The sequence below is a fragment of the Azomonas macrocytogenes genome (genome assembly GCF_014191985.1).
Classification (GTDB): Bacteria; Pseudomonadota; Gammaproteobacteria; order Pseudomonadales; family Pseudomonadaceae; genus Azomonas; species Azomonas macrocytogenes.
The window spans coordinates 1-57671 of sequence record NZ_JACHXI010000005.1 but is presented as its reverse complement, the minus strand read 5'-3'; the positions used below and the strand labels follow the sequence as shown (position 1 = coordinate 57671).

The following is a 57671-nucleotide window of genomic DNA, read 5'->3' as shown; positions in this document are numbered from 1 at the left end:
GTAGGCTTCACTCAGTTCGCCTATCTCGCCCCAGAAGATCGAAAACAGGTGCGCCCGGTCTTCCAGTGCCAGGTAGGGCGCAAGTTCCACTGCCAGCGGCCAGTAATAGTTGCTCAAGGGGCTGAGGGAGCCGGGAAAACTGCCTTGCAAGTAGTCCCACAAGGCCACGACATCGTCTTCGCTGACGCCTGCGACCGGCTTGAGCTGCCGACGCTTGTCGAGCTCGCGGAGCAGTTGGCGGATCGCCGTCTCGTTGTAGCCGTACTGCACCTTCTCGGTGTTGAAGTCGTTGAAGAAGGAATTGGCCAGCACCTTGGCCAGCTCGACTTCGGTGAACAGCTTCAACTCCAGGGGAAAATCGTCCGGCCCCGGCCGTGCAGTACGACTGAAGCGCGTCACCAGGCCGGTGGCCTCCTTGCCGCCGCCCGGCGGATTGACATGTTCGATGAAGTCCAGGCGGCGCTCGCCGAAGTCGGTCTCCAGCTTGCCGTTGACACCCGCAGCCAGGGTCGAGATCAGGTAGGACTTGCCGGCTTGCGACAGGCCGAAGAAACCCACGGTCATCGGCAGCGTTGAAACGCTACCCAGACGCCGGGCCGTATTGCGCACGCGGCGCAGACCGAGGATCAGGTCATCCGCCTCGTTGTCCAGCCGCGGCGCGCTGCGGCGTACCTGGCCGATCCAGCGGATCGCCTCACCCGCACCGGTATGGATGGCGGTCCAGCTTTGCGAAAGTCGTTCAGGCGATTTGGAATCGTTCATTTGCGAAACACGCTGCCACTATCGAGCCAATATTGGGATTCACCCAGTCCAGCATCGGACAGGGTGTTGAGTTTGAGCCGGATGTGCGAGCGGCTGACCGAGCCGTTGCTCGATTCCGCACCGAGGAATTCGAAGCTTTCGCTGCCTTCGCTCGGATTACGCGAGGGCTTGATGCCCAGGCGTACCTTGAGCACCAGACCCTTGGATGCCACTTCTTCGCGCAGTTTCTGGTTTTCGATGCTCAGGGTGTACAGCGGCGCGGCCGACCAGCGCTCATTGGACAACTGACGGAACCCCAGGCGCATGGTACCGCGCATGTCGAAGGTGGATTCCGGCAGCTCGTATTCCGGGTCGTCAAGATCGATGCCGCGATAATAGACGTTGCTGTCCTTGACCACGTTGTTGTTGTCGATCAGCCCCAGGTATTTGAGCGTCGAGTAAGGCTTCAGCGCCGCCACGCGGAAGAAGAAGTTCGGCAGGCGCAAGCTGCGGCTCAGCAGGCAAAGCATGGCACCAACCGCTGCGGTGGTCTTCGGGTCTTCGATGCGATCCAGCTTGTTGAACGGATACCAGCCGCCCGTGCGGTAATGATTGAGCGGCAGGATGCGTCCCGGCGGCAGCGGCAGCAGCTTGCGGAACAGTGCCTGCACGCCAGGCAGGCGCGACGGCCGACCGGTCAGCAGCAGCACATCGCAGGGATAGTGGTAGACCACTTCGCAGAGCGCCTGGATGGTCTTGCCGATATTCATGCGGTCGCCGATAAAGGCTTCGTGGATGCGCCGCAGACTGACTTGCAACGGTGTAGCGAGGATATCGAAAGCCTCGCTGTCGTTGCCCAACTGGCGGCGTACGGCGTTGCTGACATATTCCAGCACATCGCTGGTGGGCCGTTCGTTGAGCAATTCGCCGAAGGTAGCGCTGACCAGCGCGGCGGGGTCCAGCGGATCGTAATGCTCGTAGGCCTTGAGCAGGCGCAGGCCGATGGGGCTGAACACCTGCAGGGTCAGTTGCTGGCGCAGCATGGCCTCCTGCACGGCCAGCGGCTCATTGCCGATCAGGCGCGACAGCAGTGCCTCAGGCGCCGTGATGTCAGCCTTGACCAGCGCCTCGCGCAATGCCGGCAGGACGAATTGGCGGATCACATCGAGCAGAATGTCATCGCCGGCCACCTTGAAACCGTCGCGGAAACGCTGCTCGGGTGTGATGTAGACATTGCTGCCGGTGCCGTCGAGACGGTATTCAGTGATCACCAAATCCGTGGTGCCGCCGCCGATATCGATCGAGGCGATGGTCAGGCGATCCTTGTGCTGCAGATCCGGGCGAGCCATGGCGGCGAAGAACTCTTCCGGCCGGCCGGCGAAGTTGTTCTGGGTCTCATTGAACAGGTAGACCACCTGGCCGCAGGTGGCTTCGTCCCATTGCACATGCACTTCGGGTAACCAGGGCCAGGCTGTCTGGCGGCTCTGGGCCTCCTTGATATTGACTGGATCGTCTTCGGGATGCCAGCCGAGGCTTTTCCACACCAGGCCGATGGCCTGCTCCATGCAACGCGCAAAGATTTCGCGCTCGGGCTTGGGCATCGACGGCGGTACGGTGAGGATGATCGAGCGTAGGTGGCGCGGCACCCGCGAATGGCTCATGCGCAAGCGCTGCGAGGGGCTGTTAATCTGCATCAGCGCCTGGCTGAGCACTTCGCAGAGCATGAAGGTCATCAGCGAGCTGCGCGAATAGTGCGGGTGAAACACCGGCATGCGCTCGTCAAATGGCAGCGTGTAGAGTGCCTGGCCTTTTTCGTTGATCAACCCGGCCACCGGTGCGGCCGTGGCGTGCGGCTCGCTTTCGGATTTGACATAGGCACAGTTGAAGCGCCAGCCCGGTTCGTAGTTGTCTTCATCCCACAGGTAACGCTTGGGGCTCGACAGCCCGGTCGAGCCTTCGGTACCACGCCGGCGACTGGCCAGGCGCCCGGCCTCGCGACCGACGCGGGCGATGGTCGGCCAGAGGAAGGCTTCGCGGCGCCCGCTCTGTACCGAGAAATGATCTTTGCCAAAGACCGCCTGGGCGAATTCGATGCGACTTTCGAATGGCTCGGGATAGACCTGCTCGGGCTGCGTCAGGTCGCGCAATTCCAATTCATAGCGCTTGCTCAGGCCATTGTTTTCCTGCGGATGATCCTCGATCAGGATGCCGCAGGTCCGCGAATTGCCGACATCCAGCACCATGTCCACCGGAATCGCCTTGTGCAGGTCGCTGTCACGGTTGGAAATCACCTTGAGTTCAGGGACCGGTAGCAACGTGCCGAACAGATGCAGCAGGTTGAGGTAATGCGCCTGGTGGTAGAGCTGCTGGCATTCGGCCTCGATATCGTCGAGCTGCATGCGCACCGGCGGCAGTTGGGCCTGTTCGACGAACAGTTCACGCAACCAGCCATCGACCCAGTTGAGATCGAGGAACCAGCCCATTTCATCGGCTCGGTAGGCCAGCGCGAAGCTGGCACCAGCCCTGACATCGTCGCTGGTCGGGGCCAGGTAGGCGGTATCGCTGCGGCTGTCGAAGACCTTGGTATCGAAGGCCAGGGTGACGCGGTGGGTATTGCCGTCCGGGTCCTCGCCTTCCTTGAGTTCGACGATACGGATTCGCGACCAGTTGGATGGACCGTCGTCGAAACGGCGCGGCGGGCTGAAACGAAAAAACGGCAACGGTAGCCAGAGCCCTTTGAGCAGGCGCACCGACTGGTCGACCCCGACGTTGAACGTCGGCGACACCGCGACGCCGGGCTCGGCCGGATGATAGAAACTGTTGCTGCGTTCATCGAACAGCAGCCGAGCCAGCGGACCGTCGCTACGCGACCGGACGAACTCGCCGGGCAGTTCGCGGCGCAGTTCGAGCTTGACGGCGAAATCCAGGAACTGGATGCCGCTACCCATGATCAGGGTGATCCGTTCTTCGTAATCCGTTTTTTCTGGAAACATCGTGTCGTTTTTCCGCCCTACTGGCCGCCCTGCCGCATCGACATGGGGAATTTCTGATTATCGTAACTGCCGGTGCAATCCGCCGTACTCTTGGCATCCGGCGCACAGACCACTTCCGGCAGCTTGTAGGTGCTGCCATCGCTGCAGGTCGCCTGGCCCTGGTTGGTGATCGCTAGATTGCCACCTTTCATCGAGGCGCTCACTGCTCCCGAACACTGTACGCCGTCGCCCCGGCGGATGCCGACCTTACCCTTGCCGTCTTTGCCGAAATCGTAGTCCAACTGCAGTGGTTTGCCGGTCTTGGCGTCCTGGATGCCGGCACCGGCCCGCCAGTTACCATCGAGAAAGTCGGTCGAGCCGTTCTTTTGCGCCTCGGGCGGAATGTTCATCGGCTTCTGGCCAGCCTTGTCCTGGGTGGATTTATCAGCAGCATCCTTGGGAAGTTCCGGTGGCGGTGGCGGCACCTGCGGCTTTTCGCCGGGTTTCTGTCCGTCGGCGGGAGGCTGTTCGCCGTCCTTGGGTTCCTCCGCACCCTTGCCATCCTCCTGGCCAGCCCCATCGGGACCGGGCGGGGTATCCTCGCCGGCGGGAAGGCCATTCTCCGTCTCAAGGTCACCATCGCCAGTACCGGGCTGGATAGTGCCATCCCCTGTAGCGTTGACGGAGGACGAACCTTCTACATTGACTGTGCCACCATGCAGGTCGACATTTCTTTCTTGCACTGCCGGCAGCCCGGGCAAATCGATCTGGGACAGACCAAGCGGCAGCTCGACGGTCGGTGCACAGGCACGCATCAACCACAAAAGAAGCAGTAGCAGCAGCGGCAATAGCAGCAGCCAGAGCCAGCGGCGCCAGCGTGACGAAGTAACCGCCACAGCAGTGGCCGAAGCAATGGGTGGCGGCATGGGCGCAGCACTTGTCGGAGCAGGAGCCGGCGCGACGGGACGCAACAGGGAAAGCGAATCCTGGCCCTCGGGGCTGCGCTCGTCGCTGAAGCCCCAGAAAGTGATCACCGGCTTGCCGTCCACCAGATAGACGTGCTCGGCATCAGGAAACTGCAGGGCCTTTTCCAGCAGGCGACCGAAGACCTGCTTCTCGCGATTGTGCACATCGCCGCGCATGGATTCGCTGGTGGCGCGCAACCCGGCCTGCATCTCTTCGAGCAGGGCAAAGGCCTGTTTGCGTTCTTCAGGGATGGCCGCCGACCAGGGCACCACGTCGCCTTCGAAAGGCGCGTACCAGTCGATCCGGTCGCCGGTTTCATTGGGTTGCGGGATGGCCAGGCAATCGGCAGCCTCGCGTCGCATCTTCAGGCGGATGGCCTCGCGCAGTTGCAGCGCCACGCTGTATACCGGCTGGCCGTCGACGCCCAGCGCCTTGAATTCCTGAAGCGTTCCCGTACGAAGCAATGCACCCGGCATTCTGGTTACCTTTTCCAGACTGGCAGGACTGCCGGCCTTGTTGAAGTGCGTTGGTTGCCTAAACCTGGGCGCTCCTGATCAGCGTTAGAGCCAACTCCGCAAAACTCCCGAGCACCTAGACCAACCATACCCTGGCAAACTCCTCTTCAGCATCAATCGGAACCCCTTCGATTCCAGATCGATTGATCGCAAACCCTATCCGATTTTCATTCTCGCCTTATCACATACTTGGAATCAAACGTGGCGCTTGGAATTTACGGACCTGGTCTCAGCCTCTGCCAATAGGCACGCGCCTTATCGAAAAAACGCTCTTCCGCATCCTTGGCGATGCAAATACTCTTGCTTGCCGCATCTACAGTACAAATCGGAGTGAACTATGAAAGCACAAATCACGGAACGTGCCCTGGTGGCCAGGGTAAATCGTAAACTGACGCCTCGCGATACACAGCTCAAACGGTGCAGTATCGATAGCACACGGCACGCAGCCACTGGCAGTTTTTATCAGATCGATCTGGCTACCGGCAGGGTGATAGCCGATCACCTGGATCTTGAAGCCATGGCTCGTAAAATTGGTGTTCTGGCTGATTGGGAAGAGTTGGAGCAGCTTTGAAGATCAAGCTACAGAAGCCCAGTAAAGACAAAGGGTAGCCGAAGCTACCCTTTGTCTTTACTGCATTTATCGAAATACGCCTATCAATGATGACCGTATTTCTTGCGCAGCTGCTCGATGGTGCGCAGTTGAGCTACTGCTTCGGCCAGACGCGCAGCGGCAGAACTGTAGTCGAACTGTGCGCCTTTCTCGTTCAGTGCGTTCCGGGCAAACTTGACAGCTTCCTGGGCAGCGACCTCATCGAGATCCTTGGCACGGGTTCCGGTGTCGGCGAGTACTTTCACCATGTTCGGCTGAACTTCGATGAAACCGCCCGAGACATAGAAGACTTCCTCTTCTCCGCCCTGCTTGATCACTCGCACCGGACCCGGCTTGAGACTGCTCAACAGCGGTGTATGCCCCGGCAGGATACCCAAATCGCCAAGATGGCCATGGGCAACGACCATTTCCACCAGTCCGGAGAACAGTTCTTCTTCCGCACTGACGATATCGCAGTGGACTGATATAGCCATACTTAGCCTCGGTTAACAGGCGGGCAAGCCCGCCATCACACCTGGCAACGCCCTTGACGGGCTTTACCGTTACAGTTTCTTCGATTTCTCGATGACTTCGTCGATACCGCCGACCATGTAGAAGGCCTGTTCCGGGATGTGGTCGTAGTCGCCGTTCAGGATGCCCTGGAAGCCACGGATGGTTTCCTTGAGCGGCACATACTTGCCCGGAGCCCCAGTAAAGACTTCCGCCACGAAGAACGGCTGGGACAAAAAGCGCTGGATCTTCCGTGCGCGGGAGACCAGTTGTTTGTCGGCTTCGGACAACTCGTCCATACCCAGAATGGCGATGATGTCCTTCAGCTCCTTGTAGCGCTGCAGAACGTACTGCACACCACGGGCGGTGTCGTAGTGTTCCTGGCCGATCACCAGCGGATCGAGCTGGCGAGAGGTGGAATCCAGTGGATCGACTGCCGGATAGATACCCAGGGAAGCGATATCGCGGGACAGCACCACGGTGGCATCCAGGTGAGCGAAGGTGGTCGCCGGGGACGGGTCGGTCAAGTCGTCCGCAGGAACGTAGACGGCCTGCACGGAAGTGATGGACCCGGTCTTGGTGGAGGTGATGCGCTCCTGCAGAACGCCCATTTCCTCAGCCAGAGTCGGCTGATAACCCACTGCGGACGGCATACGGCCGAGCAGAGCGGACACTTCGGTACCGGCCAGGGTATAGCGGTAGATGTTGTCGATGAACAACAGTACGTCGCGGCCTTCTTCACGGAACTTCTCGGCCATGGTCAGGCCGGTCAGAGCAACGCGCAGTCGGTTGCCCGGCGGCTCGTTCATCTGGCCGTAGACCAGAGCCACTTTGTCGAGAACGTTGGAATCCTTCATCTCGTGATAGAAATCGTTACCTTCACGAGTCCGCTCACCCACGCCGGCGAACACGGAATAACCGCTGTGTTCCATGGCGATGTTGCGGATCAGCTCCATCATGTTCACGGTCTTGCCGACCCCGGCACCACCGAACAGGCCAACCTTGCCGCCCTTGGCGAACGGGCAGACCAGGTCGATTACCTTGATACCGGTTTCCAGCAGATCGTTGCCGCCAGCCTGATCGGCGTAGCTCGGCGCGGCACGGTGAATAGTCCAGCGCTCTTCCTCGCCGATGGGGCCGGCTTCATCGATGGGGTTACCCAGCACGTCCATGATGCGACCCAGGGTCGCCGTGCCAACCGGCACGGAGATGCCCGCGCCAGTATTGTTCACGTCCAGGCCACGCTTGAGGCCTTCGGTGGAACCCATGGCGATTGAACGGACGATGCCGTCGCCCAGCTGCTGCTGGACTTCCAGGGTGGTTTCCGCGCCAACGACCTTCAGCGCGTCGTAGACGTTCGGCACCTGATCGCGTGGGAATTCCACGTCGATGACGGCGCCGATGATTTGAACGATACGTCCGCTACTCATTTTGGTCCCTCTGAATATTTGAACCGCTCTTAAACCGCGGCAGCGCCGCCGACGATTTCCGAAATTTCCTGGGTGATCGCAGCCTGGCGAGCTTTGTTGTACACCAACTGCAGTTCTTTGATCAGATCACCCGCATTATCGGTGGCATTTTTCATGGCGATCATCCGCGCCGCCTGCTCGGCAGCCGCGTTTTCCACCACAGCCTGATAGACCTGGGACTCCACATAACGCACAAGGAGAATGTCCAGCAGCCGGTTGGCATCAGGCTCGTACAGGTAATCCCAGTGACTTTCGGCGGTCTCGTCTTCGCTCGCCTCGAGGGGCAGCAACTGGTCGACGACCGGCTTCTGGGTCATGGTGTTGATGAACTTGTTCGATACCACGTAGAGACGATCCACGCGGCCTTCATTGAAAGCATCGAGCATTACCTTGACACTACCAACCAGATCGGTGACCGAAGGCGCTTCGCCAAGGTTACCGACTGCCGCCACCACATTGCCGCCGTGATTGCGGAAGAACGCCGTACCTTTGTTACCAATGACGCACAAGTCAGCTTCGACCTTGGCGTCATGCCATTCCTTCATGTTCTTGATCAAGGCCTTGAACAGGTTGATGTTCAGGCCACCGCACAGGCCACGGTCGGAAGACACAACTATGTATCCGACACGCTTGACCGGGCGATCCACCATGTACGGGTGGCGGTATTCCGGGTTGGCATTGGCCAGATGGCCAATTACCTGGCGAATCCGCTCCGCGTAGGGACGGCTGGCAGCCATGCGCATTTGTGCTCTGCGCATCTTGCTGACCGCCACTTTTTCCATGGCGCTGGTGATCTTCTGCGTGCTCTTGATGCTCGCAATCTTGCTGCGAATCTCTTTTGCGCCTGCCATTTGACACCTTTCGGGTTTAGCAGGCGGGCATCCAGCAAGGATGCCCGCTGCGGCTTACCAGGTTTGGGTGGCCTTGAAGGTTTCGATACCGGCCTTGATGCCTGCATCGATCTCGTCGTTGAAATCACCCTTTTCGTTGATCTTCTCCAGCAGAGCGCTTTGCTCGCGCTGGAAGTAGCCGATCAACGCCTGCTCGAAGGCACCGATCTTGGCCACTTCGATATCTGTCAGGTAGCCACGTTCGGCGGCATACAGCGATACACCCATCTCGCCAATGGACATCGGTACGAACTGTTTCTGCTTCATCAGTTCAGTAACGCGCTGGCCGTGTTCGAGCTGTTTGCGGGTGACTTCGTCCAGGTCGGAGGCAAACTGGGCGAAAGCCGCCAGTTCGCGATACTGGGCGAGAGCGGTACGGATGCCACCGGAAAGCTTCTTGATGATCTTGGTCTGGGCTGCACCACCAACGCGGGACACCGAGATACCAGCGTTGACCGCTGGACGGATGCCCGAGTTGAACATGGAGGATTCCAGGAAGATCTGGCCGTCGGTGATGGAGATCACGTTGGTCGGAACGAAGGCAGAAACATCACCAGCCTGGGTCTCGATGATCGGCAGCGCAGTCAACGAACCGGTTTTGCCAGTCACGGCACCATTGGTGAATTTCTCCACGTATTCTTCGGAAACGCGGGAAGCGCGCTCCAGCAGGCGGCTGTGGAGATAGAAGACGTCGCCTGGATAGGCTTCGCGGCCCGGCGGACGGCGCAGCAGCAGGGAAATCTGGCGATAGGCCACGGCTTGCTTGGACAGATCATCATAGACGATCAGCGCGTCTTCACCACGGTCGCGGAAGTATTCACCCATGGTGCAGCCGGAATAAGGAGCCAGGTACTGCAACGCAGCGGATTCGGATGCGCTGGCAGCCACCACGATGGTGTTGGCCAAGGCACCGTGCTCTTCCAGCTTGCGCACGACGTTGGCGATGGTCGACTGCTTCTGACCGATGGCTACGTAGACGCAGCGGATACCGCTGTTCTTCTGGTTGATGATGGCATCGATGGCCATCGCGGTTTTGCCGATCTGACGGTCACCGATGATCAGCTCGCGCTGGCCACGGCCGACCGGGATCATGGCGTCGACCGATTTGTAGCCGGTCTGCACCGGCTGGTCTACCGACTTACGCCAGATCACGCCCGGCGCTACTTTCTCGACCGCATCGGTTTCCTTGGCACCAAGCGGGCCTTTGCCGTCGATCGGATTGCCCAGGGCATCGACTACGCGGCCCAGCAGTTCCGGACCGACCGGTACATCCAGAACGCGGCCGGTGCACTTGGCGGTCATACCTTCGGTAAGCCCCAGGTAGCTACCCAGGATCACAGCGCCCACGGAGTCCCGCTCCAGGTTGAGCGCCATGCCGAAAACCCCACCGGGGAATTCGATCATTTCACCGTACATCACATCGGCCAGGCCGTAGATGCGGACGATACCGTCAGACACGCTGACGACAGTGCCCTCGTTGCGGGCTTGTGCGGAAACATCAAGCTTGGCGATTCGCTGCTTGATGATCTCGCTTATTTCGGAAGGATTCAGTTGCTGCATGCCATGTCCCTCAAATCAGGATTTCAACGCTTCGGCCAACTGGCCCAGCTTGCCGCGGACCGAACCGTCGATAACCACATCGCCGGCGCGGATGATCAAGCCGCCGATCAACGCAGGATTTACCACCTGCTGGAGGTTGACGGTACGATCGAGCCGCTTCGACAGGGAGGCAGCCAGGATTTCTAGTTGTTCCGCGTTCAGCTCGTAGGCGGTTTCCGCTTCGACCGTCAGCGTCCTCTCGGCTTCAAGCTTCAGGTTCTCGAACAGCTCGTAGACGGTCGGAAGAATTTCCAGACGATCGTTGTTGCTCAGGGTCGTCAGGAAATTGCGAAATGCACTGTCCAGGTCTTTCTTGCTCAACAGATTGATCAGCGACCTGGCCTTGCTTTCGCGAGTAAGACGGGGATTACCGAGTACCGCGGCGACTTCCGGTACTTTCACCAAGGTAGCTACCAGGTCGAGCGACTTCAGCCAAGCGTCGGTTTTCCCGGATTCACTGGCAAGTTCGAAAGCGGCTTTTGCATAAGGCCGGGCAAACGTCTGGTTATTGATCATCGCTAGCCTCGCTTAGAGTTGGGAGGCCAGTTTTGCGACCAGCTCGTCATGTACCTTGGTATCCACTTGGGATTCCAGGATCTGCTGTGCACCCAGTACGGCCAGGGTTGCTACTTGCGCGCGCAGCTCGTCACGAGCACGATTCACTTCTTGCTCGATCTCGGCACGGGCACCGGTGACCAGTCGCTCACCTTCGGCCTGAGCCTGCTGCTTGGCTTCTTCGATGATCGTGTTGGCGTGCTTGCTGGCCTGCTCAAGGATCTGGGCAGCCTGCTCTCTGGTTTCCTTCAAGGTAATGGAAGCCTTTTCCTGGGCCAGTCGCAGGTCCTTCTGCGCACGCCCCGCGGCATCCAGCCCATCGGCGATTTTCTTCTGGCGTTCCTGCATGGCCTGGGTAATCGGCGGCCATACGTGTTTCATGCAGAACCAGACGAAAATAGCGAAGGCGATCATTTGACCGAACAAGGTCAAGTTTATATTCACAGCGATTTACCTCGAGCTATCTCGTTGACGCGGTTGTCATTTCCACGACAACGGGGCTCGTCTGGCGAACCCCGTCATGGACCCCGGAAGGCAGGCTTAAGCAGCAGAGGGAGCGACAACGAAGATGAGGTACATCGCGATACCGACACCGATCATCGGAACGGCGTCGAGCAGGCCGGCCATCAGGAAGGTCTTGGTTTGCAGCTGAGGAGCCAGCTCGGGTTGGCGAGCGGTGGATTCCAGCAGTTTGCCACCCAGCAGGGCAAAGCCGATGCCGGTGCTCAGGGCACCCAGACCGATCATGATGGAGGCGGCGATGATGACAAGTTCCATGTAAAGCTCCTGAAGCTAAAGGTTTGGTTTGGGGTTTTGTATAGGATCAAGCTGGTATAGCGGGCTCATCCCGGTGCGGAACAAGTCCGTCAGTGATTGTGATCCTCGTGTGCCGAGCTCAGATACACGATGGACAGAACCATGAAGATGAAGGCCTGCAGCGGAATTACCAGGATGTGGAAAATCGCCCAGGGGACATAAAGCGTCCACTGTGCCCAGAATGGCAGCAGCGCGATCAGGATGAATACGACTTCACCGGCATACATGTTGCCGAACAGTCGCAGGGCCAAGGTCAGTGGCTTGGTCAGCAGACCCAGGATTTCGAGAAACAGGTTGAACGGAATCAGGCTCCAGTGATTGAACGGCTGGAACGAAAGCTCCTTGGCAAAACCGCCTGGGCCCTTGATCTTGATGCTGTAGTAGATGATCAGGAAGAACACGCCGATGGACAGGCCGAAGGTGGCGTTCGGATCGGCCGTCGGCACGATCTTGAAGTAGGGAATGCCTATCATGTGTGCCAGGCTCGGAAGCAGGTCGACCGGCAGCCATTTCAGGCTGTTCATCAGGAGAACCCAGACGAAGATAGTCAAAGACAGCGGAGCAATCAGCGGACTACGACCGTGAAAGGTATCGCGGACCATGCCTTCGACGAATTCGACACTCATCTCGACAATGTTCTGCAGCGTGCCGGGAACCCCGGACGTCATGTTCATCGCAACTTTTCGGAAGATCTTGATGAACAGCACGCCCGTCAGTATCGACCACAGCATGGTATCCACATGAATGGCCCAGAAACCCATTTCCGAGGCATCTTCTGCAGAATGCGCAAACATCAATCCCTTGTCCGGGTGCACGCCCAGAACCAGGTTCTGCAAGTGGTGCTGTATGTATTCAACTGGGTTGTTTGCCATAACCGCCTCAATGCTCAATTCTTCGGATTTTTCTTCACCAGCAGAAGTGCGCTGGCCCCAGTCCCCAGAACCAGCAGGTACACGCCGAACAGGGCCAATGGCTGTAAAGGCCGCACTCCCACGAACACCAGCGCGAACAGCGCTGCTGTTAGAATCAATTTGCCCATTTCGCCCGACCAGATAGACTGGACAACCGCTCTGACCGAGCGCGCGCCGAAATAGCGAAAGGCCTTGTACGCGAAGTACAGGTTGGCCACCCATGCAATCAAGCCACCGAGCAATCCCGAGTAACCTGCGACATAACCGAAAAACCCGCCGCACGCGAAAGCCGCGATCAGCCCTACCAGGGCTTGCACGATCAATACGCGAAATACAGGGAGACGGTGGAAGGGTGTCCGGTTGCGTATGTTCACTATTTCCGTCGCCTTGGTGGAATCTCCAAGGAGCGTCCCGCCTTTAAAATGCGCGGCGAGTATAGGGGCGGTTCCAGGTGGCTTCAACTGTCGGCCAGTGTTTTCTGGTCATTTTCTGCACGGATCGAAGTTACCGGATATGTGCCAGGACACCTTGCAATTCATCCAGCGAGTTGTAGCGGATGACTAGCTGACCTTTACCTTTGTGACCATGCCTGATTTGCACCGGAGAGCCCAGACGCTCTGCCAGACGCTGTTCCAGCCGGCTGATATCCGGATCGAGCGCAGGCTTTTCCGCAGTTTCCGGTTTGCCGTTGAGCCACTGGCGCACCAGTGCCTCGGTTTGCCGTACGGTCAGATTTCGTGCGACAACGTGACGCGCGCCTTCTCCCTGCCTTTCCGACGGTAATCCGAGCAGGGCGCGAGCATGCCCCATTTCCAGATCGCCATGGGACAGCATGGTTTTCACTTCTTCAGGCAGGCTAATCAGGCGCAGTAGGTTGCTGACTGCCACTCGTGATTTACCGATTGCGTCAGCTACCTGCTGTTGGGTCAGTTGGTAATCCTGTTGCAGCCGTTGCAGCGCCAGTGCTTCTTCGATGGGGTTCAGGTCTTCGCGCTGGATATTTTCGATCAGCGCCATGGCGATGGCGGCCTCATCAGGCACTTCGCGGACCAGCGCCGGGATCTTGTCCAGCCCGGCCTGCTGGCAGGCTCGCCAACGCCGTTCCCCGGCAATGATTTCATAGTGGCCGGAGCCAACCGGGCGTACCACGATGGGTTGCATCACTCCCTGAATCCGGATCGAATGAGCCAGTTCTTCCAGGGTTGCGGGATCCATATCCCGGCGTGGCTGGTATTTGCCAGGGCGGATCAGCTCCAGAGGCAACTGGTAAAGTTCGCGTTGATCGATCTGGTTCGCCTCCTCCTGCATAGTCTGGGCACTGGTACTACCACTAGCACCACCAAGCAGCGCATCAAGCCCGCGGCCAAGTCCTCTTTTCTTCGTTGCCATGAAAATTCCTTATGCGGTGACCGCACGGGCAGATCGACGTTGCCGGCGGGATAACTCACCGGCCAGGGCCAGATAGGCCTGGGCTCCCTTGGACTGTTTGTCGTATTCGAGCGCCGGCATGCCATGGCTGGGAGCCTCGGCAAGACGTACGTTGCGCGGGATCACGGTTTCGTAGAGTTGGTCGCTGAAATGCGCTTTGAGCTGATCGGATACTTCGTTGGTCAGGCTGCTGCGCGGATCGTACATGGTGCGCAACAGGCCTTCGATACGCAGTTCCGGATTCAGTGCGCCAGCAATGCGCTGGATGGAGTTGACCAAGTCGGTCAGACCTTCGAGTGCATAGTATTCGCATTGCATGGGGATGATGACTCCATCGGAAGCCGCCAAGGCGTTGACGGTCAGCATGGACAACGATGGTGGGCAGTCGATGAGTATGTAGTCGTAGTTCTCGCGGACCGGCGCCAGGGCTTCACGCAGCCGCTTTTCCTTGGCCGGCATATTGAGCAGGGACACTTCAGCGGCGGTGAGATCACGGTTGGCCGGCAGCAGTTGATAGCCGCCATGCTCGGAGAACTGCATGGCCTCGACCAGGCTGCATTCGCCGGTCAGTACGTCATAGATGGAATGTTCCAGATTCAGCTTGTCCACACCGCTGCCGGTCGTGGCATTACCTTGCGGATCGAGATCGATCAGCAGCACGCGGCGGCGCGTCGCCACCAGGGAAGCAGCCAGATTGACGCACGTGGTCGTCTTGCCGACTCCGCCTTTCTGGTTGGCGATGGCGAATACTCTAGCCATGGTCGATGTCTATCCGGGTCATGAAATGCGGCGAAGTATCAACAGGTGACGTTGCCCTTGGCAACCGGGAACGCTGAGTGAATGCGTACCTTCCAGACGGAAGTCATCCGGCAGTTGTTGCAGTTCCTGTTCCGGATGCTGGCCTTTCATCGCCAGCCAGCGGGTATCGCTATCGCCAAGATGCCGGGTCCAGCCGGTGAAATCCGCCACGGAACTGAAAGCACGCGAGACGATATCGCTGAAGGGCTGCTCCGGACGGAAGGCCTCCACTCGATCATTGACTACAGCAAGATTAGCCAATCCCAGTTCCAGTTTTACCTGGGTCAGAAAGCGCGTTTTCTTGCCATTGGAATCCAGAAGGACGAAATGCCGCTCGGGAAACAGGATGGCCAGTGGAATACCGGGCATGCCGCCGCCACTGCCGACATCCAGCCAGCGTTCGCCGCCCGGGTCAACATGAGGCACGATGCTGAGGCTGTCGAGCAAATGCCGCGAAATCATCTCGTTAGGGTCGCGTACGGCGGTGAGATTGTAGGCCTTGTTCCACTTGTTCAGCAGCGTCAGGTAATCCAGCAGTCCTGCCTGTTGCTGCGCAGACAAGTGCACGCCCAGCGCTGCTGCGCCTTCGGTCAGTTCCTTGCGGTGTTCAGCGGTCAACACAGACATCAGGCACTTTGCTCCAGCTTGCCGCTGGCGGAGCGTTTCTTCAAATGGATGAGCAATAACGAAATAGCGGCTGGCGTGACCCCGGGAATCCGCGAAGCCTGACCCAGCGTCTGCGGGCGAGCTTGGCCAAGTTTGTGCTGGATTTCCCTGGAAAGCCCGGGAATGCTGCTGTAGTCCAGGTTCTCGGGAAGCCGCGTGTCTTCACTGGCGCGCAGGCGCCGGATCTCTTCCTGCTGGCGGTCAATATAGCCGGCGTATTTGGTCTGGATTTCCACCTGTTCGGCTATCTGCCGATCCGGTGTGCCGGCACCGCTCAGCTCGATCAGCGTCGCGTAATCGATTTCCGGGCGCGCCAGCAGGTTGAGCAGGTTGTATTCGCGGTTCAATGGGCTGCCGAAGCGCTCACCGATAGCGTCGCCCTGAGGTGTATGGGGATGCACCCAGGTACTTTTCAGGCGTTGCAACTCACGTTCGATGCCTTCGCGCTTGGCCTCGAAAGCAGCCCAACAGCGATCATCCACCAGACCAAGTTCACGCCCCTTCTCGGTCAGGCGCAGGTCCGCGTTGTCTTCCCGCAGAATGAGCCGGTATTCGGCACGCGAGGTGAACATGCGGTAAGGCTCCTGGGTACCCAGGGTAATCAAATCATCCACCAGCACCCCGATGTACGCTTCGTCCCGGCGTGGGCACCAGGCTTGCTGCCCCTTGGCCCGCAACGCCGCATTGGCGCCAGCGAGCAACCCCTGGGCGCCGGCTTCTTCATAGCCTGTGGTGCCGTTGATCTGACCGGCAAAGAACAACCCTTCGATCACCTTGGTTTCCAGGCTGTATTTCAGATCGCGCGGATCGAAGAAGTCATATTCGATGGCATAGCCCGGTCGCACGATATGTGCGTTTTCCATCCCGCGGATCGAACGCACGATATCCAGTTGCACATCGAACGGCAGAGAAGTGGAAATGCCGTTGGGGTACAGCTCGTGGGTAGTCAGGCCTTCCGGTTCAAGAAATACCTGATGGCTGTCCTTGTCGGCGAAACGGTGGATCTTGTCTTCGATGGAAGGGCAGTAGCGCGGCCCGACACCTTCGATCACTCCGGAATACATCGGCGAGCGATCCAGATTGGCAGCGATGATCTCGTGGGTGCGCGCATTCGTGTGGGTAATCCAGCAACTGACCTGGCGTGGATGCTGCTCGCGTGAGCCGAGAAAGGACATGACCGGCGTCGGAGCATCTCCCGGCTGCTCGGTCATCAACGAGAAATCCACACTGCGCCCGTCGATTCGCGGCGGTGTGCCGGTTTTCAAACGGCCTACCCGTAAAGGTAACTCACGCAGACGCCTGGACAAGGCAATGGCTGGCGGATCCCCAGCCCGTCCCCCCGCATGGTTGCGCAGACCGATGTGGATAAGTCCATCAAGGAAAGTGCCGGTCGTCAAAACCACGCTGTCGGCATGAAACTGCAACCCCATCTGGGTAACAACGCCACGCACCTGATCCTGCTCGACAATCAGATCGTCACAGGCCTGCTGAAATATCCACAGGTTTGGCTGATTCTCCAGCATTTCCCTGATTGCTGCCTTGTACAGCAAACGATCAGCCTGGGCCCGGGTAGCACGCACCGCTGGTCCCTTACGGCTATTGAGCACACGGAACTGGATTCCACCCTGATCTGTTGCCATGGCCATGGCACCGCCCAGCGCATCGATTTCCTTGACCAGATGACTCTTGCCAATACCACCGATGGCCGGGTTGCAACTCATCTGGCCAAGGGTTTCCACGTTATGGGTCAGCAATAGCGTCCTGACTCCCATACGTGCCGCTGCCAGCGCCGCCTCGGTGCCGGCATGACCGCCACCGATCACGATCACGTCAAAACGGGAAGGAAAATCCACACGCACCTCGTGCCTGTACGAAATGGAACAGAGAAGCCAACCAGTATAGGGAGTTCCCATTAACGAATGAAGCGTTCCGTGTGAATTATAAACAGGCACTTGTCGAGAGGCTTCGATTTAAAACAATTAATGCAATGTAATTTCTTAAAAGCTTGTTTTTATAATTGCTTTTAGTCAGAAGAAGATTGTGAATAACATAATTAACTATATAAATTTAAAGGAATTTATTGATTTTAAAGATTGTGTGATGACTGCTTGTATCTCGTGATTAAGATGTAAATCACCTGTGCGTATCTTTTATGATTATCAACAGGATGATTTATCCACATTTTTATATAAGACTTATCTTCAAGGCTGGAAAACAGTTTTCCACAGGCTATGGAGCTATCTGTTTCAGGATAAATGGCATTAATGGCTGGTTGGAAAAGGATCAATATGAGGAAGCGAAAACGGCGTTATTTCCACGGCGCAGAAGCGAAAATCAGGTGTATGTAACTGATTTTATCTTGGATCTAACCTGAAACCCGATTCCTACGGGATAGGTGTTCCTTGGATGGTGATCTTCTGGCAGCAACTGACCTTGCTATCGAAGCGGTATGACATTGTCCAGAACGCAGTGTACTGATCAGTCTCACTGACGTTCATCGAAGCCGTCGATGTGCGTGCTGTAGATAATTTCATTTTATTCACAGTGCTTTATAGCCAAATGTGAAGAACGTCCTCGGCGGTGACATCCTTGATCGGCTTCTTGCCGATGTACGGCGACTGGATGTCCTTGAAGAAGCGCTCAGCGAACTCGGCCACGGTGAAGTCTTCGGGGCCGGTCACTTTCTCTTGTTGCTTCTTCTGTGTCGGAGACTGGCCGAGTGCCACGAGATGCGCCGCCTCATCCCGTTTCAGGCGGGCGTTCTTCAGCGTCGACGCCGGGTACTTGCTGTTCAGACGATGCCTCAATTGAGAACACCTCCACGTACAAGCCACGATCAACGGTGACGGTATAGGACTTGTCCTTGGGCTTGATTGTCTTGAGGGCGGTATCGATCAGGGCTATCACCTCCTCCGTATGTCTAAGTAGGAGGTGGGTAGTACATGTGCTATCTACCTGGACTCAAATTTGGACATAAAAGGCGATAAGTTATTTATTTACAAGGCCTTAATGGCTTATTGAAACTTCCTTGGATATCCGTGGAACCCACATCACTTCCCGATGCAGAAACTGGAAAAGATGCGTCCGAGTAAGTCGTCCGAGGTGACGGTGCCGGTGATTTCGCCTAGTGCCTGCTGGGCCTGGCGCAGGTCTTCGGCGAGGAGTTCGCCGGCACCACTGTGGATAAGTTGATTGTATCCGTGCTGAAGGTGGCTGGCGGCCTGGCGCAAGGCGTCCAGATGCCGGCGGCGGGCGCTGAAGCCGCTCTCGGTGGTTTGTTCATAGCCCATGCAGGTCTTGAGATGGGTGCGCAGTAGGTCAAGGCCCTGGCCGGATCTGGCCGACAGGTTAATAGTGACTTGTCCGTCTGGATCGCTCTGCAAGGCAATGCTTTCGCTGGAAAGATCGGCTTTATTGCGGATCAGGGTAACGCGCTCGGGATTTGGTCGCTGCGCAAGAAATTCCGGCCACAGGGCAAGGGGATCGATCGCTTCCGGCGCGGTAGAGTCCACTACCAGCAGGATGCGGTCAGCCTCGTCGATGGCTTGCAGGGCGCGCTCTACACCGATTTGTTCGATCTGATCGGTGGTCGTTCGCAGCCCGGCTGTGTCCACTACGTGCAGTGGCATGCCATCGATGTGGATATGTTCGCGCAGGATGTCCCGGGTGGTGCCGGCGATGTCAGTGACAATGGCGGTTTCGCGTCCGGCCAGGGCGTTGAGCAGGCTGGATTTACCGGCATTGGGGCGGCCGGCGATGACTACGGTCATGCCGTTGCGCAGCAGGGCGCCCTGACCCGCTTCGTGCAGCACTGTGGATAAGTTGTCGCGCACCCTGTCGAGCATGTCCAGTACATGGCCGTCGGTGAGGAAGTCGATCTCTTCCTCGGGGAAGTCAATGGCTGCTTCGACATAGATGCGCAACTGGATCAGCGACTCGGTCAGCTCGTGTACGCGACGGGAGAAGGCGCCTTGCAGCGAGCGCAGGGCGTTGCGCGCGGCTTGTTCGGAGCTGGCTTCGATCAGGTCGGCGATGGCTTCGGCCTGGGCCAGGTCGAGTTTGTCGTTGAGGAAGGCACGTTCGCTGAACTCGCCGGGCCGGGCTTGCCGGGCGCCAAGTTCCAGGCAGTGCTGTAGCAGCATATCCAGTACCACTGGACCACCATGTCCCTGCAACTCCAGTACATCTTCGCCAGTGAAGGAATGCGGGCCAGGAAAGAACAGCAGCAGGCCCTGGTCGATCACTTCACCACTGCCTGTGGAAAAGTCTCGGTAGTGAGCATGTCGAGGTGTGGGTTCGAGACCGCCGAGGCCACGAGCGATGGCCAGGGCCTGGGAGCCGGAAACCCGGATGATACCGACACCGCCCCGGCCTGGAGCCGTGGCTATGGCAGCAATGGTGTCTTGCACGATGCTCATGTCAGTACCCTTTCGGTGAATCGTACATAGCAAAACGCCCCGGTTAAGGGGCGTTCTGTATTACGGCTCGAGGTGTGTCAGGCAGTTTTCGTCGATTTCTCGATCTGCCGGGTAATGTACCACTGCTGAGCGATCGACAACACGTTGTTGACTACCCAGTACAGGACGAGACCGGCCGGGAACCACAGGAAGAAGAAGGTGAAGATGATCGGCATAAGCTTCATGACCTTCGCTTGCATGGGGTCCGGCGGTGTGGGGTTGAGCTGCTGCTGGATGAACATGGTGCCACCCATGATCAATGGCAGGATGAAATAGGGATCCTTGGTCGACAGGTCGGTGATCCAGCCGAGCCAGGGTGCTTGACGCATTTCGACGCTTTCCAGCAGCACCCAGTAAAGCGAGAGGAACACCGGCATCTGGACCAGGATCGGCAGGCAGCCACCCAGTGGATTGATTTTTTCCTTCTTGTACAGCTCCATCATCGCCTGGGACATCTTCTGGCGATCATCCCCGTGCTGCTCCTTCAGGGCTTGCAGTCGTGGTGCGACGGCTCGCATGCGGGCCATGGAACGGTAGCTGGCGGCAGATAAGGGAAAGAAAGCCGCCTTGATGAACAAGGTCAGAAAAATGATCGACCAACCCCAGTTGCCGAGCAGATTGTGGATAACTTGTAGCAGCCAGAAAATCGGTTGGGCGATGAACCAGAGGAAACCATAATCGACAGTCAGTTCGAGTCCGGGTGAAAGAGTCTTGAGTACGTCCTGGTTTTTGGGTCCGGCATAAAGAGTGGCGCCGACCTGGCCTTGGCTACCCGGTGCCACGCTCACGGCCTGGCCGGTGAAGCCGACAATGTAGTTGCCCAGGTTGTCCTTGCGGGTCTGGATCTGGTTGACGCTGTCTTTCGCAGGAATCCAGGCGGTAACGAAATAATGCTGCAGCCAGGCAATCCAGCCGCCTTGTACGGTTTCGCGCAGGCCCTGCTCATCCATGTTTTTCATGGATATCTTGCGATAGGGCTCATCCGGCGTCCAGAGCGCTGCGCCGAGATAGGTCGCGGTTCCGGTCGCGGTTGTCGAGGATGGATCGCTGCTGGCATCGCGCTTGAGCTGGCCGAACATGTGGCCTGTCCAGGGATTACCGCTCTGGTTATCGATCAGATAATCCACATGCAGGTCGTAATTGCCGCGCTCGAAGGTGAAACGCTTGATGTAATTGATGCCATTGGCGCTATACGAGAGGTTGACTACCAGTTGCTCCTGCCCATCCACCAATTGGTACTGGCGCTGCTCACTGGTGTAAAGCGGACGGCTGCCGGGCTGGTCGGGACCGTCGCCGATCAGTCCGCTCTGTGCTTCGTAGGTACGCGAACCACTGCGCTCGAATAGCTGGAAAGGCACATCCGGTCGATCCTGACGGCGCGGATACTGCACCAGGCGCAGGTCCATTACATCACCACCATGCGGATCGATAGCCAGTTCGAGAACATCGGTACGCACCCGGATCAATGCGTTGCCGGAGGTCTCGCCAGAAGGCGCCGTGGCCGGCTGCTGGCTAGCCAGGCTCGGCACATCGGCCTGGGAGCCATCGGGATTGTTTGGCATTTGCGGTAACGAAGGAAGGCTTCCCTGCGTCTGGGCAATCTCTGCAGGCAGCTCGGCCTGGCCGTAGTCCTGGTTCCACTGAAGAATCATCAGATAGGAAACGACTGCCAGGGCGACAAGCAGGATCGTGCGTTTGATATCCATGGTTAATCGGCCGTCGAATGGGAGGTAGTGGAATGTTTGGCTGGTACCGGGTCGTAGCCGCCGGGATTCCAGGGGTGACAGCGACCGAGACGTTTCAGGCTCAGCCAGCCGCCGCGCAGCAGGCCGTGGATCTCGATAGCCTCATACGCATAGCAAGAACAACTGGGATAAAAACGACAATGGCTGGCCATCAAGGGACTGATGGCATAGCGGTAGAACTGGATTGAGGCGAGGGCCAATTTACGCATCGTTACCCTTGGCCGTCGTCGGCTGACTGGACGCAGCTGGCTGGTTGTTGGTCAGACGCTTCCAGAGCTTGCCGAATTGTCTGGCTAGTTCGACATTCTGCTGCTCGGCCATGCCCTTGCGCGCGATGATCACAATATCCCAACCCCCGAGCTTATCCTGATGGTGGCGGAAGGATTCGCGAATCTGGCGTTTGACCCGATTGCGTTCGACTGCGAGCTTGATGCTCTTCTTGCCGATAACCAGCCCCAGGCGGGGATATTCCAGATCGTTTTGGCGAGCGAGCAACAAGACTTGCCTGCCAGGCACCTTACCGGAAGGAGAGTCGAAAACCGCCTTGAATTGCCGAGGAGAAAGTAAACGTTTTTCCCGGCTGAAATTTCGACTCGCCATCTGTCCTGCAGTCTTCAGACTGTCAGGCGCTTGCGGCCCTTGGCACGCCGGCGGGAGAGAACCTGACGGCCATTCTTGGTTGCCATGCGCGCACGAAAACCGTGCGTACGGGCGCGCTTGAGAACGCTGGGTTGAAAAGTACGTTTCATGATTGCTTTACCTGAATGATCCACGAGGGTCGGAATGACCCCGGCACAAAGAGACCGGCGATTGTAGAGAAGCTGGTAGAACAGGTCAATTTCCAACCAGTTGCAGCATTCTGTCGGCCGCATTGCTTGGCTGTGTTAGCCCTTACATGACGGTGTTGGTTGTTTCGAGGCTACTACTGTCTTCTAGTAGAGATCTCTTTCTCACGTAATTGTAAAAATAGATCAAAGCTTTAAAAAACTTTATAGAAGCTTTTATTCTTATAAACGACTTTTCTGTGGATAAAACTACAGAGACTTAGTGCATCGGGCTTTCAAGGAAATCAAAACCCTATTGAAAAAGCGTGTACTTCACGTGGTTTTGTTTTTCATATGCTGTGTATAACAGTGTATTTTATCAACAGGTATGATTATTCAAGTATCAGCATACAGGCTTTCCAGATGCCCTACTTATACTTATCAACAGGCTTATCGAAGCTCCGATAAATCAGATACTATCTGGTAAGTTGTGGATAAAAATGCCTGGGAAAAGGTAGAATGGCGGCTAATTTTCAGTAGCCAGGCCACGTGAGCTTTGCTTACGTTGAGAGGTCCGCATGCCGCTTCGAGGCGTATCGATATTCAGAGGGATTGCCCGTGTCGGTTGAACTTTGGCAGCATTGTGTCGAGCTGTTGCGGGACGAATTGCCGGCCCAGCAGTTCAATACCTGGATTCGCCCACTTCAGGTCGAATCAGAAGAAGGCGAGCTGCATATCTATGCGCCCAATCGCTTCGTGCTGGACTGGGTGAACGAGAAGTATCTTTCTCGCTTGATGGAGCTGCTTAGTGAGCGATCAAGCGATTTGCCACCCATCTTATCTCTGCGTATCGGCAGCAGAAGAGCACCTGCCAATGGCCTCCCTTCATCAACTGCCCGAACGGTTCCACCTTCGAATCCTGCTTCTGCTGCCGTAGGTAGTTCACTGGTTTCTGTGCCGGACAGATCGGTTTCTTCTGCTGCCGCTCTCGAAAAAACACGAGTCGATGCTTCCTCGGCGCCAGGCAAAGACGCGGCAGTGGCTTCTCTCCCGGCTGCCGTTTCTCGTACGGAACGTAATGTCCAGGTCGAAGGTGCGCTTAAGCACACCAGTTATCTGAATCGCTCCTTTACCTTCGAAAATTTCGTCGAAGGTAAATCCAACCAACTGGCACGTGCCGCTGCCTGGCAGGTGGCGGATAACCCCAAGCATGGCTACAACCCGCTTTTTCTCTATGGCGGTGTGGGTTTGGGTAAGACGCACCTGATGCATGCGGTAGGTAATCACCTGCTCCGGAAAAACCCCAGTGCCAAGGTGGTCTACCTGCACTCGGAGCGCTTCGTCGCTGACATGGTCAAGGCTCTGCAATTGAATGCGATCAACGAATTCAAGCGCTTCTATCGTTCGGTCGATGCCTTGCTGATCGACGATATCCAGTTTTTTGCCAAGAAAGAACGTTCTCAGGAAGAGTTTTTCCATACGTTCAACGCACTGCTCGAAGGTGGTCAGCAGGTAATCCTTACCAGTGATCGTTACCCGAAGGAAATCGATGGGCTTGAAGAACGTCTAAAATCGCGCTTTGGCTGGGGTTTGACCGTTGCGGTCGAACCGCCGGAACTGGAAACCCGGGTCGCCATCCTGATGAAGAAGGCCGATCAGGCAAAAATCGATCTGCCGCATGATGCCGCTTTTTTCATTGCCCAGCGCATACGTTCGAATGTCCGTGAACTGGAAGGAGCGCTCAAGAGAGTCATCGCCCATGCGCACTTCATGGGGCGCGAGATCACCATCGAACTGATCCGCGAGTCACTCAAGGACCTTCTGGCGCTACAGGACAAGCTGGTCAGTATTGACAATATCCAGCGCACCGTTGCCGAGTACTACAAGATCAAGATTTCCGATCTGCTGTCCAAGCGCCGTTCGAGGTCAGTGGCGCGCCCCCGCCAGGTTGCCATGGCCCTGTCCAAGGAACTGACCAATCACAGCCTGCCGGAAATCGGCGATGCTTTTGGTGGACGCGATCATACGACGGTACTGCACGCTTGTCGTAAAATCGCTGAATTGCGCGAATCCGATGCAGACATTCGCGAAGATTATAAAAATCTTCTACGTACTCTCACGACGTAACGACCATTCCTCAAGCAAGGGAAAGATCATGCATTTCACCATCCAGCGCGAAGCTTTGTTGAAACCCCTGCAACTGGTGGCCGGTGTTGTCGAGCGGCGGCAGACCCTGCCGGTGTTGTCGAATGTACTGCTGGTCGTTCAGGATCAGCAATTGTCCTTGACCGGAACCGACCTTGAGGTGGAGTTGATCGGGCGAGTCACTCTGGAAGAACCAGCTGAGGCAGGTGAAGTCACCGTACCGGCCCGTAAATTAATGGACATCTGTAAAAGCCTGCCTAACGAGGCACTGATCGATGTCAGGCTCGATGATCAGAAAGTTGTGATCAAGTCAGCTAGAAGTCGTTTTACCTTATCCACTCTTCCTGCCAGCGACTTTCCAAATGTAGAAGAGAGCCAAGGTTCACTTGCATTTACCTTGCCGCAGGAAGTACTGAGGCGTTTGATAGAACGAACCAGCTTTGCCATGGCTCAGCAGGATGTCCGTTATTACCTCAATGGCATGTTGCTGGAAGTACAGAAAGACCAGTTGCGTGCCGTAACGACCGATGGGCATCGCCTGGCGCTTTGTTCCATCGATGTAGGTCTTGGACAAATCGATCGGCACCAAGTCATCGTGCCACGCAAAGGTATTCTCGAGCTGGCTCGTCTGCTGGGTGATCAGCAAAATGAGATAAAGGTCGTTCTTGGCCAACATCATGTTCGTGTTACCACTGGCTTCTATACATTCACTTCCAAACTGGTGGATGGCAAGTTTCCTGACTACGAACGCGTATTGCCACGTGGTGGCGATAAAATTGTAGTCGGTGATCGGCAGTTATTGCGGGAAGCCTTTGGTCGAGCCGCGATTCTTTCCAATGAAAAATATCGCGGTATTCGACTTCAGCTACAGAGCGGGTTGCTGAAAATCCAGGCCAATAATCCGGAGCAGGAAGAAGCTGAGGAGGAAGTTTCTGTCGATTATGAAGGAGCTTCCCTTGAAATAGGCTTCAATGTCAGCTATTTGCTGGATGTGCTTGGCGTAATGGGGAGCGAACAGGTCAAGCTGACACTGGCCGATTCGAATAGTAGTGCGCTTTTACAGGAGTTCGGTAACGACGATTCTTCCTACGTAGTCATGCCGATGCGTCTCTGATGTGACTTTAGATGTCCCTTCGCCGTATAAGCATCACTGGAGTGCGCAATCTGCAGCCGGTGACGCTTTTTCCTTCTCCTGCAATCAATCTTCTTCACGGTGCCAATGGCAGCGGCAAGACCAGCTTTCTGGAGGCTGTCCACTTGCTTGGGTTGGCTCGCTCTTTTCGTAGCGTGCGTGCTCAGCCAGTTATTTCTCACGAGCAAAGTACCTGTACTGTATTTGGTGAGATTCTTTTTAGCGATCGACAAACCCATGCACTGGGTATTTCTCGCGAACGAAATGGCGACCTGCATATTCGTATCGATGGGCAGAATATTCGCACCGCAGCCGAATTGGCTGAGGCTTTGCCGCTGCAATTGATCAATCCTGACAGCTTTCGCTTGTTGGAAGGTGCGCCCAAGCTCAGGCGACAGTTTCTCGATTGGGGAGTGTTCCACGTGGAACCTCGTTTTCTCGGTGCTTGGCAAAGGCTCCAGCAGGCTCTCCGACAGCGGAACTCATGGCTGCGTCATGGTAAACTGGACAATGCTTCCGAGGCAGCCTGGAATCGGGAATTGGCTTCTGCCAGCGTCGAAATCGATACATATCGAAAAAACTATATCCAAGCGCTGAAGCCGATTTTCAGGCAAACCCTGAATGCCCTCATCACGCTGGATGATTTACAGCTGAGCTATTACCGAGGTTGGGATAAAGATCGATCCCTTGACGAAATTCTGTCTGTTTCGCTTGAACGAGATCGATTGCTTGGTCATACCCAGGCCGGTCCGCAACGGGCGGATTTACGTCTACGAATCGGCAATCACAATGCAGTCGATATCCTGTCACGAGGACAGCAAAAACTGGTTGTTTGTGCGCTACGAATTGCCCAAGGCCACTTATTGAATGAAGTCAAACAGGGCCGCTGTATCTATCTCATAGATGACTTGCCTTCGGAGTTGGACAGTACGCATCGAAATGCTCTGTGTCGATTGCTGGAAGAACTACGATGCCAGGTATTTATTACCTGCGTCGACCTGGATTTATTAAAAATATGCTGGCGGGACGATACGTCAGTTTCGATGTTTCACGTGGAACATGGGCGCATTATCCAGATCCCGTGATCCCTTGGGAGTAAGGTAGGCATGAGCGAGAATCACACGTACGACTCCTCCAGCATCAAGGTACTGAAAGGCCTGGATGCCGTACGTAAGCGTCCAGGAATGTACATCGGTGATACTGATGACGGTACAGGCCTGCATCACATGGTCTTTGAAGTGGTCGATAACTCTATCGACGAAGCACTAGCCGGTCACTGTAGTGAAATCAGTATCACTATTCATGTGGACGAGTCGGTTACCGTTCGCGATAACGGTAGGGGTATTCCTGTCGATATCCACAAGGAAGAAGGTATTTCTGCCGCCCAGGTCATTATGACCGTGCTACATGCCGGTGGAAAATTCGATGACAATTCCTACAAGGTCTCTGGAGGACTTCACGGCGTAGGGGTTTCAGTGGTCAATGCGCTATCGGAAGAATTACAGTTGACCATCCGCCGTGAAGGTAAGGTCTGGGAGCAGATATACACGCATGGAGTACCCAAGGCTGCCCTGTCGCCGATCGGAGAAACCGAAGGCTCTGGAACGGAAATCCGTTTCAAGCCTTCCGCCGAGACCTTCAAGAATATTCACTTCAGCTGGGATATCCTGGCCAAGCGTCTGCGAGAGTTGTCATTCCTCAATTCCGGCGTTGGAATCCTGCTACGCGATGAGCGTAGTGGTAAGGACGAGCTGTTCAAATACGAAGGTGGTTTGCGGGCTTTCGTTGAATATCTGAATACCAACAAGACGGCTGTGAACCAGGTTTTTCATTTCAATGTCCAGCGCGATGATGGTGTCGGAGTTGAAGTGGCCTTGCAGTGGAACGACAGCTTTAATGAAAATATCCTCTGCTTTACCAACAATATTCCGCAGCGCGATGGTGGAACGCATCTTGCCGGATTCCGTTCTGCACTTACCCGCAATTTGAACTCTTACATCGAGCAAGAAGGCCTGGCCAAGAAGTTCAAGATTTCCACTACGGGAGACGATGCTCGCGAAGGTCTCACCGCGATTATTTCGGTCAAGGTTCCAGACCCAAAATTCAGCTCCCAAACCAAAGAAAAACTGGTTTCTTCGGAGGTGAAAACGGCAGTCGAGCAGGAAATGGGCAAATATTTCGCCGATTTCCTGCTGGAGCATCCCAGCGAAGCCAAAGCTGTGGTCGGCAAGATGATCGATGCTGCACGCGCCCGCGAAGCAGCCCGCAAGGCCCGTGAAATGACTCGCCGCAAGGGTGCTCTGGATATCGCCGGGCTTCCTGGAAAATTGGCCGATTGCCAGGAAAAAGACCCAGCACTATCCGAACTCTACATAGTGGAAGGTGATTCTGCCGGCGGTTCGGCCAAGCAGGGACGCAACCGCAAGACTCAGGCGATCCTGCCGCTCAAGGGCAAGATCCTCAACGTGGAAAAGGCGCGTTTCGACAAGATGCTGTCTTCCGCCGAGGTGGGAACGCTGATTACCGCCCTGGGCTGCGGCATCGGTCGCGACGAGTACAACATCGAGAAGCTGCGCTACCACAACATCATCATCATGACCGATGCCGATGTGGACGGTTCGCATATTCGTACTCTGCTGTTGACCTTCTTCTTCCGCCAGCTACCCGAACTGATCGAGCGCGGCTACATTTATATCGCTCAACCGCCCTTGTACAAGGTCAAGCGTGGCAAGCAGGAGCAATACATCAAGGACGACGAGGCCATGGATGAATATCTGACCCAGTCGGCCTTGGAAGATGCCAGCCTGTATGTCAATGAACACGCGCCAGGTTTGGCCGGCGAAGCATTGGAGCGTCTGGTGAACCAGTACCGTGGGGTGATCAAGACATTGCAACGCCTTTCCCGCCTCTATCCGCAGGAACTCACCGAACATTTGATCTATCTGCCTCGAATCGATACCGAGCAGCTGGCCGATCAATCTGCCATGCAGGACTGGCTGGTACGCTACAGTGCCATGCTCAAGAGCGGTGAACGATCCGGTTTGGTCTACAAAACCAGTCTGCGTGAAGACAAGGAGCGGCATCTGTGGCTACCGGAAGTGGAAATGACTTCCCATGGCCTGTCCAGTTATGTGACGTTCAATCGTGATTTCTTTGCCAGTAATGACTACAAGAGCATCACGGCATTGGGTGACAAGCTGAACAATCTCTTGGAAGAAGGCGCCTACGCCAAGCGTGGTGAGCGCACTAAGCCGGTTTCAAGCTTCAAGGAAGTCCTGAACTGGCTGATGGCCGAAGGCATCAGGCGTCACAGCGTACAGCGCTATAAAGGGCTCGGTGAAATGAACCCGGAGCAGCTTTGGGAAACCACCATGGATCCTGATGTACGCCGCATGCTCAAGGTCACTATCGAGGATGCGATTGCCGCTGATCAGTTGTTCAATACCTTGATGGGCGATGCGGTGGAACCTCGGCGAGATTTTATCGAGAGCAACGCTTTGGCCGTATCGAATCTGGATTTCTAAGATTTTTATCCACAAACGATAGCGGGAAAGGCTTGGCCATGATTTGGCCGAGCCTTTTCGATCACATCGGTAAAACGATGCAACGGATGGATCAGGAAGATAAAGCAGCGTGAAAGTTTATCTGGCCGGATTCGATGTGTTTCGAACAGATGCTGTTGCACATGGCGCCTATCTCAAAAAGCTGTGCAATGACGTCGGTCTGGAAGGAATGTACCCGTTCGATAACCTGCTTCCTGATGGATTGTCGGGGTCGGAAGCGGCCAAATGGATTTGCGATGCGAATGTAGCGATGCTCTCCAGGGCAGATGCTGTATTGGCTAATCTGGAGGCGTTCCGAGGTTACGAGCCGGATTCAGGAACCGTCTTTGAAATGGGGTTGGCGGTTGCTTTCGATATTCCGGTATGGGTCTATTTTCCCGAACAGGGGAGCATGCGAGCCCAAATACCCCATGATGAATGTGGATACTGCGCGCATGGCTATATGGTCGAGGATTTCGGACTTCCAAAAAACCTGATGCTGGCCTGTAACTGGAAAGGCATGAGTCTGACTCCAGAACAAGCCATTGTTGAGTTGGCTGTATTTCTGGCGCGCAAAAGCGACTTGTAGCTGTTTTTCTCGAATCATTCACATACTTGCTAAACCAAGTCGTCACGGTAGTTACAGTCAAAGCTTTTCCAAACACCCAGACAGTTGTTCGGTCAACCTTTCAAGCAGCTCTTCATAACCCTGGGCATGCGGCTCTATTCCTGTTCCCATGGGATCTATTTCTGCCATTGTCACAGGCAGGTTCGCGCTGAGCGTTTCGACCAGACGCGGGCGCAACGGCGGTTCGCTGAAGACACAACTGGGGCCGGCTTTTTGCAGCCGTTCACGTAATTCGGCGATATGGCGTGCCCCCGGTTGGACTTCACCACTGATATTGAATACACCGGCATGTTTCAGGCCGTAGGTGGCTTCGAAGTAATCGTAGGCTTCATGAAAGACGAAGTAGGATTTGTCGGATAGGCCAGCCAGACGTTTTCTGAGTCGCTTGTCGAGCATCTCCAGGCGTTGCTCGAAAGCCACTGAATTAGCTTGGTAACGCTCGGTATTTACCGGATCGGCAATCGTGAGGTCAGCGGCCATACGTTTTGCAATGAGCAGGGCATTGGATGGTTGTAGCCAGAGATGAGCATCCAGGCTGCCGGGCCGATGATCCTGATCGTGCTCCGTATCATGATGGCCAACTCCATGCTCCTGGCCGAAGTAGCGTAGTTGCAGGTCAGGTAATGTTTGTATGGAAATGCTGGGGCCTTGTCGATCATGCACGACATCGATGAGAAAGGTCTCCATGTCCTGGCCTATCCAGTAGAAAAGCTGCGCTTCGCGCACGCTGCGGATATCCGAAGGTCGCAGGGAATAGTGATGTCCCGAAGCACCCGGCGGCAGTAGGACAGCGGGTTTGCCAACGCCATCCTGTACTGCAGCAGCGATCAGTTGCAGTGGCTTGATACTGGTTAAAAGTTTCACTTCTCCTTCGGCATTGGCCTTATTCGAAAGCAGGAAAAAGAGAAGCAATACTGAAAATAGACGGGACATATCGGCCTCGGGTGATCTCCAAGTTATATAATAACGTTCATCTTCAGGAGCGTCGTTGCCTGCCATGTCCCAGACTCCCCTCGCCTACACTCCCCATGATCACGACCTGTGTGTGAAGAGTGCGCTGGCCAATGCCGAAGCTATTTGTGTACGCCAAGGTGTGCGTTTGACTGCGTTGCGGCGGCGGGTGCTGGAGTTGGTCTGGCAGAGTCACAAGCCGCTCGGCGCCTACGATATTCTTGCCGTGCTGAGTGAACAGGATGGCCGCCGGGCTGCACCTCCTACTGTCTATCGGGCGCTGGATTTCCTGTTGGAGAATGGCTTGGTGCATCGTATCGCTTCGCTCAATGCCTTCATGGGCTGCGTGCACCCCGAGCATGCTCACCAAAGCCAATTTCTGATCTGTCGTAATTGCCACACGGCCATCGAAATGGAAAGTCAGACAATCAGCGAGGCCATCACTGCGGCGGCCAGGAGCATCGATTTCGTCGTACAGGGCGAAACGGTGGAAGTGATAGGTCTGTGCGCTGCTTGCCGGAAGGCTGTATGAGCGAACTGTTGGCTTCGCTCGAGAACATCAACGTACATTTTTCCGGGCAAACCGTACTGGAAAATGCTGCGCTACGAGTCAAATCCGGTGAGATCGTCACGTTGATCGGTCCCAACGGTGCTGGCAAGACCACCCTGGTGCGCGCTGTGCTCGGTCTGCTCAAGCCACAGAGCGGCAACGTTTGGCGCAAGACGGATCTGCGTATCGGTTACATGCCACAGAAGCTACAGGTGGACGCCAGCATGCCGCTTTCAGTGGAGCGCTTCCTGCGCCTGGTACCTGGTGTAGCACGCACCGGCGCTCTTGATGCCCTAGCCCAGGTTGGTGCCGAGCGAGTCATTGACAGCCCCTTGCAGGGAATTTCCGGTGGCGAACTACAGCGAGTGCTGCTGGCCCGTGCCCTGCTTCGTCAGCCTGAGCTGCTGGTGCTCGACGAACCGGTACAGGGGGTGGATTTCGCCGGTCAGGCCGAGCTCTACCAATTGATCACCCGGTTGCGTGATCAGTACGGTTGCGGCGTGCTGATGGTTTCTCATGACCTGCACCTGGTGATGAATACCACCGACCAGGTGATCTGCCTGAATCGCCATGTCTGCTGTTCGGGGCATCCGGAACAGGTCAGCAACGACCCGGCCTTCGTCGAGCTGTTCGGCCAGGGGGTGCGCAACCTGGCCATCTACCACCATCATCACGATCACACCCATGACCTGCACGGCAGCGTACAGCGGCCACCGGTACAGAGCGACGACTGCAAGGACTGCAAACATGCCTGATTTCCTGCTCAATGCACTGCTCGCCGGATTGGCCCTGGCAGTAGTGGCTGGGCCACTCGGTTCTTTCGTGGTCTGGCGACGCATGGCCTATTTCGGCGACACCCTTTCCCATTCCGCCCTGCTCGGTGTCGCGCTCGGGTTGCTGCTGGGCGTCAGCCCGACCCTGGCAGTAACGGTCGGTTGTGTGCTGCTGGCAGTGCTACTGGTGGCTCTGCAACAACAGCGTTTACTGGCTTCCGATACCCTGCTCGGCATTCTCGCCCACAGCACACTGTCGCTTGGGTTGGTGACCCTGAGCTTCATGCGCGATGTCCGGGTCGATCTGATGGGCTACCTGTTCGGTGATCTGCTGGCGGTGAGCAGCGAGGATCTTGCCTGGATCATTGGCGGCAGCGCCCTGGTACTGACGTTGCTAGTGGTGCTTTGGCGACCGTTGCTGGCAATTACCGTGCATGAGGAACTGGCACGGGTCGAAGGTCTGCCGGTGGCAACGATTCGCCTGGCATTGATGCTGCTGATCGCCGTGGTGATCGCCGTGGCGATGAAAATCGTCGGTGTGCTACTGATCACTTCCCTGTTGATCATCCCTGCTGCTGCTGCCCGGCGCCATGCGCGCAGTCCTGAGCAGATGGCCATTGGTGCCAGTCTGCTGGGCATGCTGGCGGTTTGCGCTGGCCTGTCGCTGTCATGGTATCAGGACACACCGGCCGGGCCTTCCATCGTGGTCGGGGCGGCAGTATTTTTTCTGTGCAGTGCCCTGCTGCCTCGTTTCAGATCCAGCCCAGCCAGCGCCACCAGGTAACGGCGAATAGCAGCATGCTCAGATAGCCGACTAGCGTGATCAGCAGGCCGATCCGGGCGAACTGGCGGGCGTTGAAGGTTTCTGTGCCCAGGCAAACCATGTTCTGCGGCGCATTGATCGGCAGGATGAAGCCGTAGCTGACTACGAAACCGAGCAGCATGGTCATACCCAGTCGGCTGAACTCACCCGGCAGGCTTTGCAGCATGGCGATCAGGATCGGCATCATCGCCGAGGTCAGTGCGGTGGCGCTGGCGAAGCCCAGGTGGATGGCGATCAGGAATGCGGCGAGGATGGCAAAGATCCCCAGCGGGCCGAGCTGGTCGAGTCCGGTATGGGTGATCACCTGGGCGCCCAGCCACTGGCCGGCCTGGGTGGTCAGCAGCACGGTGCCCAGGCTGATGCCAACGCCGAAAACGATTACTGTGCCCCACGGAATGCGGGCCTGCACATCCTTCCAGGTCATGACGCCGAAGCGTGGTAGCAGCAACAGGACCAGCCCGGCGTAGGTCGTGGTAGTGGTATCGAAGCTGTGCAGCTTGCCCTCGGTGGCCCAGCACAGCAGAAGCAGCAGGGATACTGTCAGCAGGCGTTTCTGTGCTCCGCTCATCGACCCCAACTCCTGTAGCGAACGGGCGACTGCTTCCTTGCCGCCGCTGATGGCGTTGGTTTCCGGTGGCAGCAGTTTGACTACGATGAACAGCAGCACACCTGACATCAATATCGCCCAGGGCGCACCAGCGATCAGCCAGTCGATCCAGCTCACCCGCTCGCCGAGCAGTTTGTCCATGAAGCCGGTCAGCAGCAGGTTCTGCGCGGCGGCGGTCTGGATACCGATGTTCCAGATACTGGTGGCCTGAGCGACGATAATCATCATCCCTGCGGCGAAATTCGAGCGTTTTTCTACACCGAATGCAGCGATGATACCCATCATGATCGGCACCACGCAGGCGCTGCGTGCCGTCGCACTGGGCACCACCAGGCTGAGCAGAAAAGTTACCAGGATGGTGCCGCCGAGAATATGCCGCGTACTGGTCCCGACTTTCGAGAGCGTCATCAGGGCGATACGTTTATCCAGGCCCGTATGAGTCATCGCTGCGGAGATGAATAGTGCCCCGGTCACCAGCGCCAGCGCCGGGTTGGCGAAGCCGGTCAGGGCCATGGAGATGGCCGTTGAACTGCCGTAGATCCGCGACGGGTCGTCGATCACCGGTGCGGTACCGACCAGGAAGGCCAGCAGCGTGGTGATCATGATGGCGCTGGCCTCGTAGGATACCGCCTCGGTGATCCAGACGATTACGGCGAAGACCAGAATCGCCAGTACCCGATGACCAGCCACCGGCAGATCGGCCGGCAGCGGTAGCAGCAGGACGCCGACCAGCGCCGCGATGGCCACCAGCAGGCCGACGGGCAACAGGGTTTTAGATGAAGGTCGAGCGGATGATGCGGAACTGACGGTATCAGTCATCGAGCAGGCTCCGTACAGATCGAGGATGGCGGGCGCCTCTTCGCGCAAGAGGCTGCCATCAGCATGTCTGCAATACCTTCGGCAAATGCTGACATGCGTCTATACGAAGTGTTTGCGCTCAGCCTGGCGGCGGCCTCGATTGTCGCAGTCGCCGCCAGGCCCGCCGAGTTATGGACTCAGGCCGGAATCGATTTGATCTTCGGTATGCGCGCCCAGACCCGGTGTTGGGCGATAGCTGTAAAGAAATCCTTCTGCACGGCCTTGGTATCGCTGCCACTGAGCAGGCCGGCATCGGGGTCCAGTTGCAGTACGGAAAGCAGATCCTTCGCCTCGCCGACCAGCGCGATGGCTTTCAAATGCTTATAGGCTTCATACAGATAGTGCTTGGCTGTACCACTACTGGCGAAAGCCTTGGCTGCTTCCGCGCCGCCGGGGACGAACACTGCATCCAGCGCCACCGAAGGCAGGCCATCGGCGGAGGCATCGACTTCCAGGGTCTTGCCGTCGGCCGTCTGCACTGGTGCGGACGTCGGGCCGAGCACCTTGGCATGTGCGCCTTCAGCCTTCAACGCCTGTTGTATCGTTTGCACATCGTCAGCATTGACACCATCGGCAACCAGGATCGCCACCTTGAAGCCCTTGATCTTGCCGGACAGCAGGTTGACCTGACTGAGCGCCGGCGATTTGTCGATGGACAGTTTCTTCGGCGGTACGGTTGGCGCAGTGGGAGCAGGCAAACCCAGATTGGCCGCAACCTTGGCGGCAAGCTCGAGATCGATATTGGCCAGGATTTCATTGACCTGCCGTTCGCGAATCCAAAGCCGCTCGACCTTGCCCAGTTCGAAGCTGTAGGCATCGATCACGTGCTGCTGCTCGGCTTCCGAGAGGCTGTTATAAAACAGCGTGGCCTGGGAGAAATGGTCACTGAACGATGTACTGCGCTCGCGAATCTTGTAGGCATCGATGCGTTCGTGGTAAGTCTCGAAGCCCCCGTCCTGCGCTCCTGGCGGGGTTTCCTTCGGCCAGCCGCCATCAATGGAGTTCGGCTCGTAGGAGGCACGTCCCTTGTCGATGGTGATGCGGTGCTGGGCATCGCGCTGGCCATTATGATTCGGCGCCAGGGGACGATTGATCGGGATCTCGTGGAAATTCGGCCCGCCCAGGCGGCTGATCTGGGTATCGGTATAGGAGAACAGTCGACCCTGCAGCAATGGGTCGTTGCTGAAATCGATACCAGGCACGATATGCGCCGGGCAGAACGCTACCTGCTCGGTTTCGGCGAAGAAGCTATCCGGATTGCGATTCAGCACCAGCTTGCCAATGGGGGTGACCGGGACGATTTCTTCGGGAATGATCTTGGTCGGGTCGAGCAGGTCGAATTCGAACTTGTGCTCGTCTTCCTCCTCGACGATTTGTACGCCGAATTCCCATTCCGGATAGTCGCCGCTCTCGATGGCCTCCCAGAGATCGCGGCGATGCGCATCGGTGTCCTTGCCGGCCAGTTTCTGCGCCTCATCCCAGACCAGCGAACGCACTCCCTGTAACGGTTTCAGGTGGAATTTAACGAACCGCGCCTTGCCCTCGGCATTGATCAGGCGAAAGGTGTGAATACCAAAGCCCTGTATGCTGCGAAAATTTACCGGAATGGCCCGGTCGCTCATGGTCCAGAGCACCATGTGCGCCGATTCCGGCACCAGCGAGACGAAATCCCAGAACGTGTCATGGGCGCTGCCGCCGGTAGGAATTTCATTGTGTGGTTCGGGTTTTACGGCGTGGACGAAGTCAGGAAACTTGATGGCATCCTGAATGAAGAACACCGGCATGTTATTGCCGACCAGATCCCAGTTGCCTTCGTCGGTGTAGAACTTGATGGCGAAGCCGCGTACATCGCGCACCGTATCACCGGAGCCGCGTGGGCCTTGTACGGTCGAGAAGCGCACGAAGATCGGCGTTTTCTGGCCCGGGTCCTGGAACAGCGCTGCCTTGGTCAGCTCGGACTGGCATTCGTAGACCTGGAAGTAACCATGAGCACCGGCGCCCCGAGCATGGACGATACGCTCGGGAATTCGCTCGTGGTCGAAGTGCGTGATTTTCTCACGCATGATGAAATCTTCCAGCAACGAAGGGCCGCGGGCACCGGCCTTCAGGGTGTTCTGGTTGTCAGCAATCTTCACACCCTGGTTGGTACGCAGGGCCTGGCCGGTGGCGTCGGAACGGAATTGTTCGAGCTGTTCCTGCTTCTGGCTGGTATTGGCACGATCGGGCGTATCGGTACCGGCGAGTTCGCTTTTTTTGGAGTTACTCATAATGGCCTCATCAAGCAGTGGGAATGCTTGTGAAACGACCAGAACGAATATTCGTCCTTCATTTCACCATCGATCGTTTCACAGCGCTTGTCTAACGGACCCGCACACGGTGATAAACGTTTCATCGATCGTGATTCATGGATCATCCTTGGCGATGATCCATGTCCATCCAGAATACTTGGATGCGGCTGAAATCAACGGCTCAGCAATAGGCGCGGTAATTCCTCGGTCAGTTTGGCAACGTTCAATGGCGCCCGGATGAAGCCGCGCAGGGTTCCGTCCGGGCCGATGAGCGCCAGATTGCCACTGTGGTCCACGGTGTAGTTTTCCGTCCGGGTATCACCTGGAATGAAGGGGATGCCGAGCGTGTTGGACAGCGTCTGGATATTGGCCGGGTCGCCGGTCAGGCCAATGAATTCGGGGCTGAAGAAAGCCAGGTATTTCTTCAGTTGTTCCGGCGTGTCGCGCTTGGGGTCGACACTGACCATGACCACGCGCATCTGCTGGCGGTCGCGTGCGGACAACTGGCTGTCGAGCTTGCGTAGTTCGGCCAGGGTCGCCGGGCAGATGTCCGGGCAGAAGGTATAGCCGAAGAACACCAGTGTCCAGCGGCCTCGCATTTCATTGACTGTAATCTGCTGGCCGTCCTGGTTGATCAGGGCCAGGGGTGGAATTTCGCGGCTCTGTGGGAGCAATACGATACCGGCGGATAGCAGTGCTTCCTGGTCAGGCTTCCGATTGACGCTCATCATCTGATAGAACGTCAGCGCGGTTACTGCAACCAGTAGTACACCAAAGAGATAGAGACTTTTTCGAGGAGTTTTCATGGGGGATGCTGCCTTAATAATCACGGAATCAACGGCAAATAGTGATCGACTGGCGATGCGATGAATAGTGCAAACAAGCGGTAAATGCCAAGGCGTATGGTCAGCCGCACCGCTCTCCTTGCTTTCTCATGCGTGTAGCGCTTGTGGAGTGCTCGCTACGCTTCTTTCTTCCCAGGCCGTGAATCTTCGGTGCAGCCAGGATCTGATCTAGCTCCAGGCCTCGACGTGCGCACCCCCGATAATTCTCAACTCCTTGCTGGGCAGTTTTATGGGCTCTTTAACTGCATGTTTGTCCTGGAACCGTATCCGCTCATCCGATATCTGGTATTTCGCTGAAACTCCTGTTTTGTATCTTTTCCAATGAGAACGAAGCTGTTTTTACTCAATGGATGGATGAAAGGAGGGCTTTGAAATGACCAATTACAGCGGTATCCCGCCGAAAAAAGATCTCGATCAGAAAAATGCGCTGAAAAATAAGCCATTACCGGTCGATCAAGAGTCCAGTACAAGCCTGGATAACAAGAGCATACCTTTCGATACGAGCGGTATTTCGAAAGATAAAGTGGTTCATGACAAAAAAAATCGGACCAGTTAACGATTTGTCTGGTCGACTCGATCACTCGATTTCGGTATCCGAGGCCCCGATACCGAGTTTCCGCTCTTTGCCATAGCCTTGCGTCGCAGCACGTTGCTTCGGAGTCTCGCTCATTCGCTCCAAACCTGCATCAGCCGCCCAGACTATTTGGCAAGTTTTGCTGCCTGAAAGCAGGTCCTCCCTCTTCTGCACGCTTTCCTTTCGGTCTTTTTCTTGATGCTTTCTGCGGTAACCGGACAAGATTTCTCTATCACCAACGAAAATGCCCACATCGCTGGATGATATGGGCATTTTTGTCGTTATCGGGAAAATCTATTTATCCACTTTCTTCAGCTTGGCATTAGGAAAGAACTGGATGGATTGCACGGTGGTATTGACCGGCTTCAGCGGAATCCGGTTGACCCGCGTATCCAACTCGTTGGGCACGGCGTTGCCCTGTTCGTTGAGGGTATCGCTGTAGCCGCAGGCGACGCATTCGCGATGCGGTACTTCATCCACGTTCCACATCTTTACGCTGTCCGCCGCGCTGCAGGCCGGACAGGTTGCGCCGGCGATGAAGCGTTTCGAGGTTACCCTGGGTTCGCTCATGCGGCCTCCGCGGTCAGGCCGAGGTGGCGCAGCAAGGCGTCGATGGATGGCTCACGGCCACGGAAATCGACAAACAGAGTCATCGGCTCTTGGGATCCGCCACGCGCCAGGATGGCTTCGCGGAAGTCGTGCCCGGTTTGTGGGTTGAACACGCCCTCCTCTTCGAAGCGCGAGAACGCATCGGAGGACAGTACTTCGGCCCATTTGTAGCTGTAGTAACCCGCCGCGTAACCGCCGGAAAAAATGTGTGCAAAGCTGTTGGGGAAGCGGTTATTGACCGGCGGGCGCATCACCGATACTTCGTTGCGCACGCTTTCGAGTACTTGCAGCACGCTACGGCCGTCGCCATAGGTAGCATGCAGCTCGAAGTCGAACAGAGAGAACTCCAGTTGGCGCACCATCATCATGCCGGACTGGAAGTTTTTTGCCGCGAGCATGCGTTCGAGGGTGTCAGCCGGCAAGCTTTTTCCGGTCTGGTAATGGCCGGAAATCAGGGCGAGGCCGTCCGGTTCCCAGCACCAGTTCTCCATGAACTGGCTGGGCAGTTCCACCGCGTCCCAGGCCACGCCGTTGATGCCCGAAGCGCCGATATGTTCGACCCGGGTCAACAGGTGATGCAGGCCATGGCCGAATTCGTGGAACAGTGTCGTGACTTCGTCGTGGGTCAGCAATGCCGGACGCTCGTCCACCGACGGAGTGAAATTGCAGATCAGGTTGGCTACCGGGCTGTGCAGCTTGCCGTCGCTGCTGCGCCATTTGTCACGTACGCCATCCATCCAGGCACCGCTGCGTTTGTTGGCCCGGGCATAGAGATCAAAGAAGAAACGGCCGACATGCTCGCCGTGCTCGCGGATTTCGAACAGGCGCACATCCGGGTGCCAGCGATCGAAATCTTCCAGTTCGTGGATTTCGATGCCATAGAGCCGCCGCACGATGCCGAACAGCCCGGAAAGTACCTTGTCGATAGGGAACCAGGCACGCAGTTCTTCCTGGTTCAGGCTATAGCGGCTCTCGCGTAGTTTTTCGCCGTAGTAACCGACATCCCAGCTCTGCAATTCGGCCAGGCCCTGCTCGGCGGCGAAGGCACGCAGTTCGGCCAGATCCTGTTCGGCGAAGGGTTTGCTGCGCCTGGCCAGATCACGCAGGAAGCTGAGCACCTGATCGGTGGATTCGGCCATCTTGGTCGCCAGTGACAATTCGGCGTAACTGGCATGGCCGAGCAACCTGGCCAGCTCCTGGCGCAGGTCAAGGATTTCTTCCATCACCGGTCCATTATCGAATTGTCCGGCGTTGGGGCCCTGGTCCGAAGCGCGAGTGGAATAGGCAATATAGACCTCTTCGCGCAGGCTGCGGTTGTCGGCGTGGGTCATCACCGCATAGTAGCTGGGGAATTCCAGGCTGATCAGCCAGCCATCCAGTTCCTTGGCCTTGGCGGCGTAGGCCATCTGAGCCTTGGCCGAATCGGGCAGGCCGGCAAGCTGGCTTTCGTCGGTAATGTGCCTGGTCCAGCCTTGGGTCGCATCCAGCAACTGGTTGGAAAACTTGCTACCCAGTTCGGCCAGTTTCATCTGGATGGCGCCGAAGCGTTGTTGCTCGGCCGGTGGTAGGTCGATACCGGACAGGCGGAAATCGCGCAGCGAATGTTCCAGGATGGTTTTTTGCGCCACGTCGAAGCTGGCCTGTTCCGGTCCTTCCGCCAGGGCTTTGTAGGCTTCGAACAGGGCACGGTTCTGCCCCAGTTCGGTGTAGTAGGCGGACAGTTTGGGCAGGCAAGCCTCGTAGGCCGCGCGCAGTTCAGCGCTGTTACACACCGAGTTGAGATGGCTGACTGGACTCCAGGCTCGGGAAAGCCGCTCATTCAGGGCATCCAGCCCGACGACCAGTGTCGCCCAGTCCAGGCTTGCAGCCGGACGCTCCAGCAGTTGCTGCAGGGCAGTACGGTTGTCCTCGAGGATGGCATCGATGGCCGGCTCCACATGTTCCGGGCGGATCGCGGAATAAGGCGGCAGATCGAAATCTTGCAAGAGGGGATTGTTCGCGCTCACGGTTCACCTTGACGAAGACGGGTTTATCGATATGACTGCGGCAGACGGAAAGGCTCCGCTGCTTTATTGCAGTCCATATGGGGCCATTCTAGGAAGAATTCATCCTTGTCACAGCAAAGAGGTTTCTATCGTGGCGATTCGAACGTTCGAGGGTATGGTCCCGCAATTGGGCGAACGGGTATTTGTCGATGTATCGGCAGTCGTTCTGGGCGATGTGAAGTTGGGCAACGATACCTCGGTGTGGCCCATGGCGGTCATTCGTGGCGATATGCATCGCATCCATATCGGTGCCCGCTGCAGCATTCAGGATGGCAGCGTCCTGCACATCACCCATGCCGGTCCCTACAAGGCGGAAGGCTTTCCGCTAAACCTCGGCGATGAGGTAACCGTCGGCCATCAGGTAACGCTGCATGGCTGCACCATCGGCAATCGCGTCCTGGTCGGGATGGGCACCATCGTATTGGACGGCGCAGTGATCGAGGACGAGGTGGTGATCGGCGCCGGCAGCCTGGTGCCGCCGGGCAAGACGCTGGCAAGCGGTTACCTTTACGTCGGCAGCCCGGTGAAACAGGTGCGCCCGCTGACGGAAAAGGAATTGGCGTTCTTCAGATACACCGCCAGTAACTACGTAAAGCTGAAGGACCGGTATCTGGCGGAAGGTTACGCGCGGTGATGATAAGTAGCCTGTTTGGTTGATTCGATTGGCCAATTGCGGCGTTCGTGGTGCCAATACGGCGTTGCCACTGTTCGCCATATGCTTGCTATGACTCCTTGTGACGCCGGAGTCCGTATCCAAACTGGAATTAACCAATAACCACACAAGCCTCTAGCAGCCCAGCCATGGGCGAACCCTATCTTGATTCTGGTGTACTGAAAAATTAGCAGTACGCCATTTCTAGGCCTATTTCGAATGTACTGCGGTGAGTACGAACTCAATATATTGGTTTTTAGCTCCCGTTAAATACCGTTGATAAATCAATAAAAGATAAATCAAATTTCTTTAAATATAAATTATACTTTATAAATCAATAGCTTATATTGGTCTTAGAATTTTAGTGTACTGGTCGAATAGTTGATTGCTTGAACCAGCAATCCGATTGGTCGAAATTCTTTTGTGATTTGCTGGTTTTTATCCCGGCTTTTAACGTCGATAAGATATGTATTTCATGGTACGTAATATTTTTGCTGATTTCTGATGGCTGTGCTTCATCGTCCCTGTAATCGACTACGGTAACCTTGTTTTCCGGCAGGTCATGGATGGCACCGAGCTGGCTCGGTTTTTACTGCACCTACAATTTCCTGAACTGTCTGCAGCCGGTTGTACGTGAATGCAGAGATGCCATGCCTCTCGTCAAACCACTGTGCCAGGTCCATCATCGCGTAACGCGAACGCCACTAATGGAAGCGGAAAGCTGCCGTGAAGCAGCCGCATTATCTCGAGCGATTGGATATATCCCCGTTCTATCCTTTTTTCTCTTCGATCTGCCGGAGACGACATGTCATGCCTGCTAGCCTGAATAACTGGTCGCTGATGCTGCCGGTCACTGCCCTGCTCTATCTGTTGATAGTGATCGTTGCGCAGTTTTGCGGAGTCATGCTGGCGGCCATGCCGCCGCTGGAAATCTCCAGCGATCTGCTGCGTTCGCTGGGGCTGGCCTTCGCGGTTTTCCAGCTTGTCAGCAGATGGAGCAATCTGCTGGTCCGCCGGCAGTGGCTGATGGGGTGTGCGGGCATGCTATTGATCTGGTGCGCCGAGACGGCTGTCGATACGCTGGATTACCGGGGATTCTTCTTCATTTTCCTGATCATCCTGGCCTGGGTGCTGGCTACCGTCCTGTTGTTTCGCTGTCTCCTGCTCTATCTGAGCCACTATCCGATTGAGACGCTTCTGTGGGTCGGCGTCGTTGCCCAGGTTGTCATGTCGCTGGCCTGGATCGGCAACGGGCTGCTCGATGGCCTGCAATCCAGCCTGCAGGCAGTGATCGACAGTTGCAGCATGACCGCCCTGCTCGCCTACAGTCTGGCCATGGTCCTGGCGCGCTTGTCGCGGATGGATGTCCATGCCACCTGCCACAACCGGTTACAGCGCTGGGCAAAGGCGACAGATCCGGTTCGCGTGCCTGTGCGAATCTGCTTTCCTTTCATTGCTCAGGTTCATCAGATCTTCCATTCCCTGCCGATCGCGGTTGCCCTGGCGCAGCGCTATCCGGACATGGAGGTACATCTCGCCGGGTTTGCGCAGAATCTACGCTTCGCTCGCCGGCTGATCGAAGAACGGGTCGGTCCGGTACCGTTGCATTACGATCACCTGTATCGCCCCTGGTCCGCCTGGATTCGCAACCGGGATCGGTTGGTCGGCAGCAAGAAGCGGGTTCTGCGCGCCAACCAGCTGTACTTTTCCGGTTTTGATGCATTGGTGACGCCCGAACGGACGTCACTGTATCTGCGCGAGATCTGTCCATCGAGCCTGAAACTGATCGGTACCAAGCACGGCGCTGGTGATCGTGCGGTAGCCTATGCTCCGGAGCTGGCGTTTTTCGATTTTCTGCTGCTGCCTGGCAATAAGGAGGCCAGTCGCCTGCTCGAATTAGGCTATACGGCGCCTGGCCGCTTCGCTGCCGGTATTTATGCCAAGCTTGATTGGATCACGCTGCAACATGGTAACCGGCCGCGGTTGTTCGATAACGACCGGCCGACCGTGCTCTACAACCCGCATTTCGAACAAGAGCTATCGTCCTGGCCGCTGGTTGGCCGCCAGGTGCTCGATTACTTTGCCCAAAGCACTGGTTACAACCTGATCTTTGCCCCGCATATCCGCATGTTTGATCCACCGACTCCGGAGAAGTACGCGGCCTTGTGCGAATATCAGCGTTATCCGCACATGCTCATTGACCTGGGTAGCGATCGTTGCGTCGATATGACCTATACCCTGGCGGCGGATATCTACATCGGCGATGTCAGCAGTCAGGTGGTCGAGTTCGTCACCCGGCCCCGGCCCTGCATCTTCCTCAATCCGCGCAACGTTGCCTGGCAGGATGATGTGCACTATCGCTTCTGGAACCTCGGCCCGGTGGTGACCGATATTGCTGATTTGGACAAGGTCATCGACGAGGCGGTCCGGCACTATCAGGATTTCGAACAGCGCCAGCGTGATTACCTGCAGGCAACCCTTGGCCTGATTGAGCCAGGCCAGAGCGGCGCGCGTGGGGCGGATGCGATTGTCGGATTTCTCCGGCAAATCGGCGCGGGGGAAATTGAAAGTCGCCAGGATACTCAGCAGCGCCGAGCCTGAGCAAAGCGGTTTTATCTTTTTCGAGGCAGTTTATGAACGTATTGGTTACCGGTGTTGCCGGTTTCATCGGTTTTCATGTAGCCCGGCTGCTGCTGCAGCGTGGCGATACCGTGGTCGGCATCGATAACGTCAATGACTACTACGATCGCAACCTCAAGCGTAGCCGCCTGGCCCTGCTGGAGCTGATTGCCGGCAAAGATAAGGACGCAGGAGCCTTCCACTTCATCGAAGCCGATATCGCCGACAGCGCTGCTGTGGACGATGCATTCGGGCGCCTGCCATTCGACCGAGTCATCCACCTTGCCGCCCAGGCCGGCATACGCTATTCGCTGGAAAATCCACGTGCCTACATGCAGAGCAATCTGGTGGGATTCACCCATATCCTCGAGGCCTGCCGGGACCACGAAATCGCCCATCTGGTCTACGCCAGCACCAGCAGTGTCTATGGTGCCAATACCAGCATGCCGTTCAAGGAAGAACATCGCGCCGATCATCCCCTGCAATTCTACGCAGCGACCAAGCGCGCCAACGAGCTGATGGCGCACAGCTACAGTCATCTGTTCGATCTACCCACCACCGGCCTGCGCTTTTTCACCGTCTACGGTCCCTGGGGGCGGCCCGACATGGCCTTGTTCCGCTTCGTGGATCGCATCTACAAAGGCGAGACCATTGAGGTCTACAACTACGGCGACCACTTCCGGGATTTCACCTATATCGACGATATCGTTACCGGCATTCTGCTCGCCACGGACAATATCGCCCGGCCCGACCCGGCTTGGGATAGCGCGAATCCGAATCCGGCCACCAGCCATAAACCTTATCGCTTGTTCAATATCGGTTGCGGCTCGCCGGTGAAACTCAGTGAATACATCGGCGTGATCGAAAAATGCCTGAACAAGAAGGCGAATGCCCGCTACCTGCCCAGACAACCTGGCGATGTCCACGGGACCTTCGCCGACTGCAGCAGATTACAGGATGCCTTTGGCTATCAGCCGTCCATTTCCGTAGAGCTGGGCGTTTCCCGATATATCGAGTGGTATCTGGATTACTACGTGAAGCGGATGGAATTGCAGACGTATCTGTTGCGCTGAGCAGGGCCGCTGGGTAGCTGTCGATACTTGCACCGCTATCGGGAAAGGATGCTTGCGGCTGAACTATTCGTGATGAGGGATGGCACGGTCCGCGCCATTTTGAGCAATCGCTCGGAGAGCGGAGCTTTTCGCACCGGGATGTTCACCCGATGCGAAAAGACCGTGGTAATGGCCGTTTAGCAGGTCACGGCTGGTTAGTGGTGGGTTGCAGCAGCCGCTTCAGCGGAGCCGGAAACCCAGCCTATATCAGTGCCGGAGGTCGTACGGTTACCGTTGTTGCGCAGTTTGGCGACGGCCTTGGCAGCAACCGGTGTACCTTGGTTACCCCAACTGGTACGAATGAAGCTGATCACGTCGGCCACCTGCTCGTCCGTCAACCGCCAACCGAATGGTGGCATCACGATGGTCGACGGCGCGTGATTGAGACCCGGCAAGGTGCCGCCGCTCAGCACGATATGGATCAACGAGGTCGGATCATCCGTTTGCAGGACCGGGTTGCCCGCCAGCGCCGGGAATACCCGCTCATAACCTTGGCCATCGGTACGGTGGCAGGCTGCACAGTTGTCGACATAGATCGCTGCACCACGAGCACTGTCATCCCCTTTCCACAGCGCCTCGGCAATCCGGACATCGGCCTGGAAGGGCTTGTCGTTCGGGTCCTTGGCCGGTAGCGATTTCAGATAGCGGGCCATGGCGATAAGGTCGGCATCGGTCATGTATTGCAGGCTGTGCTCGACGACATCGGTCATGCCACCGAAGACCGCGGTATTCGGCGTACGGCCGGTTTTGAAGAACTGCACCAGTTGCTCTTCGCTCCAACTGCCGAGGCCATCCTTGTGATCGCCGCGCAGGTTCTTGGCGATCCAGCCTTCCAGTGGTGCGCTACCGGCAAGAAATTCATCACCGTCGGCTGGCGACAGGGCCTTCTCCTGCATGGTGATGGCCCTTGGTGTATGGCAGGCGCCACAGTGACCCAGGCCTTCCACCAGGTAGGCGCCACGGGTGATGATCGGATCCTGCCCTGGGGTGGGTTGGAAATCCGCCACTTTCGGCGCGAACAGCGTACGCCAGATCGCCAATGGCCAGCGCATGGACAACGGCCAGGGGATTTCGCTATCCAGGTTAGCTTGCGGCACTGGCTCGACGCCTTGCATGAAGTAGGCATACAGCGCGCGCATGTCGGTTTCCGTCACGCTGGCATAGGAGGGATAGGGCATGGCCGGGTAGAGTGTGCTGCCCGATTTGGCTACGCCATGGCGCACAGCCTTGTCGAAGTCTTCGTAGCTGTAGCTACCGATGCCGGTTTCCTTGTCCGGTGTGATATTGGTGGAGTAGATGATGCCGATCGGTGTTTCCATCGGCAGGCCGCCCGCGAACGGCTTGCCGCCTTTCGCGGTGTGACAGGCCACGCAATCGCCGGCCCGTGACAGATATTCGCCTTTGCTCACCAGGTCGGCATCGTTTACTTCGCGAGCCATTGCCGGCAGTGCGAACAGACCCAGGGCCAGGGCGGAGAAGAAAGTTTTCACGACAGCTCCTCCTTATGCCTGTACCAGCGGGCCGGGATTTTTCAGGTATTGCTCGCGGATTGCACGAGCCGACCAGTAGGTCAGTGCCGCCACCAGGCCGGTGGGGTTGTAGCCCAGACCTTGCGGGAAGGCTGATGCACCGGGCACGAAGACATTGGGTACATCCCAGCTCTGCAAGTACTTGTTCACCGCACTGGTCTTCGGATCGGTGCCCATGATCGCGCCACCGTTGAGGTGTGTGGTCTGGTAGCTGGCGGTATTGAAGTGGCTGCCAGCCCCCTTGACCGATACCTTGAGGGCCTTGGGATTCATCGCCTCGGCGATCTTCTTCATCTTTTCCACCATGAACTGGGTCATCCGCAGATCGTTTTCCTTCCAGTCGAAGGTCATGCGCAGAAGCGGCTGGCCGTAAGCGTCCTTGTAGGTCGGATCGAGATCCAGATAGTTGTCGCGATAGGACTGATGCGCGCCGTGGGCGTCCATCGACAACTGATGGGTGTAGTAATCGGCGGCTGCGGCTTTCCACTGGCTGCCCCACTCCGGCGTACCGGGCGGGTTGTTGATGCCGGCGATGGGCCGGGTGCCAGCCTGGTTGACCCAGAATGGCGAACCACCGACGAAGCCGTGCGGGCCATGGTCGAAGTTATCGGCGTTGAAATCGTCCACCGCCACACCGTTGCCGCCGGCCCCGATAAAGGGGTTGGTATGGTGGGCGTCCTTGTCGAAATAGGCTTTGATGGTCGCCATGTTCTGGTAGGCGAAATTCTTGCCCACGACACCTTCGCCGGTCTTCGGATCGTAGGGCTTGCCGATACCGGAAAGCAGCATCAGGCGCACGTTATGGAACTGGAAGGCGCTGAGGATCACAAGATCCGCCGGCTGCTCGATTTCCTGGCCCTGAGCGTCCACGTACGTCACCCCGGTAGCGCGGCGCTTGTCGCTGTCGAGATTGACCCGCAGCACATAGGCGTTGGTACGCAGCTCGAATTTCGGCTCCTGCTTGAGGGCTGGCAGGATATTCAGATTCGGCGACGCCTTGGAATACATGTAACAGACATAGCCGCTGCAAAATCCGCAGAAGTTGCATGGGCCCATCTGCGCGCCATAGGGGTTGGTGTAAGGGCCGGATGTGTTGGCCGAAGGCAGGTTGTACGGGTGATAACCTACCTCTGTCGCCGCTTTCTGGAACAACTGGGCCGAGATGGTATTTTTCTGTGCCACCAGAGGGAAATCGGTGGAACGGTCAGGCGCGAACGGATTGCCCCCTTTACCTTCGCCAACATTCTTGCCGTTGATGGTCCAGGCCGTGCCGGAGGTGCCGAACACCTTCTCGGCGAAGTCGAAATACGGCTCCAGCTCTTCGTAGGTCACGCCGAAGTCCTGGATGGTCATGCCTTCCGGGATGAACTTCTTGCCGTAGCGTTCCTCGTAATGGCTGCGCATACGCAGTTCCACCGGATCGACCCGAAAATGCACGCCGGACCAGTGCACGCCCGCGCCTCCCACGCCGTTACCGGGCAGGAAGGCACCCAGTTGGCGATTGGGCAGGGCCACGTCGTTGACGCCGTGGCGAATGGTGACAGTTTCCTTGGAAATATCTTGGAAGAGCTTGCGGCGGATGTTGTAGGTAAGCTCGTCGATTACCTGCGGATAGGAGCCTTCCGGGTAGGTATCCTGCATCGGTCCGCGTTCCAGGGCCACGACATTGAGCCCCGCCTCGGTCAATTCCTTCGCCATGATCGCGCCGGCCCAGCCAAAGCCGACGATCACCGCATCGGCCTTTTTCATCGAAGTTGCCATCTTTATGCCCTTTCTCCGCGAATGGAAACCGGTGGGAAGGGATAACGCTCGTCACGCTCCACCCAATCCATGAAATCGGCGCGAGCGCCGGGGAAGTTGATCAGTTTCCAGCCGACCATGTTCTTGTTGCCGCCATGCATGGGGTCGCAGAAAAACCCTTCCTTGGTGTTTTGCAGCAACTGGGTGAAAAAGGTTTTCGCCGGCAGTTGTTCGAAGGCGACCTTGCCCGACTCGAACTGCTTGAGCGCCGCGTCCTGAGTCGCTGCATCGAGCTGGGCAAAGAGCTTGCCGTGTTGCTGATGGCACCAGTTGTCCGCCGCCGCGATACCCAGGCGATAGACTTCCTTGGGTGACAGCTTGAGCTGATAGCCAAATTCCGGCGCTGCGTTGGCATTGAATGGTCCCTGCATGTACCACAGCGAGCCATTGGCATACGAAGTGCCCATCTGCCGGTCGATATACTCCGGCACTCCGGCCTCGATCGCCCCCGGCCCGCGTTCGTCGGTGGGAATCAATCGCGCTACGGCGGCATGCAGGAACGTCCACTCCTCAGCCGTGAAATAACTGGGTTCGTAGTGTGACGCAGGGGCGGCAGGCTTGTTCGCGTCGTGCTTTGCACTCGATTCCTGCGCTGATAGGGGGCTGGCAAGACTAGCGCCAGCCAGGGTGACAACGGGAATCAGCGTCAGGGATTTACGCAGGAAATCCCGCCGTTCGTTGGGACTGTCTTCGTTAGACATGATTACTCCAGATTCAGGCTAATTGACCACGTTATTGAAAAGGCCGGTCATACCGTGCCGTTCGTTCTCATAGCACCATCGCCAGCAGCAAAATAAACACCGGAGCAAGCACTGGCAGGCTGGTTGCCGGTATTCGCCATGACTGCAGCCACCAGCCTGGAAAACAGGGTGGTCATGCTCGGCGCGAGCGGGATGACCAGCAAAAACGCATCGTGAGACATAGCCGGCATGGGAGCCTCCTGACTTGTCTTTGTTATGGGGCTTGGTACTGAAGGTGCGGAAATGGGGTAGCGCTGTCTAAGAACCTGTTCAAAGTCTGCTGCGCGTTGGCCATACCGCGTTGAAAATGCCTTCGGAATGCTCATTTACTACTTACTTGTAAACTCGTACGCGAGCCCGGTCCGCTTCCTCAGCCATTTTCGCCTTGTCTGGCCTTAGCTCGCGAGACTTTGAACAGGCTCTAAACGCAGCCGAGAGACGCTCCAGTATCGGGAGCGCCGTCGCCTATCCTGGCATTAGCGTGCGGGCTGGGGCGGGTGTCACCCCTTATGGCGGTAACGTTGCCGAGTTGGCAGATGGCTTGGGCGACGTTGGGTGTAACGCAGCCGACAACGCCCATGATCACGAACGCATTGATAGATGCAGCCATAAAATACCTCACTACGGCTTGGATAGCGCTGTCTTCACGGCAGTGCAATAAACAGTTCTATCGTTGCTCTCTGGGTGTGATTGCTTTTGTAGCCATCTTGAGCGACTACAAGCAGCATTCATACGCAATCGGCTTTATTGAATCTGATTAATTCCATTGAGATAGCGCTATCTTAATGGTTGAGTTTTTTGTTTGGCAAGACTTCTTCTTCGCATACCAGACAGAAGAGCTTGTCGGAACGGCAGGAATGCGGGATGAGGCGGGTGGTCAGCGAGATATTGCGGACGGAGCCGTGCCAGGTTCGTCCGCAATTGAAGTGCAGGGGTTTTTCAGTGATCGTTCAGGCGAAAGCCAAGCTTCAGCCCTACCTGGAAATGCCCGACCTTGCCGTTCTCGATATGGCCGCGGATTTCGCTCACCTCGAACCATTCGAGATTTTGCAGGGTCTTCGAGGCTTCGGTGACGGCATTCTGGATCGCGTCGGCCACGCTGGTACGCGAGGAACCGACGACTTCGACTTTCTTGTAGATGTGATTATCCGACATGACTTTCTCCGGTTTGCGGGTAGGAACTCTTGATTGAGTCCGAGAAAGCCGTCGTTAAGTTCAGCCCGCTTGAATAACCCGATGATTCGGCGGAGCGGCCCGAATATCCACAGGCCGGTCCGCGTCTGCCTTCAGGCCATGGCGATCACACTGCCGTGGTTTTCCGGTTCGATCAGTGCTCGATGCAAGGCGGCGACCGCAGCGGCGTAGTCTTCGCCATTGACCACCAACTGCATTTCCACTTGGCGGATCGACTGGTGTACCGCCTGTACGCTGATACCTGCTTCGGCCAGCGCCGCCGTGGTACGGGCCAGAATGCCCTTGACCTTGAGATCGGAACCAATCGCCGAAACCACGGCAACGTTATGCACCGTCACTTCGGCAGCCGGATAGCGTTCCTCAATCAGCCGTGCGGCACGGTTGATCAGCTTGAGCGAGCCACAGACGTAATAGGTGATGCTGTTGGCGTCCGTATCCTTGTTCATCACGTACAGTTTGAGCTGCTTGAGCAGTGAGGACATGTCGATGTCGTAGCCGATGTCGCCGAGCATGTCCTGGTCGAATACCTCGATGCCGAACACATCCTTGCGCCCGGCGATGATTTCTACGCATGGCTTGCTGCTGCGATAGGACTGGCTGATCAGAGTGCCGGCATGCTCTGGTTCGAAGGCGTTCTTGATCCGCAGCTCGACGCCGGCGCGGCGCAGGGTCTTGGCTGCGCGCGGGTGGATGGCTTCCATGCCGAGATTGGAGAGTTGGTCGGCGACGTCGTAGTTGGTGCGGCCGATGGTAACCACCTTATCCACGCCGACCAGGTTCGGGTCGGCGCTGCTCAGGTGGAATTCCTTGTGGATGATCGCCTCGCGCGCGCCGGTGGCGGCGGCGATCTGGGCAAAGGTGATCTCACTGTAGCCACGGTCGAAGGTACTCATCAGCCCTTCGCTGCAGTGGGTGTAACCGGTGGCCACGGCCAGTTCGCGAGAGAGATCGAGATCCGCGAACGAGGTCTTGATCATCTCGTCGAATGGCAGCGGCGTGGCGCAGTGCCAGCCGGTCAGATCGACCAGTCGGGCATTGATATCGCGTTGACGCAACGCCAGCATAGTATTGAACGCGCTGTGCGCCTCGCCAAGCGAAGCGAGCATCTCACGCACCTTCTGCAGATGTTCGCTAAGCTGGAAATGCCCGTAAGTGCAGAGCCGCTGCAGGCTGTGCATGCAGTGGCGAGCATCGTCGATCCGTGTCTCGATGAAGCGGTCGGCCTGCTGGCGCTCGGAACCGGCAGGGAATAGCTCTGCATTCTTGTCGAGCATGCACTGGCGGACCTTTTCCAGCGCGGCAAGCCAGCTTTCCTCGTTGCGGGTTTCGGCGAACCGCTGATAGACGCCAGCCTCGCCGCTCTTCTTGTGTTCCAGCAGCAGGTTGGTCATGCCTGCGTAGGCGGAGACGACGAAGATGCGCTGATACAGTTCGTTGCCTCGGCGTGGGCCGACGAAGATGTTGTCGAGCAGTTCCTGAAAGCGGCTCATGGACGTGCCGCCGATCTTTTCTACAGTATGCATGGGGTGGTCGTTTTCCGGATGCAAAGGGTCGTCCCTGGAAATCGCGGCAGCCTGAAGAATGTCGTCGGCCACGTGTGCAATGAGGTCGGGTGGTATTGTCTACTATCGTCACGCGAACGAAAGCACGCTTGGAGATTATACGGGCCAAGGCTGTTGTCCTGAACTGCTGGCTCGAATCGACCGTTCGTGAATTCGTTCTGGTCAGGTTGCATCACGCAGTTTAAGTGGATTTTCCTTGCCATGGGTCAATCTTCCGGTTCCTTTTCGGCCAGTACTCTGGGATGCCTATGCTTCGAGCTTCTCCATGATTAATCGCCTGGAATTGCATCCGGCGCTTGAGGACGAGATCGACCGAGCCACTCTCGATCAGCTTCGCGAGCGCTTTTTCAGAGTAAATACCGGACGCCTGGCGCGCGCGCTGCAAGGCCTGTCGTGCCGCCAGCAGCAGGTGATCCGCTTGCTGCCACTGCTGTTGCACGTCAACCATCCGTTGTTTCCCGGCTATATCGATGCATCCACGCCGGCCGGCGTGGATGATTTCGAACCGCCTGCCGAAATTCTCAACGAGGCTCGTAACCTGGATCAGGTTTTTGCCGGCGGCATCGATGACAGCATGCTTCAAGATGACCATCGACCAAGGCAGATCTACGGTGTCTTTCTGATGGGTAGCCTGGGCACGTTGGCCCAGGCTGAGCAGAGCGATCTGGATGTCTGGGTTTGCCATGCTTCGCATTTGCCTCAGGCAGCCCTGATGAAGCTGGAACGCAAATGCGAGGGGTTGACCGCCTGGGCCGCGAGCCAAGGCGCCGAAGCGCATTTCTATCTGATCGACCCGGAACATTTTGCCCAGGGCAAGGGCAGCAAAAGCCTGAGCTCCGAACATTGTGGCAGCAGCCAGCACTATCTTCTGCTCGACGAGTTCTACCGCACGGCGATCTGGCTGGCCGGGCGTACTCCGCTCTGGTGGCTGGTGCCGGCGAGCGAGGAGCATCGTTACGAGGAATATGCCGGCCTGCTGCGGCAGCGCAATCTGCTGCGTGCCAATGAAATGCTGGATCTGGGGCATCTGGGGCGGATACCGCCTGGCGAATTTCTCGGGACCGGTCTCTGGCAACTGTACAAAGGGATTCGCTCCCCTTACAAGGCGCTGATCAAGCTACTGCTGACGGAGGTCTATGCCAGCGAGTATCCCGGGGTGGAATGCCTTGGACTGCGCTTCAAACTGGCTGTGCAAACCAACTGCCTGGATCTGAATGAACTGGATCCATACCTGATGCTTTACCGGCGGATCGAGGAATATCTTTACCGCCGCCAGCAACCGGAACGCCTGGAGTTGGTCCGGCGCAGCCTGTATCTCAAGGTAAGCCGGCAGCTCGATCGGCCATCGACCGATTCGGGTTGGCCACACGACGTCCTGACGCAACTGATCGCCGAATGGGGTTGGAGTGCGCAGCAACTGGCACAGCTCGACAATCGCGCTTGCTGGAAGGTTGACGAAGTCAGCCGTGAGCGACGCAAACTGGTCAACGAGCTGATTTACAGCTTTCGCTTTCTCAGCCAGTTCGCCCGCCAGCAGCAGGCCAAAAGCCCGTTGGACAATCGTGACCTGAGCATCCTTGGCCGGCAACTGTATGCCGCCTTCGAGCGCAAGGCCGGCAAGGTGGAATTCGTCAACCCCGGGATTTCCCCGAACATGGCCGAGCAGGCGCTAACCCTCGCCTGTGACCGAGACGCTAATGGCGAGGTTCTGTGGGTGCTGTATCGCGGCGACTTGAGCCTGCATCAGTGCGCTGATGCTGCCTCTCTCAAGCGTTCGCGAGAGCTTGTTGCACTGCTTGCCTGGTGTCATCGCAACGGTGTGATCGATGCCGGAACCCGGATTACCTTGCATCCGGGCCACAGTGATGTCGATGAGAATGAGCTGCAGTACCTGTTGCACAGCCTGCACCAGGCACTGCCAATGCCGCTCAGGGGGATTGACGAAGAAGCACTGCTGGCTGCCAGCGCGCCGCGCCAGGTCCTGCTGCTGGCCAATGTCGGGTACGGCAGACAGGCGCTTGCGGCAGAAGATTGCAGCGTGGCAGGGAACTGCATCCTGTCGCTCGATCAGTTGACCCTGAACAGTTGGAACGAACTGATGGTGTTCCGCTACGAAGGCCCATGGGTGCTGATGGACTGCCTGCGTGAATACCTTATCAATCTGCCGCCGCAGCAGGATGCCTGGCCGAGCTTGACGCTGAAAATGGGTTACCACTTCTGTAATGCCCTGCAGGCCAACTCCCGGCGCATCGAAGAAATCTTTCTCGATGTCCAGGGCCGGCTGGCCAGCGATCCTGGTTGTCGCTACCTGATCCGTCAACAGGAACGCTTCTGCCTGATCAAGCTGCAGCCCGGACAGATCCGGACCATCTACCTGAACGATCAGGCAGCCTTGCTCGAATACCTTGGAGCACCGCGGCAGCGCTGGAGCCAGCTGTATCTTGCCCCCCAGACTCTGGCGGAACAGGACTTGGAAGCGATCCTTGGCCATGGCCGGGCCGGTCACTTGCAGGTCTTCTACCGTATTGAAGGCAAGCAGGCCCAGATCAGTGTGCTCGACGAATACAACACCCTCTGGCGTCAACGTCTGCCGTTTCGTGATGAACATAGCCTGCTGACGCCTCTGTGGCGTTTTCTGCAGTCCTTGTTGTTCCGGCGTGCTGCCCAATTGCCGCTGGATATGGACAATAGCGCCGACGAACTCGATCTGGTGTGCTACGAAGTCGTACGCAACGGCTCTGAACATACTGTTCGTCTCGAACGACGCGACCCACCGGCGCTAGGGCTCGACGATGGTTTCTACGATGTACAGGCCATTGTCGAACCCGGCGAGGACAGCCAGGATCAGGTCACCCTGTACTGTAACCAGAGTGAATTCTCACAACTGGAATACGGCGACAAGCTCTATGCTGCGGTGGCTCAACACATTCTTGCCCGTCGCCGGCAGGCCGAGCGCTACCCTTGCTATCTTACCGACCTGGATATCTCGGCCTTGCAGAACGAATACCGGGTACAGACAGTGCAATACCTGCATTACAAGTCCCGCCTGGAAGACTCCCTCAACGCGGCGTTGGAGAGCTCTGTCGGCGGGCTTGAGTACTGACTGGCTGCACTCATTCCATGCGCGGTAGTTCGTTCGGACGCAGATCGAACACCAGCACCTCGGCTTGTTCACCCGCTTCGACAGCTAGCTGTCCACCCTGCCGGATGCGTAGCCCATCACCGGCTTCCAGTCGCTGGCCGTTGACTGTCAAGGCACCACGAGCCAGGTGCACGTAGATATAACGCTGCGCTGCGACCGTCAGACTGGCTTTTTCCTCGCCATCGAACAGACCCGCGTAAATCCGGGCATCTTGATTGATTACCAGCGAACCCTGTTCGCCGTTCGGCGAGATCACCAGGCGCAAGCGACCGCGCTTGTCTTTGGCAGAAAAATGCGCTTGCCGATAATCCGGCTGTAACCCGTTGACTGCTGGCACGATCCAGATCTGCAGGAAATGCACTGGTTGCGTAGCTGATGCGTTGTATTCACTGTGAGTAACGCCGGTTCCGGCCGTCATCAACTGCACATCGCCAGAGCGGATCACCGAGCCGTTACCCATGCTGTCCTTGTGCTCCAGCTCACCATCGAGCACATAGGAGAAAATCTCCATGTCTCGATGCGGATGGCGACCGAAACCCTGGCTTGGTGCAACGCGATCATCGTTGATTACCAGCAGATCAGAGAATCCCACCTGTTCGGGATCGTAATAAGAAGCGAAGGAAAAGCTGTGACGCGAGTGCAGCCAGCCGTGATCGGCTTTGCCGCGGTCGGCGGATTTGCGTAATTCGTTCATGATGAAATCTCCGGCAAGGCCCGGCCGAGACCGGGCGACAGCATTCAAGCGAGCGCAACACGACGGCTGCGATAGATATCCAGACTCAACGCGCCACCACCGTGAATCGCCAGTTGCAGCAGCCCGCCAGCGATCGCCAGGTTTTTCAGGAAATGGATGAGCTGATTCTGGTCGCCCAGCTGGTTATGAAAAACCAGCGCCGTCGCCAGGCTGAAACCAGCCATCACGGCTGCTACGAAACGGGTGCGGTAGCCAACCAGCAAAGCCGAAGCAAAACCCAGCTCAATCACCAATGCCGCGATCAGGGCCAAGGTGGGAAACGGCATGCCGGTGCTGCCGATGTAGCCAAGCGTAGCGTCCGGTGCCGTAACCTTGGCGAACCCGCTGACGAGAAACAGTGAACTCAACAGAGCGCGGCCGGTAAAGGTTGTGGTGTCGTTGATGGTGAAAGGCATATCTGTCTCCTGGTCGGTAAGGATGATGTGTGTAGCCAGTGAGCACAGATTACTGTCTCTTTATTTTTCGATTAAGATGTCTGATAGCGTAATATTGTCTACTTGAGGAAGACAATGAACCAGCTCGAAGATATGCGCCTGTTCGTTACCGTTCTGGATTGCGGTAGTTTCACCGCGGCAGCCGAAGCCCTGGGTCTATCCAAGCAACTGGTCAGTCGGCGCTTGATGGCGCTGGAAGCGCGGCTGGGGGTGCGCCTGCTCAATCGCTCGACACGTCGGCTGGCAGTTACACCACTGGGCCAGGCTTACCAGGAGCGCGCCCGGCAGATCATTAAGGACGTAGACGAGGCCGAGCAGGCCATTTCCCTGCAGCAGGCAGTACCGCGTGGCGCCTTGCGCCTGTCGGCACCGATGTCCTTTGGTACCTTGCACCTGAGCACCCTGTTGCCGGGATTTCTCGAACGTTATCCAGACATTTCCATCGAGCTGGATCTGAATGATCGCATGGTCGATCTGCTCGACGAGGGCTACGACATGGCCATACGGATCGGTATTCTTCCCGACTCCGCTCTGATCGCCCGCGCGCTTGGCGCCTCGGAAATGGTCACCTGTTGCAGCCCCGGCTACCTCGATCACCACGATGCACCCAAAACACCGGTGGATCTGCGCGAGCATCAATGTCTACTCTACGGCCACAGCAAGGCGGTGGACTGGCTCTACTGGTGCGATGGACGTCCCGAACGTATCGCCGTGCGCGGCCGTTATCGCGTCAACAACGGTGAATTGGTGCGCGACGCTGCCGTCGCCGGGCTTGGCCTGGCGGTGCTACCGACCTTCATCGTTGCATCACAATTGGCTGGTGGGGAACTGGTGACGGTGCTCGATACCTTTCGCCCGCCGCCGACGAAGATCTACGCGATCTACCCGCAGCATCGCCAGGCGTCGTTGCCGATCCGGGTGTTCAGCGACTATTTGTACGATGCGCTGAACGCCCGGCCATGGACGAATCCGGCATGACTGTCGGAAAAAATTATCTTGCCGAGCTTTTCGATACCGCTCGCTAAAAATATGTGGCTAAATGAAGCATTGATGAAACGTTTCATCATGTGGTTGGGCATGAGCGCTGTGATCGTTACCTCCCGGCAGGAAGCTGCTGATAGGTAAGCCCATCAAGTATTTTATTGCTATTACTGAATAAATCCTGATGAAAAGCTTTTCCTTCTGCTCTCGTCGATCTAACTTTGGTAGAAAACAAAAAGATTACCTATATGACCATTCCTCACGAACCTTGTGTTTTCACGCTCTTCGGAGCCCTGGGAGACCTGGCCCTACGCAAGCTGTTTCCTTCCCTCTATCAACTCGATCGCGCGAACCTGCTGCACCCGGACATGCGCATCCTCGCCCTGTCCCG

53 protein-coding genes (1 of these 53 running past the window's edge) are annotated in these 57671 nt (G+C 57.0%); 16 read left to right on the top strand and 37 right to left on the bottom strand.

Annotated elements, in window-relative coordinates; all coding sequences use genetic code 11:
• The 3 genes in view from FHR87_RS06850 to FHR87_RS06840 are tightly spaced (at most 17 nt apart) and all read right to left on the bottom strand, a layout consistent with a single transcriptional unit that may run on beyond the window.
• On the bottom strand, nucleotides 1-762 hold the 5' portion of the coding sequence (locus FHR87_RS06850) for a putative virulence factor (protein WP_183165977.1). 1944 nt of this gene lie to the left of the window's left edge; 762 of the gene's 2706 nt are visible here — the first part of the coding sequence; it begins with the start codon at nucleotides 760-762; its stop codon lies beyond the left edge, outside the window.
• Nucleotides 759-3734 (bottom strand): virulence factor SrfB, encoded by a 2976-nt coding sequence (locus FHR87_RS06845; RefSeq protein WP_183165976.1) that lies wholly within the window; start codon nucleotides 3732-3734, stop codon nucleotides 759-761. Before FHR87_RS06845 ends, FHR87_RS06850 begins: the two co-directional genes overlap by 4 nt.
• Before the next feature lie 17 nt (nucleotides 3735-3751).
• Nucleotides 3752-5155, bottom strand: coding sequence for an SrfA family protein (locus FHR87_RS06840; RefSeq protein WP_183165975.1), 1404 nt, complete (start codon nucleotides 5153-5155; stop codon nucleotides 3752-3754).
• A gap of 376 nt (nucleotides 5156-5531) precedes the next feature.
• On the opposite strand from FHR87_RS06840, the gene FHR87_RS06835 reads away from it, so the two are divergent.
• Nucleotides 5532-5765, top strand: a complete 234-nt coding sequence (locus FHR87_RS06835) for a hypothetical protein (protein WP_183165974.1) — start codon at nucleotides 5532-5534, stop codon at nucleotides 5763-5765.
• A gap of 83 nt (nucleotides 5766-5848) precedes the next feature.
• Here FHR87_RS06835 and FHR87_RS06830 read toward each other — a convergent pair whose 3' ends face one another.
• From FHR87_RS06830 to rpmH, 19 genes are all read right to left on the bottom strand, one after another.
• Nucleotides 5849-6277, bottom strand: a complete 429-nt coding sequence (locus FHR87_RS06830) for a F0F1 ATP synthase subunit epsilon (protein WP_183165973.1) — start codon at nucleotides 6275-6277, stop codon at nucleotides 5849-5851.
• A gap of 69 nt (nucleotides 6278-6346) precedes the next feature.
• Nucleotides 6347-7723, bottom strand: a complete 1377-nt coding sequence (gene atpD / locus FHR87_RS06825; protein WP_183165972.1) for a F0F1 ATP synthase subunit beta — start codon at nucleotides 7721-7723, stop codon at nucleotides 6347-6349.
• Between the two features lie 29 nt (nucleotides 7724-7752).
• Nucleotides 7753-8613 carry a F0F1 ATP synthase subunit gamma gene (gene atpG / locus FHR87_RS06820; RefSeq protein WP_183165971.1) on the bottom strand — a complete coding sequence of 287 codons (861 nt, stop codon included), beginning with the start codon at nucleotides 8611-8613 and terminating at the stop codon, nucleotides 7753-7755.
• Between the two features lie 54 nt (nucleotides 8614-8667).
• Complete coding sequence (gene atpA / locus FHR87_RS06815) at nucleotides 8668-10212, bottom strand: F0F1 ATP synthase subunit alpha (protein ID WP_183165970.1); 1545 nt, start codon at nucleotides 10210-10212, stop codon at nucleotides 8668-8670.
• 15 nt (nucleotides 10213-10227) lie between these two features.
• Nucleotides 10228-10767 carry a F0F1 ATP synthase subunit delta gene (locus FHR87_RS06810; protein ID WP_183165969.1) on the bottom strand — a complete coding sequence of 180 codons (540 nt, stop codon included), beginning with the start codon at nucleotides 10765-10767 and terminating at the stop codon, nucleotides 10228-10230.
• A gap of 12 nt (nucleotides 10768-10779) precedes the next feature.
• Nucleotides 10780-11250, bottom strand: coding sequence for a F0F1 ATP synthase subunit B (locus FHR87_RS06805; RefSeq protein ID WP_183165968.1), 471 nt, complete (start codon nucleotides 11248-11250; stop codon nucleotides 10780-10782).
• 96 nt (nucleotides 11251-11346) lie between these two features.
• Nucleotides 11347-11583 (bottom strand): F0F1 ATP synthase subunit C, encoded by a 237-nt coding sequence (gene atpE, locus FHR87_RS06800; RefSeq protein ID WP_012703649.1) that lies wholly within the window; start codon nucleotides 11581-11583, stop codon nucleotides 11347-11349.
• Between the two features lie 89 nt (nucleotides 11584-11672).
• Nucleotides 11673-12494 (bottom strand): F0F1 ATP synthase subunit A, encoded by an 822-nt coding sequence (atpB, locus tag FHR87_RS06795; RefSeq protein WP_183165967.1) that lies wholly within the window; start codon nucleotides 12492-12494, stop codon nucleotides 11673-11675.
• A gap of 14 nt (nucleotides 12495-12508) precedes the next feature.
• The gene (locus tag FHR87_RS06790) at nucleotides 12509-12907 is read right to left on the bottom strand and encodes a F0F1 ATP synthase subunit I (RefSeq protein ID WP_183165966.1); all 399 of its coding nucleotides are present in this window, start codon (nucleotides 12905-12907) and stop codon (nucleotides 12509-12511) included.
• A 130-nt stretch (nucleotides 12908-13037) separates the two neighbouring features.
• Nucleotides 13038-13922 carry a ParB/RepB/Spo0J family partition protein gene (locus tag FHR87_RS06785; RefSeq protein ID WP_183165965.1) on the bottom strand — a complete coding sequence of 295 codons (885 nt, stop codon included), beginning with the start codon at nucleotides 13920-13922 and terminating at the stop codon, nucleotides 13038-13040.
• Between the two features lie 9 nt (nucleotides 13923-13931).
• Entirely contained in the window at nucleotides 13932-14720 is a 789-nt protein-coding gene (locus FHR87_RS06780) for a ParA family protein (RefSeq protein ID WP_183165964.1), read from the bottom strand.
• A gap of 18 nt (nucleotides 14721-14738) precedes the next feature.
• The gene (rsmG, locus tag FHR87_RS06775) at nucleotides 14739-15386 is read right to left on the bottom strand and encodes a 16S rRNA (guanine(527)-N(7))-methyltransferase RsmG (RefSeq protein ID WP_183165963.1); all 648 of its coding nucleotides are present in this window, start codon (nucleotides 15384-15386) and stop codon (nucleotides 14739-14741) included.
• Complete coding sequence (gene mnmG / locus FHR87_RS06770) at nucleotides 15386-17278, bottom strand: tRNA uridine-5-carboxymethylaminomethyl(34) synthesis enzyme MnmG (protein WP_183165962.1); 1893 nt, start codon at nucleotides 17276-17278, stop codon at nucleotides 15386-15388. The genes rsmG and mnmG overlap by 1 nt, the downstream gene beginning before the upstream one ends.
• A gap of 696 nt (nucleotides 17279-17974) precedes the next feature.
• Nucleotides 17975-18232, bottom strand: coding sequence for an integrase arm-type DNA-binding domain-containing protein (locus tag FHR87_RS06765; RefSeq protein ID WP_221189754.1), 258 nt, complete (start codon nucleotides 18230-18232; stop codon nucleotides 17975-17977).
• A 243-nt stretch (nucleotides 18233-18475) separates the two neighbouring features.
• Nucleotides 18476-19843, bottom strand: coding sequence for a tRNA uridine-5-carboxymethylaminomethyl(34) synthesis GTPase MnmE (mnmE, locus tag FHR87_RS06760; protein ID WP_183165961.1), 1368 nt, complete (start codon nucleotides 19841-19843; stop codon nucleotides 18476-18478).
• A gap of 77 nt (nucleotides 19844-19920) precedes the next feature.
• A complete protein-coding gene (gene yidC, locus FHR87_RS06755) occupies nucleotides 19921-21588 on the bottom strand; it encodes a membrane protein insertase YidC (RefSeq protein WP_183165960.1) in 1668 nt (555 codons plus the stop codon).
• Nucleotides 21589-21590: 2 nt separating this feature from the next.
• Nucleotides 21591-21836, bottom strand: a complete 246-nt coding sequence (yidD, locus tag FHR87_RS06750) for a membrane protein insertion efficiency factor YidD (RefSeq protein ID WP_183165959.1) — start codon at nucleotides 21834-21836, stop codon at nucleotides 21591-21593.
• Complete coding sequence (gene rnpA, locus FHR87_RS06745; protein WP_183165958.1) at nucleotides 21829-22227, bottom strand: ribonuclease P protein component; 399 nt, start codon at nucleotides 22225-22227, stop codon at nucleotides 21829-21831. The genes yidD and rnpA overlap by 8 nt, the downstream gene beginning before the upstream one ends.
• Nucleotides 22228-22241: 14 nt before the next feature.
• A complete protein-coding gene (gene rpmH, locus FHR87_RS06740; protein ID WP_144572581.1) occupies nucleotides 22242-22376 on the bottom strand; it encodes a 50S ribosomal protein L34 in 135 nt (44 codons plus the stop codon).
• A 633-nt stretch (nucleotides 22377-23009) separates the two neighbouring features.
• On the opposite strand from rpmH, the gene dnaA reads away from it, so the two are divergent.
• From dnaA to FHR87_RS06715, 5 genes are all read left to right on the top strand, one after another.
• Entirely contained in the window at nucleotides 23010-24518 is a 1509-nt protein-coding gene (gene dnaA, locus FHR87_RS06735) for a chromosomal replication initiator protein DnaA (protein WP_183165957.1), read from the top strand.
• A gap of 28 nt (nucleotides 24519-24546) precedes the next feature.
• A complete protein-coding gene (gene dnaN / locus FHR87_RS06730) occupies nucleotides 24547-25650 on the top strand; it encodes a DNA polymerase III subunit beta (protein WP_183165956.1) in 1104 nt (367 codons plus the stop codon).
• 11 nt (nucleotides 25651-25661) lie between these two features.
• Entirely contained in the window at nucleotides 25662-26753 is a 1092-nt protein-coding gene (gene recF, locus FHR87_RS06725; protein ID WP_183165955.1) for a DNA replication/repair protein RecF, read from the top strand.
• Between the two features lie 21 nt (nucleotides 26754-26774).
• Nucleotides 26775-29192, top strand: a complete 2418-nt coding sequence (gene gyrB, locus FHR87_RS06720; protein ID WP_183165954.1) for a DNA topoisomerase (ATP-hydrolyzing) subunit B — start codon at nucleotides 26775-26777, stop codon at nucleotides 29190-29192.
• A 109-nt stretch (nucleotides 29193-29301) separates the two neighbouring features.
• Nucleotides 29302-29799, top strand: coding sequence for a nucleoside 2-deoxyribosyltransferase (locus FHR87_RS06715; RefSeq protein ID WP_183165953.1), 498 nt, complete (start codon nucleotides 29302-29304; stop codon nucleotides 29797-29799).
• Nucleotides 29800-29856: 57 nt separating this feature from the next.
• Here the strand turns inward: FHR87_RS06715 and FHR87_RS06710 are convergent, their stop codons facing one another.
• Nucleotides 29857-30771, bottom strand: a complete 915-nt coding sequence (locus FHR87_RS06710) for a zinc ABC transporter substrate-binding protein (protein ID WP_183165952.1) — start codon at nucleotides 30769-30771, stop codon at nucleotides 29857-29859.
• A gap of 64 nt (nucleotides 30772-30835) precedes the next feature.
• Here FHR87_RS06710 and FHR87_RS06705 point away from each other — a divergent pair, with 64 nt between their 5' ends.
• From FHR87_RS06705 to znuB, 3 genes are read left to right on the top strand one after another with little or no spacing between them, the layout of a single operon-like run.
• Nucleotides 30836-31321: a Fur family transcriptional regulator gene (locus FHR87_RS06705; RefSeq protein ID WP_183165951.1), complete on the top strand. Its 486-nt coding sequence runs from the start codon at nucleotides 30836-30838 to the stop codon at nucleotides 31319-31321.
• The gene (gene znuC, locus FHR87_RS06700; protein ID WP_183165950.1) at nucleotides 31318-32094 is read left to right on the top strand and encodes a zinc ABC transporter ATP-binding protein ZnuC; all 777 of its coding nucleotides are present in this window, start codon (nucleotides 31318-31320) and stop codon (nucleotides 32092-32094) included. The genes FHR87_RS06705 and znuC overlap by 4 nt, the downstream gene beginning before the upstream one ends.
• Nucleotides 32087-32896: a zinc ABC transporter permease subunit ZnuB gene (znuB, locus tag FHR87_RS06695; RefSeq protein ID WP_183165949.1), complete on the top strand. Its 810-nt coding sequence runs from the start codon at nucleotides 32087-32089 to the stop codon at nucleotides 32894-32896. Before znuC ends, znuB begins: the two co-directional genes overlap by 8 nt.
• Here the strand turns inward: znuB and FHR87_RS06690 are convergent.
• From FHR87_RS06690 to FHR87_RS06680, 3 genes are all read right to left on the bottom strand, one after another.
• The gene (locus FHR87_RS06690) at nucleotides 32865-34361 is read right to left on the bottom strand and encodes a DASS family sodium-coupled anion symporter (protein ID WP_183165948.1); all 1497 of its coding nucleotides are present in this window, start codon (nucleotides 34359-34361) and stop codon (nucleotides 32865-32867) included. The genes znuB and FHR87_RS06690 overlap by 32 nt on opposite strands.
• 176 nt (nucleotides 34362-34537) lie before the next feature.
• Nucleotides 34538-36667 (bottom strand): catalase HPII, encoded by a 2130-nt coding sequence (gene katE, locus FHR87_RS06685; protein WP_183165947.1) that lies wholly within the window; start codon nucleotides 36665-36667, stop codon nucleotides 34538-34540.
• A gap of 194 nt (nucleotides 36668-36861) precedes the next feature.
• Complete coding sequence (locus FHR87_RS06680; RefSeq protein WP_183165946.1) at nucleotides 36862-37494, bottom strand: SCO family protein; 633 nt, start codon at nucleotides 37492-37494, stop codon at nucleotides 36862-36864.
• Nucleotides 37495-37906: 412 nt separating this feature from the next.
• Here FHR87_RS06680 and FHR87_RS06675 point away from each other — a divergent pair, with 412 nt between their 5' ends.
• A complete protein-coding gene (locus tag FHR87_RS06675; RefSeq protein ID WP_183165945.1) occupies nucleotides 37907-38089 on the top strand; it encodes a hypothetical protein in 183 nt (60 codons plus the stop codon).
• Nucleotides 38090-38401: 312 nt separating this feature from the next.
• Here FHR87_RS06675 and FHR87_RS06670 read toward each other — a convergent pair whose 3' ends face one another.
• Together FHR87_RS06670 and prlC are read right to left on the bottom strand one after the other, a co-directional pair.
• A complete protein-coding gene (locus tag FHR87_RS06670) occupies nucleotides 38402-38677 on the bottom strand; it encodes a YheV family putative zinc ribbon protein (protein WP_183165944.1) in 276 nt (91 codons plus the stop codon).
• Entirely contained in the window at nucleotides 38674-40722 is a 2049-nt protein-coding gene (prlC, locus tag FHR87_RS06665) for an oligopeptidase A (protein WP_183165943.1), read from the bottom strand. Before prlC ends, FHR87_RS06670 begins: the two co-directional genes overlap by 4 nt.
• 154 nt (nucleotides 40723-40876) lie before the next feature.
• Here prlC and FHR87_RS06660 point away from each other — a divergent pair, with 154 nt between their 5' ends.
• From FHR87_RS06660 to FHR87_RS06650, 3 genes are all read left to right on the top strand, one after another.
• On the top strand, nucleotides 40877-41395 hold the full coding sequence (locus tag FHR87_RS06660; protein ID WP_246335834.1) for a gamma carbonic anhydrase family protein: 519 nt from the start codon (nucleotides 40877-40879) through the stop codon (nucleotides 41393-41395).
• Nucleotides 41396-42223: 828 nt separating this feature from the next.
• Complete coding sequence (locus FHR87_RS06655) at nucleotides 42224-44014, top strand: hypothetical protein (RefSeq protein ID WP_183165941.1); 1791 nt, start codon at nucleotides 42224-42226, stop codon at nucleotides 44012-44014.
• A 32-nt stretch (nucleotides 44015-44046) separates the two neighbouring features.
• A complete protein-coding gene (locus FHR87_RS06650; protein ID WP_183165940.1) occupies nucleotides 44047-45105 on the top strand; it encodes an NAD-dependent epimerase in 1059 nt (352 codons plus the stop codon).
• A 194-nt stretch (nucleotides 45106-45299) separates the two neighbouring features.
• Here the strand turns inward: FHR87_RS06650 and FHR87_RS06645 are convergent, their stop codons facing one another.
• The 7 genes from FHR87_RS06645 to FHR87_RS06615 all read right to left on the bottom strand — a co-directional run bounded on the left by FHR87_RS06645 (nucleotide 45300) and on the right by FHR87_RS06615 (nucleotide 51930).
• The gene (locus FHR87_RS06645) at nucleotides 45300-46634 is read right to left on the bottom strand and encodes a c-type cytochrome (protein WP_420826728.1); all 1335 of its coding nucleotides are present in this window, start codon (nucleotides 46632-46634) and stop codon (nucleotides 45300-45302) included.
• A gap of 12 nt (nucleotides 46635-46646) precedes the next feature.
• The gene (locus FHR87_RS06640; RefSeq protein WP_183165939.1) at nucleotides 46647-48434 is read right to left on the bottom strand and encodes a GMC family oxidoreductase; all 1788 of its coding nucleotides are present in this window, start codon (nucleotides 48432-48434) and stop codon (nucleotides 46647-46649) included.
• Between the two features lie 2 nt (nucleotides 48435-48436).
• On the bottom strand, nucleotides 48437-49174 hold the full coding sequence (locus FHR87_RS06635; RefSeq protein ID WP_183165938.1) for a gluconate 2-dehydrogenase subunit 3 family protein: 738 nt from the start codon (nucleotides 49172-49174) through the stop codon (nucleotides 48437-48439).
• A gap of 47 nt (nucleotides 49175-49221) precedes the next feature.
• The gene (locus FHR87_RS06630; protein WP_183165937.1) at nucleotides 49222-49404 is read right to left on the bottom strand and encodes a hypothetical protein; all 183 of its coding nucleotides are present in this window, start codon (nucleotides 49402-49404) and stop codon (nucleotides 49222-49224) included.
• Between the two features lie 230 nt (nucleotides 49405-49634).
• Nucleotides 49635-49823 carry a hypothetical protein gene (locus FHR87_RS06625; protein WP_183165936.1) on the bottom strand — a complete coding sequence of 63 codons (189 nt, stop codon included), beginning with the start codon at nucleotides 49821-49823 and terminating at the stop codon, nucleotides 49635-49637.
• Nucleotides 49824-50152: 329 nt separating this feature from the next.
• Nucleotides 50153-50368 (bottom strand): dodecin, encoded by a 216-nt coding sequence (locus FHR87_RS06620; protein WP_183165935.1) that lies wholly within the window; start codon nucleotides 50366-50368, stop codon nucleotides 50153-50155.
• A 131-nt stretch (nucleotides 50369-50499) separates the two neighbouring features.
• Nucleotides 50500-51930 carry an aspartate kinase gene (locus FHR87_RS06615; RefSeq protein WP_183165934.1) on the bottom strand — a complete coding sequence of 477 codons (1431 nt, stop codon included), beginning with the start codon at nucleotides 51928-51930 and terminating at the stop codon, nucleotides 50500-50502.
• Between the two features lie 304 nt (nucleotides 51931-52234).
• Between FHR87_RS06615 and FHR87_RS06610 the strand changes: the two genes are divergently transcribed.
• Nucleotides 52235-55072, top strand: a complete 2838-nt coding sequence (locus FHR87_RS06610; RefSeq protein ID WP_183165933.1) for a class I adenylate cyclase — start codon at nucleotides 52235-52237, stop codon at nucleotides 55070-55072.
• Between the two features lie 10 nt (nucleotides 55073-55082).
• On the opposite strand, the gene FHR87_RS06605 is transcribed toward FHR87_RS06610, so the two are convergent.
• Nucleotides 55083-55805: a pirin family protein gene (locus FHR87_RS06605; RefSeq protein ID WP_183165932.1), complete on the bottom strand. Its 723-nt coding sequence runs from the start codon at nucleotides 55803-55805 to the stop codon at nucleotides 55083-55085.
• A gap of 44 nt (nucleotides 55806-55849) precedes the next feature.
• Nucleotides 55850-56260, bottom strand: coding sequence for a DoxX family protein (locus tag FHR87_RS06600; RefSeq protein ID WP_183165931.1), 411 nt, complete (start codon nucleotides 56258-56260; stop codon nucleotides 55850-55852).
• Between the two features lie 114 nt (nucleotides 56261-56374).
• Here FHR87_RS06600 and FHR87_RS06595 point away from each other — a divergent pair, with 114 nt between their 5' ends.
• Complete coding sequence (locus tag FHR87_RS06595; RefSeq protein ID WP_183165930.1) at nucleotides 56375-57277, top strand: LysR family transcriptional regulator; 903 nt, start codon at nucleotides 56375-56377, stop codon at nucleotides 57275-57277.
• 251 nt (nucleotides 57278-57528) lie between these two features.
• Nucleotides 57529-57671: hypothetical protein (locus tag FHR87_RS19460; protein ID WP_183165929.1), on the top strand; the 143-nt coding region annotated here is incomplete at its 3' end.

Bases quoted from the DNA above. Each gene is read 5' to 3' on its own strand.
- FHR87_RS06650 (WP_183165940.1), top strand. From the start codon at position 44,047: ATGAACGTATTGGTTACCGGTGTTGCCGGTTTCATCGGTTTTCATGTA.
- znuB (WP_183165949.1), top strand. From the start codon at position 32,087: ATGCCTGATTTCCTGCTCAATGCACTGCTCGCCGGATTGGCCCTGGCA.
- FHR87_RS06680 (WP_183165946.1), bottom strand. From the start codon at position 37,494: ATGAAAACTCCTCGAAAAAGTCTCTATCTCTTTGGTGTACTACTGGTT.
- FHR87_RS06830 (WP_183165973.1), bottom strand. From the start codon at position 6,277: ATGGCTATATCAGTCCACTGCGATATCGTCAGTGCGGAAGAAGAACTG.
- mnmE (WP_183165961.1), bottom strand. From the start codon at position 19,843: ATGAGCATCGTGCAAGACACCATTGCTGCCATAGCCACGGCTCCAGGC.
- FHR87_RS06595 (WP_183165930.1), top strand. From the start codon at position 56,375: ATGAACCAGCTCGAAGATATGCGCCTGTTCGTTACCGTTCTGGATTGC.
- yidC (WP_183165960.1), bottom strand. From the start codon at position 21,588: ATGGATATCAAACGCACGATCCTGCTTGTCGCCCTGGCAGTCGTTTCC.
- FHR87_RS06785 (WP_183165965.1), bottom strand. From the start codon at position 13,922: ATGGCAACGAAGAAAAGAGGACTTGGCCGCGGGCTTGATGCGCTGCTT.
- FHR87_RS06810 (WP_183165969.1), bottom strand. From the start codon at position 10,767: ATGATCAATAACCAGACGTTTGCCCGGCCTTATGCAAAAGCCGCTTTC.
- recF (WP_183165955.1), top strand. From the start codon at position 25,662: ATGTCCCTTCGCCGTATAAGCATCACTGGAGTGCGCAATCTGCAGCCG.
- FHR87_RS06670 (WP_183165944.1), bottom strand. From the start codon at position 38,677: ATGAGCGAACCCAGGGTAACCTCGAAACGCTTCATCGCCGGCGCAACC.
- atpB (WP_183165967.1), bottom strand. From the start codon at position 12,494: ATGGCAAACAACCCAGTTGAATACATACAGCACCACTTGCAGAACCTG.
- znuC (WP_183165950.1), top strand. From the start codon at position 31,318: ATGAGCGAACTGTTGGCTTCGCTCGAGAACATCAACGTACATTTTTCC.
- rsmG (WP_183165963.1), bottom strand. From the start codon at position 15,386: ATGTCTGTGTTGACCGCTGAACACCGCAAGGAACTGACCGAAGGCGCA.
- FHR87_RS06660 (WP_246335834.1), top strand. From the start codon at position 40,877: ATGGTCCCGCAATTGGGCGAACGGGTATTTGTCGATGTATCGGCAGTC.
- atpA (WP_183165970.1), bottom strand. From the start codon at position 10,212: ATGCAGCAACTGAATCCTTCCGAAATAAGCGAGATCATCAAGCAGCGA.
- FHR87_RS06705 (WP_183165951.1), top strand. From the start codon at position 30,836: ATGTCCCAGACTCCCCTCGCCTACACTCCCCATGATCACGACCTGTGT.
- FHR87_RS06620 (WP_183165935.1), bottom strand. From the start codon at position 50,368: ATGTCGGATAATCACATCTACAAGAAAGTCGAAGTCGTCGGTTCCTCG.
- FHR87_RS06600 (WP_183165931.1), bottom strand. From the start codon at position 56,260: ATGCCTTTCACCATCAACGACACCACAACCTTTACCGGCCGCGCTCTG.
- FHR87_RS06835 (WP_183165974.1), top strand. From the start codon at position 5,532: ATGAAAGCACAAATCACGGAACGTGCCCTGGTGGCCAGGGTAAATCGT.
- FHR87_RS06635 (WP_183165938.1), bottom strand. From the start codon at position 49,174: ATGTCTAACGAAGACAGTCCCAACGAACGGCGGGATTTCCTGCGTAAA.
- yidD (WP_183165959.1), bottom strand. From the start codon at position 21,836: ATGCGTAAATTGGCCCTCGCCTCAATCCAGTTCTACCGCTATGCCATC.
- FHR87_RS06640 (WP_183165939.1), bottom strand. From the start codon at position 48,434: ATGGCAACTTCGATGAAAAAGGCCGATGCGGTGATCGTCGGCTTTGGC.
- FHR87_RS06610 (WP_183165933.1), top strand. From the start codon at position 52,235: ATGATTAATCGCCTGGAATTGCATCCGGCGCTTGAGGACGAGATCGAC.
- atpE (WP_012703649.1), bottom strand. From the start codon at position 11,583: ATGGAACTTGTCATCATCGCCGCCTCCATCATGATCGGTCTGGGTGCC.
- FHR87_RS06710 (WP_183165952.1), bottom strand. From the start codon at position 30,771: ATGTCCCGTCTATTTTCAGTATTGCTTCTCTTTTTCCTGCTTTCGAAT.
- FHR87_RS06690 (WP_183165948.1), bottom strand. From the start codon at position 34,361: ATGACTGATACCGTCAGTTCCGCATCATCCGCTCGACCTTCATCTAAA.
- FHR87_RS06615 (WP_183165934.1), bottom strand. From the start codon at position 51,930: ATGCATACTGTAGAAAAGATCGGCGGCACGTCCATGAGCCGCTTTCAG.
- FHR87_RS06780 (WP_183165964.1), bottom strand. From the start codon at position 14,720: ATGGCTAGAGTATTCGCCATCGCCAACCAGAAAGGCGGAGTCGGCAAG.
- gyrB (WP_183165954.1), top strand. From the start codon at position 26,775: ATGAGCGAGAATCACACGTACGACTCCTCCAGCATCAAGGTACTGAAA.
- atpG (WP_183165971.1), bottom strand. From the start codon at position 8,613: ATGGCAGGCGCAAAAGAGATTCGCAGCAAGATTGCGAGCATCAAGAGC.
- katE (WP_183165947.1), bottom strand. From the start codon at position 36,667: ATGAGTAACTCCAAAAAAAGCGAACTCGCCGGTACCGATACGCCCGAT.
- dnaN (WP_183165956.1), top strand. From the start codon at position 24,547: ATGCATTTCACCATCCAGCGCGAAGCTTTGTTGAAACCCCTGCAACTG.
- FHR87_RS06845 (WP_183165976.1), bottom strand. From the start codon at position 3,734: ATGTTTCCAGAAAAAACGGATTACGAAGAACGGATCACCCTGATCATG.
- FHR87_RS06675 (WP_183165945.1), top strand. From the start codon at position 37,907: ATGACCAATTACAGCGGTATCCCGCCGAAAAAAGATCTCGATCAGAAA.
- rnpA (WP_183165958.1), bottom strand. From the start codon at position 22,227: ATGGCGAGTCGAAATTTCAGCCGGGAAAAACGTTTACTTTCTCCTCGG.
- FHR87_RS06625 (WP_183165936.1), bottom strand. From the start codon at position 49,823: ATGGCTGCATCTATCAATGCGTTCGTGATCATGGGCGTTGTCGGCTGC.
- rpmH (WP_144572581.1), bottom strand. From the start codon at position 22,376: ATGAAACGTACTTTTCAACCCAGCGTTCTCAAGCGCGCCCGTACGCAC.
- FHR87_RS06605 (WP_183165932.1), bottom strand. From the start codon at position 55,805: ATGAACGAATTACGCAAATCCGCCGACCGCGGCAAAGCCGATCACGGC.
- FHR87_RS06840 (WP_183165975.1), bottom strand. From the start codon at position 5,155: ATGCCGGGTGCATTGCTTCGTACGGGAACGCTTCAGGAATTCAAGGCG.
- FHR87_RS06630 (WP_183165937.1), bottom strand. From the start codon at position 49,404: ATGCCGGCTATGTCTCACGATGCGTTTTTGCTGGTCATCCCGCTCGCG.
- atpD (WP_183165972.1), bottom strand. From the start codon at position 7,723: ATGAGTAGCGGACGTATCGTTCAAATCATCGGCGCCGTCATCGACGTG.
- FHR87_RS06655 (WP_183165941.1), top strand. From the start codon at position 42,224: ATGCCTGCTAGCCTGAATAACTGGTCGCTGATGCTGCCGGTCACTGCC.